General features: G+C 57.4%; 64 protein-coding genes (1 of these 64 cut by a window edge). 20 read left to right on the top strand and 44 right to left on the bottom strand.

Annotation, left to right across the window (positions count from 1 at the left end):
- A protein-coding gene (locus EL26_RS06785; RefSeq protein WP_038085975.1) for an MFS transporter crosses the window boundary here: on the top strand, positions 1-978 show its 3' portion. 249 nt of this gene lie to the left of the window's left edge; 978 of the gene's 1,227 nt are visible here — the last part of the coding sequence; its start codon lies beyond the left edge, outside the window; it ends in the stop codon at positions 976-978.
- A 44-nt stretch (positions 979-1,022) separates the two neighbouring features.
- Here EL26_RS06785 and EL26_RS06780 read toward each other — a convergent pair whose 3' ends face one another.
- From EL26_RS06780 to greA, 11 genes are all read right to left on the bottom strand, one after another.
- Complete coding sequence (locus EL26_RS06780) at positions 1,023-2,444, bottom strand: sensor histidine kinase (protein WP_038085972.1); 1,422 nt, start codon at positions 2,442-2,444, stop codon at positions 1,023-1,025.
- The gene (locus tag EL26_RS06775; RefSeq protein WP_038085971.1) at positions 2,441-3,112 is read right to left on the bottom strand and encodes a response regulator transcription factor; all 672 of its coding nucleotides are present in this window, start codon (positions 3,110-3,112) and stop codon (positions 2,441-2,443) included. Before EL26_RS06775 ends, EL26_RS06780 begins: the two co-directional genes overlap by 4 nt.
- Positions 3,113-3,131: 19 nt before the next feature.
- A complete protein-coding gene (gene galE, locus EL26_RS06770) occupies positions 3,132-4,118 on the bottom strand; it encodes a UDP-glucose 4-epimerase GalE (protein WP_038085969.1) in 987 nt (328 codons plus the stop codon).
- Between the two features lie 2 nt (positions 4,119-4,120).
- Positions 4,121-4,999, bottom strand: coding sequence for a UTP--glucose-1-phosphate uridylyltransferase GalU (gene galU, locus EL26_RS06765; protein ID WP_038085967.1), 879 nt, complete (start codon positions 4,997-4,999; stop codon positions 4,121-4,123).
- 101 nt (positions 5,000-5,100) lie between these two features.
- Entirely contained in the window at positions 5,101-7,338 is a 2,238-nt protein-coding gene (locus EL26_RS06760) for a glycosyltransferase family 39 protein (protein ID WP_052036086.1), read from the bottom strand.
- Between the two features lie 153 nt (positions 7,339-7,491).
- Positions 7,492-9,297 carry an oligoendopeptidase F gene (pepF, locus tag EL26_RS06755; RefSeq protein ID WP_052036085.1) on the bottom strand — a complete coding sequence of 602 codons (1,806 nt, stop codon included), beginning with the start codon at positions 9,295-9,297 and terminating at the stop codon, positions 7,492-7,494.
- A gap of 14 nt (positions 9,298-9,311) precedes the next feature.
- A complete protein-coding gene (locus EL26_RS06750; RefSeq protein WP_038085961.1) occupies positions 9,312-9,515 on the bottom strand; it encodes a DUF3906 family protein in 204 nt (67 codons plus the stop codon).
- 101 nt (positions 9,516-9,616) lie between these two features.
- A complete protein-coding gene (gene plsY, locus EL26_RS06745; protein WP_038085958.1) occupies positions 9,617-10,201 on the bottom strand; it encodes a glycerol-3-phosphate 1-O-acyltransferase PlsY in 585 nt (194 codons plus the stop codon).
- Between the two features lie 115 nt (positions 10,202-10,316).
- Entirely contained in the window at positions 10,317-11,183 is an 867-nt protein-coding gene (locus EL26_RS23535; protein ID WP_052036084.1) for a C40 family peptidase, read from the bottom strand.
- A gap of 107 nt (positions 11,184-11,290) precedes the next feature.
- A complete protein-coding gene (locus EL26_RS06735; RefSeq protein WP_052036083.1) occupies positions 11,291-11,665 on the bottom strand; it encodes a hypothetical protein in 375 nt (124 codons plus the stop codon).
- Between the two features lie 20 nt (positions 11,666-11,685).
- The gene (greA, locus tag EL26_RS06730) at positions 11,686-12,159 is read right to left on the bottom strand and encodes a transcription elongation factor GreA (protein ID WP_038085957.1); all 474 of its coding nucleotides are present in this window, start codon (positions 12,157-12,159) and stop codon (positions 11,686-11,688) included.
- Positions 12,160-12,298: 139 nt separating this feature from the next.
- Here greA and EL26_RS06725 point away from each other — a divergent pair, with 139 nt between their 5' ends.
- From EL26_RS06725 to EL26_RS06715, 3 genes are read left to right on the top strand one after another with little or no spacing between them, the layout of a single operon-like run.
- On the top strand, positions 12,299-12,526 hold the full coding sequence (locus EL26_RS06725; protein WP_038085955.1) for a spore coat associated protein CotJA: 228 nt from the start codon (positions 12,299-12,301) through the stop codon (positions 12,524-12,526).
- Positions 12,523-12,792: a spore coat protein CotJB gene (locus EL26_RS06720; RefSeq protein ID WP_038085953.1), complete on the top strand. Its 270-nt coding sequence runs from the start codon at positions 12,523-12,525 to the stop codon at positions 12,790-12,792. The genes EL26_RS06725 and EL26_RS06720 overlap by 4 nt, the downstream gene beginning before the upstream one ends.
- Positions 12,793-12,814: 22 nt before the next feature.
- On the top strand, positions 12,815-13,384 hold the full coding sequence (locus EL26_RS06715; protein ID WP_038085952.1) for a manganese catalase family protein: 570 nt from the start codon (positions 12,815-12,817) through the stop codon (positions 13,382-13,384).
- A gap of 80 nt (positions 13,385-13,464) precedes the next feature.
- Here EL26_RS06715 and EL26_RS06710 read toward each other — a convergent pair whose 3' ends face one another.
- Both EL26_RS06710 and EL26_RS06705 read right to left on the bottom strand, forming a co-directional pair.
- On the bottom strand, positions 13,465-13,956 hold the full coding sequence (locus tag EL26_RS06710) for a MauE/DoxX family redox-associated membrane protein (RefSeq protein ID WP_152559189.1): 492 nt from the start codon (positions 13,954-13,956) through the stop codon (positions 13,465-13,467).
- Positions 13,901-14,386: a thioredoxin family protein gene (locus EL26_RS06705; RefSeq protein ID WP_052036081.1), complete on the bottom strand. Its 486-nt coding sequence runs from the start codon at positions 14,384-14,386 to the stop codon at positions 13,901-13,903. The genes EL26_RS06710 and EL26_RS06705 overlap by 56 nt, the downstream gene beginning before the upstream one ends.
- A 489-nt stretch (positions 14,387-14,875) precedes the next feature.
- Here EL26_RS06705 and EL26_RS06700 point away from each other — a divergent pair, with 489 nt between their 5' ends.
- Positions 14,876-15,421 (top strand): 2,4'-dihydroxyacetophenone dioxygenase family protein, encoded by a 546-nt coding sequence (locus EL26_RS06700; protein WP_052036080.1) that lies wholly within the window; start codon positions 14,876-14,878, stop codon positions 15,419-15,421.
- 47 nt (positions 15,422-15,468) lie between these two features.
- Here EL26_RS06700 and EL26_RS06695 read toward each other — a convergent pair whose 3' ends face one another.
- Positions 15,469-16,749, bottom strand: coding sequence for an APC family permease (locus tag EL26_RS06695; protein WP_052036079.1), 1,281 nt, complete (start codon positions 16,747-16,749; stop codon positions 15,469-15,471).
- A 163-nt stretch (positions 16,750-16,912) separates the two neighbouring features.
- Positions 16,913-18,556, bottom strand: a complete 1,644-nt coding sequence (locus EL26_RS06690; protein ID WP_038085951.1) for a glycosyltransferase family 4 protein — start codon at positions 18,554-18,556, stop codon at positions 16,913-16,915.
- Between the two features lie 379 nt (positions 18,557-18,935).
- Here EL26_RS06690 and EL26_RS06685 point away from each other — a divergent pair, with 379 nt between their 5' ends.
- From EL26_RS06685 to EL26_RS06675, 3 genes are read left to right on the top strand one after another with little or no spacing between them, the layout of a single operon-like run.
- The gene (locus tag EL26_RS06685; RefSeq protein WP_038085950.1) at positions 18,936-19,802 is read left to right on the top strand and encodes a bifunctional 5,10-methylenetetrahydrofolate dehydrogenase/5,10-methenyltetrahydrofolate cyclohydrolase; all 867 of its coding nucleotides are present in this window, start codon (positions 18,936-18,938) and stop codon (positions 19,800-19,802) included.
- Positions 19,799-20,434: a cyclodeaminase/cyclohydrolase family protein gene (locus EL26_RS06680; protein ID WP_038085949.1), complete on the top strand. Its 636-nt coding sequence runs from the start codon at positions 19,799-19,801 to the stop codon at positions 20,432-20,434. The genes EL26_RS06685 and EL26_RS06680 overlap by 4 nt, the downstream gene beginning before the upstream one ends.
- Before the next feature lie 18 nt (positions 20,435-20,452).
- Positions 20,453-21,358, top strand: a complete 906-nt coding sequence (locus EL26_RS06675) for a LysR family transcriptional regulator (RefSeq protein WP_038085948.1) — start codon at positions 20,453-20,455, stop codon at positions 21,356-21,358.
- A gap of 25 nt (positions 21,359-21,383) precedes the next feature.
- On the opposite strand, the gene EL26_RS06670 is transcribed toward EL26_RS06675, so the two are convergent.
- From EL26_RS06670 to EL26_RS06650, 5 genes are all read right to left on the bottom strand, one after another.
- Positions 21,384-22,139, bottom strand: a complete 756-nt coding sequence (locus EL26_RS06670) for a hypothetical protein (protein ID WP_038085945.1) — start codon at positions 22,137-22,139, stop codon at positions 21,384-21,386.
- Positions 22,140-22,160: 21 nt separating this feature from the next.
- Positions 22,161-22,979 carry a hypothetical protein gene (locus EL26_RS06665; RefSeq protein WP_038085943.1) on the bottom strand — a complete coding sequence of 273 codons (819 nt, stop codon included), beginning with the start codon at positions 22,977-22,979 and terminating at the stop codon, positions 22,161-22,163.
- Between the two features lie 142 nt (positions 22,980-23,121).
- Positions 23,122-23,367: a hypothetical protein gene (locus tag EL26_RS06660; RefSeq protein ID WP_038085941.1), complete on the bottom strand. Its 246-nt coding sequence runs from the start codon at positions 23,365-23,367 to the stop codon at positions 23,122-23,124.
- 67 nt (positions 23,368-23,434) lie between these two features.
- Entirely contained in the window at positions 23,435-23,647 is a 213-nt protein-coding gene (locus EL26_RS06655; protein ID WP_038085939.1) for a hypothetical protein, read from the bottom strand.
- A gap of 48 nt (positions 23,648-23,695) precedes the next feature.
- Complete coding sequence (locus EL26_RS06650; protein ID WP_038085937.1) at positions 23,696-24,019, bottom strand: DUF4870 domain-containing protein; 324 nt, start codon at positions 24,017-24,019, stop codon at positions 23,696-23,698.
- 97 nt (positions 24,020-24,116) lie between these two features.
- On the opposite strand from EL26_RS06650, the gene EL26_RS06645 reads away from it, so the two are divergent.
- Both EL26_RS06645 and EL26_RS06640 read left to right on the top strand, forming a co-directional pair.
- Positions 24,117-24,389 carry a hypothetical protein gene (locus tag EL26_RS06645; protein ID WP_038085936.1) on the top strand — a complete coding sequence of 91 codons (273 nt, stop codon included), beginning with the start codon at positions 24,117-24,119 and terminating at the stop codon, positions 24,387-24,389.
- Positions 24,362-25,198 carry a Cof-type HAD-IIB family hydrolase gene (locus EL26_RS06640; protein ID WP_081857030.1) on the top strand — a complete coding sequence of 279 codons (837 nt, stop codon included), beginning with the start codon at positions 24,362-24,364 and terminating at the stop codon, positions 25,196-25,198. The genes EL26_RS06645 and EL26_RS06640 overlap by 28 nt, the downstream gene beginning before the upstream one ends.
- A gap of 86 nt (positions 25,199-25,284) precedes the next feature.
- Here EL26_RS06640 and EL26_RS06635 read toward each other — a convergent pair whose 3' ends face one another.
- From EL26_RS06635 to EL26_RS23530, 8 genes are all read right to left on the bottom strand, one after another.
- A complete protein-coding gene (locus tag EL26_RS06635) occupies positions 25,285-27,081 on the bottom strand; it encodes a PAS domain-containing sensor histidine kinase (protein WP_038085934.1) in 1,797 nt (598 codons plus the stop codon).
- 117 nt (positions 27,082-27,198) lie between these two features.
- Positions 27,199-28,500: a 5'-3' exonuclease H3TH domain-containing protein gene (locus EL26_RS06630; protein WP_038085933.1), complete on the bottom strand. Its 1,302-nt coding sequence runs from the start codon at positions 28,498-28,500 to the stop codon at positions 27,199-27,201.
- A 28-nt stretch (positions 28,501-28,528) separates the two neighbouring features.
- Positions 28,529-28,837 (bottom strand): hypothetical protein, encoded by a 309-nt coding sequence (locus EL26_RS06625; protein WP_038085931.1) that lies wholly within the window; start codon positions 28,835-28,837, stop codon positions 28,529-28,531.
- 102 nt (positions 28,838-28,939) lie between these two features.
- Positions 28,940-29,296: a hypothetical protein gene (locus EL26_RS06620; RefSeq protein WP_038085929.1), complete on the bottom strand. Its 357-nt coding sequence runs from the start codon at positions 29,294-29,296 to the stop codon at positions 28,940-28,942.
- Positions 29,297-29,319: 23 nt separating this feature from the next.
- Positions 29,320-29,634, bottom strand: a complete 315-nt coding sequence (locus EL26_RS06615; RefSeq protein ID WP_052036077.1) for a hypothetical protein — start codon at positions 29,632-29,634, stop codon at positions 29,320-29,322.
- Positions 29,635-29,811: 177 nt separating this feature from the next.
- On the bottom strand, positions 29,812-30,351 hold the full coding sequence (locus tag EL26_RS06610) for an acyl-CoA thioesterase (RefSeq protein ID WP_038085927.1): 540 nt from the start codon (positions 30,349-30,351) through the stop codon (positions 29,812-29,814).
- A gap of 169 nt (positions 30,352-30,520) precedes the next feature.
- A complete protein-coding gene (locus EL26_RS06605; RefSeq protein ID WP_038085925.1) occupies positions 30,521-31,858 on the bottom strand; it encodes a metallopeptidase TldD-related protein in 1,338 nt (445 codons plus the stop codon).
- Positions 31,858-33,255: a TldD/PmbA family protein gene (locus EL26_RS23530; protein ID WP_052036076.1), complete on the bottom strand. Its 1,398-nt coding sequence runs from the start codon at positions 33,253-33,255 to the stop codon at positions 31,858-31,860. The genes EL26_RS06605 and EL26_RS23530 overlap by 1 nt, the downstream gene beginning before the upstream one ends.
- A 216-nt stretch (positions 33,256-33,471) precedes the next feature.
- Here EL26_RS23530 and EL26_RS06595 point away from each other — a divergent pair, with 216 nt between their 5' ends.
- Both EL26_RS06595 and tsaA read left to right on the top strand, forming a co-directional pair.
- The gene (locus EL26_RS06595) at positions 33,472-35,025 is read left to right on the top strand and encodes an N-acetylmuramoyl-L-alanine amidase (RefSeq protein ID WP_052036075.1); all 1,554 of its coding nucleotides are present in this window, start codon (positions 33,472-33,474) and stop codon (positions 35,023-35,025) included.
- 103 nt (positions 35,026-35,128) lie between these two features.
- Positions 35,129-35,575 (top strand): tRNA (N6-threonylcarbamoyladenosine(37)-N6)-methyltransferase TrmO, encoded by a 447-nt coding sequence (gene tsaA / locus EL26_RS06590; protein WP_052036074.1) that lies wholly within the window; start codon positions 35,129-35,131, stop codon positions 35,573-35,575.
- Positions 35,576-35,647: 72 nt separating this feature from the next.
- Here tsaA and EL26_RS06585 read toward each other — a convergent pair whose 3' ends face one another.
- The gene (locus EL26_RS06585; protein ID WP_152559187.1) at positions 35,648-36,418 is read right to left on the bottom strand and encodes a C39 family peptidase; all 771 of its coding nucleotides are present in this window, start codon (positions 36,416-36,418) and stop codon (positions 35,648-35,650) included.
- 374 nt (positions 36,419-36,792) lie between these two features.
- On the opposite strand from EL26_RS06585, the gene EL26_RS06580 reads away from it, so the two are divergent.
- Together EL26_RS06580 and EL26_RS06575 are read left to right on the top strand one after the other, a co-directional pair.
- Entirely contained in the window at positions 36,793-37,293 is a 501-nt protein-coding gene (locus tag EL26_RS06580) for a hypothetical protein (protein ID WP_052036072.1), read from the top strand.
- A gap of 92 nt (positions 37,294-37,385) precedes the next feature.
- Positions 37,386-37,991 (top strand): sterol desaturase family protein, encoded by a 606-nt coding sequence (locus EL26_RS06575; protein WP_038085921.1) that lies wholly within the window; start codon positions 37,386-37,388, stop codon positions 37,989-37,991.
- A 58-nt stretch (positions 37,992-38,049) separates the two neighbouring features.
- Here EL26_RS06575 and EL26_RS06570 read toward each other — a convergent pair whose 3' ends face one another.
- The 8 genes from EL26_RS06570 to EL26_RS06535 all read right to left on the bottom strand — a co-directional run bounded on the left by EL26_RS06570 (position 38,050) and on the right by EL26_RS06535 (position 43,638).
- Positions 38,050-38,565: a spore coat protein gene (locus EL26_RS06570; RefSeq protein ID WP_081857028.1), complete on the bottom strand. Its 516-nt coding sequence runs from the start codon at positions 38,563-38,565 to the stop codon at positions 38,050-38,052.
- A 20-nt stretch (positions 38,566-38,585) separates the two neighbouring features.
- Positions 38,586-38,810, bottom strand: coding sequence for a hypothetical protein (locus EL26_RS06565; protein ID WP_038085919.1), 225 nt, complete (start codon positions 38,808-38,810; stop codon positions 38,586-38,588).
- Positions 38,811-38,856: 46 nt separating this feature from the next.
- Positions 38,857-39,288: a spore coat protein gene (locus EL26_RS06560; protein WP_038085917.1), complete on the bottom strand. Its 432-nt coding sequence runs from the start codon at positions 39,286-39,288 to the stop codon at positions 38,857-38,859.
- 164 nt (positions 39,289-39,452) lie between these two features.
- Entirely contained in the window at positions 39,453-39,770 is a 318-nt protein-coding gene (locus EL26_RS25875) for a hypothetical protein (RefSeq protein WP_038085915.1), read from the bottom strand.
- Positions 39,771-39,897: 127 nt separating this feature from the next.
- A complete protein-coding gene (locus tag EL26_RS06550; RefSeq protein WP_052036071.1) occupies positions 39,898-40,599 on the bottom strand; it encodes a class I SAM-dependent methyltransferase in 702 nt (233 codons plus the stop codon).
- Between the two features lie 26 nt (positions 40,600-40,625).
- Positions 40,626-41,741, bottom strand: a complete 1,116-nt coding sequence (locus EL26_RS06545; RefSeq protein ID WP_038085912.1) for a GGDEF domain-containing protein — start codon at positions 41,739-41,741, stop codon at positions 40,626-40,628.
- A 140-nt stretch (positions 41,742-41,881) separates the two neighbouring features.
- A complete protein-coding gene (locus EL26_RS06540) occupies positions 41,882-42,805 on the bottom strand; it encodes a hypothetical protein (RefSeq protein WP_038085909.1) in 924 nt (307 codons plus the stop codon).
- Entirely contained in the window at positions 42,802-43,638 is an 837-nt protein-coding gene (locus EL26_RS06535; protein ID WP_038085907.1) for an alpha/beta fold hydrolase, read from the bottom strand. The genes EL26_RS06540 and EL26_RS06535 overlap by 4 nt, the downstream gene beginning before the upstream one ends.
- A 118-nt stretch (positions 43,639-43,756) precedes the next feature.
- Between EL26_RS06535 and paaX the strand changes: the two genes are divergently transcribed.
- The 5 genes from paaX to paaD all read left to right on the top strand — a co-directional run bounded on the left by paaX (position 43,757) and on the right by paaD (position 47,298).
- Entirely contained in the window at positions 43,757-44,572 is an 816-nt protein-coding gene (paaX, locus tag EL26_RS06530; protein WP_038085906.1) for a phenylacetic acid degradation operon negative regulatory protein PaaX, read from the top strand.
- 136 nt (positions 44,573-44,708) lie between these two features.
- Positions 44,709-45,659, top strand: a complete 951-nt coding sequence (gene paaA, locus EL26_RS06525; protein WP_038085904.1) for a 1,2-phenylacetyl-CoA epoxidase subunit PaaA — start codon at positions 44,709-44,711, stop codon at positions 45,657-45,659.
- Positions 45,660-45,677: 18 nt separating this feature from the next.
- The gene (gene paaB, locus EL26_RS06520) at positions 45,678-46,013 is read left to right on the top strand and encodes a 1,2-phenylacetyl-CoA epoxidase subunit PaaB (RefSeq protein ID WP_038085901.1); all 336 of its coding nucleotides are present in this window, start codon (positions 45,678-45,680) and stop codon (positions 46,011-46,013) included.
- A gap of 12 nt (positions 46,014-46,025) precedes the next feature.
- Positions 46,026-46,814, top strand: coding sequence for a 1,2-phenylacetyl-CoA epoxidase subunit PaaC (paaC, locus tag EL26_RS06515; protein WP_038085899.1), 789 nt, complete (start codon positions 46,026-46,028; stop codon positions 46,812-46,814).
- 13 nt (positions 46,815-46,827) lie between these two features.
- Positions 46,828-47,298 carry a 1,2-phenylacetyl-CoA epoxidase subunit PaaD gene (paaD, locus tag EL26_RS06510; protein WP_038085897.1) on the top strand — a complete coding sequence of 157 codons (471 nt, stop codon included), beginning with the start codon at positions 46,828-46,830 and terminating at the stop codon, positions 47,296-47,298.
- A gap of 55 nt (positions 47,299-47,353) precedes the next feature.
- Here paaD and EL26_RS06505 read toward each other — a convergent pair whose 3' ends face one another.
- The 6 genes from EL26_RS06505 to EL26_RS06480 all read right to left on the bottom strand — a co-directional run bounded on the left by EL26_RS06505 (position 47,354) and on the right by EL26_RS06480 (position 53,357).
- On the bottom strand, positions 47,354-47,719 hold the full coding sequence (locus tag EL26_RS06505) for a hypothetical protein (RefSeq protein ID WP_038085895.1): 366 nt from the start codon (positions 47,717-47,719) through the stop codon (positions 47,354-47,356).
- Positions 47,720-47,804: 85 nt separating this feature from the next.
- Positions 47,805-48,368, bottom strand: coding sequence for a YcxB family protein (locus tag EL26_RS06500; protein ID WP_038085893.1), 564 nt, complete (start codon positions 48,366-48,368; stop codon positions 47,805-47,807).
- A gap of 18 nt (positions 48,369-48,386) precedes the next feature.
- Positions 48,387-49,025 carry a pyridoxamine 5'-phosphate oxidase family protein gene (locus EL26_RS06495; protein ID WP_038085892.1) on the bottom strand — a complete coding sequence of 213 codons (639 nt, stop codon included), beginning with the start codon at positions 49,023-49,025 and terminating at the stop codon, positions 48,387-48,389.
- On the bottom strand, positions 49,025-49,981 hold the full coding sequence (locus tag EL26_RS06490; RefSeq protein WP_038085890.1) for a GNAT family N-acetyltransferase: 957 nt from the start codon (positions 49,979-49,981) through the stop codon (positions 49,025-49,027). The genes EL26_RS06495 and EL26_RS06490 overlap by 1 nt, the downstream gene beginning before the upstream one ends.
- Positions 49,982-50,090: 109 nt before the next feature.
- Entirely contained in the window at positions 50,091-51,521 is a 1,431-nt protein-coding gene (locus tag EL26_RS06485) for a hypothetical protein (protein WP_052036070.1), read from the bottom strand.
- Between the two features lie 951 nt (positions 51,522-52,472).
- Entirely contained in the window at positions 52,473-53,357 is an 885-nt protein-coding gene (locus EL26_RS06480) for a helix-turn-helix domain-containing protein (RefSeq protein ID WP_038085886.1), read from the bottom strand.
- 191 nt (positions 53,358-53,548) lie between these two features.
- Between EL26_RS06480 and EL26_RS25370 the strand changes: the two genes are divergently transcribed.
- Entirely contained in the window at positions 53,549-53,692 is a 144-nt protein-coding gene (locus tag EL26_RS25370; protein ID WP_161780674.1) for a hypothetical protein, read from the top strand.
- Positions 53,693-53,959: 267 nt separating this feature from the next.
- Here EL26_RS25370 and EL26_RS06475 read toward each other — a convergent pair whose 3' ends face one another.
- Positions 53,960-54,928 carry a pentapeptide repeat-containing protein gene (locus EL26_RS06475; protein ID WP_038085884.1) on the bottom strand — a complete coding sequence of 323 codons (969 nt, stop codon included), beginning with the start codon at positions 54,926-54,928 and terminating at the stop codon, positions 53,960-53,962.
- Positions 54,929-55,189: the final 261 nt, after the last annotated feature.

The following is a 55,189-nucleotide window of genomic DNA, read 5'->3' as shown; positions in this document are numbered from 1 at the left end:
ATCGGCGTCGCCACGCTCGGCTACATCGCCATTCCGCTGGCGACGACCGCTCTGCAACTGTATCTGGCGCAAGTCTTGCTGGCGGCCGGCACGGCGTTTATCATCTCCTGCGAGTTCCCTTACATCATGAGTTTGTGCGAACGCAAGGAAGACGAGACGACGGCGTTCAATTTGCTGATCGCCGCGTTCACGCTGACGTTGGCGCTCGGCAACATTCTCGCCACGCATCTGCCGCAGTACATGCCGCAGGGCACCACGATGTACCAGTCGACGATGTTCTTGGTCGCGGCACTGTTTGCCGTCATGTTCGTGATGCGCTTGTTCTTGCCCGCCGCCTCCGCGCGCATCGAGCAAGAAAAGCGTGCGGACAAAGCCGCTCAGAAACCCTCTTGGCGCGTCGTGCCCTCCCGTCAAGTCTTGCTCTACGTCATCTACGCCACGCTTGCCGGAACGACGTACGCGATGGTCGTGCCGCTGGAGAACGTGATCATGAAGCAGCGGTTCGATCTCTCGGACGATCTCGTCGGCTACGTGATCGCCGCCAACTCGTTTCTCAGTTTCCTCACGTCGCTGACGACGCCGTACCTGATGCAAACCGCCAAACGGCGTCTCTTCCTCTACTTGGGGTTTGGGATGCACATGGTCGGCCAACTGCTGATGGGCTTGTCGGTGCCGTTTCTCGCGTTTGCGCCGTTCTTGCTCGGGCGCGGGGTCGGGTCGATCATGGTCAACTCGTTTGTGGACTCCTCGATGATGAAAGCCACGCAGCTGGAAGAGCGCGGCTTGCACTCGGGACTGCGCAACCTCTGCCGCTCGATGGCCGTCTCCGGCGCGACGGCGGTGTCCGGGATCATCATCGCATCCGGCGATACGCAGACACCGTACTTCCTCGCGTTCTTGCTGGTGGCGATCCAGACGGTTTTCTTCACGTTCTTGATTCGCCGTCAATTGCGCGAAGATTTGCAAGAAAATTTCTAACCGCAGATGCCAAAAAAGCTGACGTCCGCCAATTGTGGCAGATGTCAGCTTTTTTTCAAGGTGACAGTGAACGTTGAGCCTGCCACGGAGACGGCGCCTTCGTGGAGGTCGAGGATTTTTTTGACGATGGCAAGTCCGATTCCGCTGCCGCTCTTGGTGCGGTTGCGGGACTTGTCAAGTTTGTAGAAGCGTTCGAAGATTTTCTCCCGCTCTTCCTCGGGAATGCCGGGGCCGCTGTCTTGAAACGCAACTTCAAGCGTCTCCCGATGCTCGGTGAGCGTGATGGAGATCGTCCCGCCGCGCGGTGTGTGTTTGATCGCGTTGGAGAGCAGGTTCGTCCAGACTTGGCTCAGCAAGTCTTCGTCCGCCACGATCATCGTGCGCGGGAGGTCTTCGAGGTCGATCTCGATGTCCTTCTCCGCCCATTGCGGTTCGTGCGCGACGACGATTTGGCGCAGTTGCTCGTCGAGTTCGTACGCTTTCGGCTGGAACGGATGATGCTCCGATTGCAGCGACGCGAGGCGCAGCAAGTTCTCGCTCAGCCGGGACAGCCGGTCGCTTTCCTTGTAGATGATCTCGGCGTAGCGCTTGCGGTCTGCCTCGTCCGCCACGTCGTCGAGCAACGCTTTGGAGAAGCCCTTGATCGAGGTCAGCGGCGATTGGATTTCGTGCGAGACGTTGGAGACAAAGTCTTGGCGCGAAGCTTCAATCTGTCTCAGCTCCACCGCCATGCGGTTGAAGCTCTTCGCCAGCGTCCCGAACTCATCGCCCCGTTGGTCGGAGAGGCGGATGTCAAAGTTGCCCTTCGCCAATTGCTCAGTGGCCGCTTTCATCGCCCGCAACGGTTTGACGAGGTAGCGGGACGCGACGACGATCAGCAAACTGCCCACAACCAAGACGATCATCAGCGTGATGTTCACAAACGTCCCCATGTTCCGCCCGCGGTTGCTCGGCATCGCTTCGAGGATCAACGCGCCGCGATGACCGTCTTGCGTATACGGCAACCCGACGATGTCGCCCATCGGCGGGCGGTTGCCACGGAAGCGGTCTTGCTGGTCTTCGCCCGGCAAGCCGATCAGCATCCCGAGCGGCGGCTCGGAGGAGTGCGAGTACGTTTTTCCCGAGAGCACTTGTTGCACGGCTTCGGTGGAGACGGACAAGCGGTCTGCTTGCGGCGGGCCGCCCGGTGAAGCGAACGTCCGCACATGCCCTTGGTCGTCGAACAGCCCGATGCGCACGCGGAATTGCTCCGCGAGTTGCTTCATATAGACTTCCAACTCTTGGTCGGACGAGGCGCTCGGCACCATCTTGAGCGCCAACTGCCCGGTCATTTCCAACTGGGACCGCACGTCGCGGTTGTACTGCCCCAAGTACAGCCAGTTCGTCACAAAAAACGAAACCACCAAGGACAGCACCACGACGACGAGAAACGTCAGCACCATCCGCACATACAGCGAGCGGGTCATGACGTGGTCTCCAACCGGTAGCCTAAGCCCCGCACGGTGGAGATTTTGATGCCGTCATGGTCGGAGAACCGCTCGCGCAGGCGCTTGATGTGCACGTCGACCGTGCGGTCGTCGCCTTCGTAATCATGACCCCAGATGTCTGCGATCAGTTGAGCGCGGGTGAAGATCTGGCCCGGATAGCTCGCCAGTTTGAACAGCAGCTCGAATTCTTTGGGCGGCAGGGATTGGCGCGATTCGCCGTTCTGGACTTCGTACGTCAAGCGGTTGATCTCCAAACTGCCCACTTGCAAACTTTGCGACGAGTTGATCCGGTAGCGCTTGAGCAGGGCTTTGACGCGCAGGACGAGTTCGACCGGTTCAAACGGCTTGACGAGGTAGTCGTCGGTCCCGAGTTGAAAGCCTTTGATCCGCTGCTGGGATTCGCCCTTGGCGGTCAGCATGAGAATCGGGATGTCGTGGTGGCGTTTGACTTCCCGGCAGAAATCCCAACCGTCCATCTCCGGCATCAGGATGTCGAGGACGATCAGGTCGACGCGTGCCGATTCCAGCAGGTCGAGCGCATGCCGCCCGTTTGCCGCTTCCAGCGTGTCATAGCCTTCCTTGCGCAGATAGAGCCGAACCAATTCGCGAATGTGCGGGTCGTCGTCGACGAGCAGAATCGTGATCATCGTGGCTCCCTCCTCAATCTCAGCGGTAGCCGTGCGGATGGTTCGCGTGCCAATTCCACGCCGACGAGATCAGCGTTTCCAAATCGCTGTGCCGGGCGGTGAAGCCAAGGTCTTGGCGGATCTTGTCCACCTGAGCGACCAGTTCGTCCGGATCGCCCTCGCGGCGCGGCGCCTGCACGGTCGGAATCTCGCGCCCCGTGATGCGGCGCGCCGCTTCGATGATTTCCAGCACCGAATAGCCCTTGCCGGTGCCGACGTTGTAGGAACCGCTCGGCTTGCCGTCCGCTAAGGCTTGCAAAGCCAACGCATGAGCGTCCGCCAAATCGCGCACATGGATGTAGTCGCGAATGCAGGTGCCGTCCGGCGTGTCGTAGTCATTGCCGAAGATCGAGAGCGACTCGCGCTGCCCGAGCGCCGCTTGCAACACCAGCGGAATCAAGTGCGTTTCCGGATCGTGCGCTTCGCCGATCCGCCCGTCCTCCGATGCGCCCGCCGCGTTGAAATAGCGCAGGGCGATCCATTTCAGGCCGTGCAACGTCTCCATCATCTGCAAATATTGCTCGATGAACAGTTTGGAGAGGCCGTACGGGTTGATCGGATGCTTGGGTGAATCCTCCGGAATCGGGACAACTTCCGGCACCCCGTACACCGCCGCCGTCGAGGAAAAAACGATCCGGCGCACTCCGTTCTCCACGAGCGCTTGCACAAACTGCTGCGATTTCACGGTGTTGGCTTCGAGGTACTTGGTCGGGAACTTCATCGACTCTCCGACCAAGGAAAGCGCCGCGAAATGCACGGCGGCTGTGATGGAATGCTTGCGGACGATCTCGGCGATCAACGCCGCGTCGGCGATGTCTCCTTCATAGAAGTGCGGCGTGAGCACCGCACCGCGATGTCCGGTCTGCAAGTTGTCGAGCACGACCACTTCATGCCCCTGCTCCAAGAGATGGCGGACGGTGTGGCTGCCGATGTACCCTGCGCCGCCTGTGACGAGAATCGAAGCCATGCTTATCGGCCTCCCTCGCGTACCGTCAATTGTTCCGCCAGGCGCAAGATGTGCTCTTGCAAGCGCGGACGGATGTCGTCGCGGCGCAGTGCAAATTCCAAGGACGCTTCGAGATAGCCCGCGTGGTCGCCGATGTCGTAGCGTTTGCCTTGAACGTTGAAGATCTTCATCTTCTCTGCGGTGTTCAGAACGTTCAGGGCGTCGGTCAATTGAATCTCGCCGCCCTTGCCCGGTTCCGTCTGCTCCAAGATCGGGAAGATGTCCGGCGTCAGCACGTAGCGGCCGATGACCGCCAAGTTCGACGGCGCTTGGTCGCGCGCCGGTTTTTCAACAATCTCGTCAATCAGGCCCTCGGTGTGCGAGACGATCCCGTACTTGTGAACGTCTTCCCAATCGACTTCCTGCACGGCGATCACCGGGCGGGCGTGACGTTGGTAGAGTTCCACCATCGACTTCAAGGTCGGAGGCTCGGAGTGGATGATGTCGTCGCCCAGCAACACCGCGAACGGTTCGTCGCCGATGAAGTGGCGCGCGCAGAGAATGGCGTGGCCGAGGCCGAGCGGTTCTTTTTGGCGAATGTAATGGATGTCCGCGAGGTTGGCGGCCGACTTGACGATTTCCAACAGGTCGTGTTTGCCCTTCTCTTCCAAGAAGGATTCCAGTTCGCCGGATTTGTCGAAGTAGTCCTCGATGGCGCGTTTGTTGCGTCCGGTGACGATCAAGATGCTTTCAATTCCGGAAGCGACGGCTTCTTCTACAATATATTGAATCGCCGGTTTGTCGACGATCGGCATCATTTCTTTGGGCAGCGCTTTGGTCGCCGGGAGAAAGCGGGTGCCAAGCCCGGCGGCAGGAATGATCGCTTTGCGAATTTTGGTCATGGGGCGTTCCTCCTCTTTGTACGCTGAGAATACCTCTTACAAGCGAGAAAATCAATAGAGCGTGGGGGTTTTTGGGAATTCCGCCGCCGAGATATCGTTCCTCATTGGCTCCCTCCCGCTTTGAGGTCATAGAGCGTTTGGTTCATGCCGCCCATCGGGCCGAAGTTGCGTTGAGCTTGGCCGTCCCGGTTGTTGAAGCGTTCGCCGAAATTGGAGTTGGTTTGGTTGTTCTCCTTCGCGTTGCTTTCATTTGTGTTGCTTTCGATTGTGTTGTTGCGAGTCGATCGCCATTCGCTTTCCGGGACGGCTGTGCCGTGCGCTTTGACCCACGCCGTCAGTTCGGATTGCGAATCGCCGCCCGCACCTCCGCCGCCGCCGATGAGGATGTAGCGAATTTGACCTTCGTTGACGAGTTTTTGCAGTTTCTCCGGCGTCAGCGCCGGGTCGTTGCCTTGGAAGCCGCCGTAGGTCATGACGGGAAGGCCGGTTTCCAAGATGATCGGGTCGGATTGCATCGCGGACGAGACGCCGACGAGGTAGGAGCCTTCGACGTAGTTTTTCTTCAAGAAGTCGATCAACTTCGAATCGGCGGTCGTCTCGCCGGGGCCGCCCGGCATGCCTTGCATGCCGCCGCCTCCCATGCCCATGCCTCCGGATTGGCGTTTCAAATCGGGGCCCGCATAAGGAAGCGTGGATTGTCCGCCGTACAAGGTCGGAGTCAGCGCCCAAGCGGTCGGGCCGGTGAAAAGCGCTGCGAGTACGACGAGAGCAACGAGCGATTGACCCGTTTTGACCGGCGATAGATCACGGGTGAGACGGAGCCAGATCAGGCCGAGGCAAGCAAGAACTGCCAGAATGGCGACGGAGTAAAAAACGCCCTGGGACGTGCTGGTGTAGTTGGACAAGAAGACCAGCGTCGTCGCGGCGGTGATGGCAATGGAAGCGAGCAGCCACCAGCCGTGGAAGCCGCGTTTTTCGCGGAGGTCGTTCCACATCTGAGTGAGCCCGGCGCCGAACAGGGCGGCGATCGCCGGAGCGAGCATGACCAGATAGTAGCGGTGGAAGAAGCTGGCGTACGAGAAGAACACGAGCATCGGAGCGAGCCAGAGCGTCCAGAGCAGAGCACTTTGGCGGCGTTCGTTCCAGACGAATTTCTCTTGGGGACGCCAGAACAGGGCGAGTGCCGCGCAGAGGGCGAACGGCAGGAGCCACGAAATTTGGCCGAACAGGTTCGTCGAGAACAAGCGGAGAACTCCGGCTTGTCCCGTTTCCCCGGCACCGCCCGGCCCGCCGCCCATGCCGCCGGGACCGCCCATGCCGTTTTTACCCGGCTCAAAGTTCCGCGGGAACTGCATGCCGTTCGGCGGGGTCATGCCTTGTTGAACGTTGCCGTCAGCCGAATTCATTCCGTCCGGCGGGGTCATGCCGTTTTGCTGACCGTTGCCGTCAGCCGAATTCACTCCGTCCGGCGGAGTCATGCCGTTTTGCTGATTGTTGCCGTCCGTGCGGCCGCTGCGATTTCCACCGCCTCCGCCGCCCAGACGTGTGCCGGTATTATCCCAGCGGTCTGTGCCGTTGTAGCCCAAGATCAAGTCGACGACGCTGTTCTTCGAAGAACTCCCGACATACGGGCGTTGATCCGCCGGAACGGCGTCCACCGCGAGCGCCCACGAGAACGACACGCCAAGCAACACGACGGCAGCGAGTGCCAGATGGATGATTTTTTTCTTCCAATTGAACTTCGCGGCGATTGCATAGAGCACGAGGAACGCCGGAAGCACCATATACGCCTGCATCATCTTGATGTTAAACCCAAGCCCCACAAGCACTGCACTGGCCACGAGCCAGCGCAGTTTTTTCAACTCGATCGAGCGGAGCAAACACCACGCCGCCGCCAGCAATACCAAGACCAACTGGCTGTCAATCGAGTTGTTGCGCGAAATCGCAACGGCGATCGGCGTGAGAGCGAGCGCCAGCGCCGCCAACACGCCCGCCGCTCGGCCAAACGGCTTTGCGACCAGCACGTACAGCAGGCCCGTGGACAGCACGCCCGCCAACGCTTGCGGCAAAAGCAGCGCCCACCCGTGGAAACCGAACACTTTCGCGGAGATCGCCTGCATCCAGAACCCGAGCGGCGGCTTGTCAATCGAGATAAACCCCTTGGCGTCCAAAGACACGAAGAAGAAATTGTGCCAACTCTTCAACATGCTCGAAACCGCCGCCGCGTAGTAGGTGTTGGCAAGCCCCTCCCGCGACAACTCCCAAAAATTCAAAAACGCCGCCGCCAGCATCACGGCAGCCAGGGCGTACTTGTGCCAATTTGTTCGAAAGCGTTCCATCTCTCCTCACTCACTCCCTCTATGTGTTTCTATGCTCACAGAATAGAGAGCTTTCATGAACTGAACATGAACGAGACAAAAACTCCCCGCCGACAGAAAAAAACGCCCGGTCCCCCGCGCGGGAACCAGGCGCTTTGCTCATGCCTCAAAAAACTACTCGTTCAGCAACTTCTCCAACTCTTCCAAACGCTCGCGGAATACGCTGAGCGCCTCGACGATCGGCTGCGGGGAAGACATGTCGACGCCTGCGCCTTTGAGCAGGTCGATCGGGTCTTGCGAAGAACCGCCGCGCAGGAAGTTCAGGTAGCGCTCGACCGCCGGAGCCCCTTCGGAGCGGATCTGCTTCGAGAGCGCCATCGCCGCCGCAAAGCCCGTCGCGTACTTGTAGACGTAGAACGCGTTGTAGAAGTGCGGGATGCGCGACCATTCGTTTTTCAACTCGTCGTCGAGCACCAATTCCGGACCGTAGTAGTCGGCGTTCAACTGGCCGTAGAAATCGCGCATGAGATCGGCGGTCAACGGCTCGCCCGCTTCGACTTTCTCATGAGCGAACTTCTCAAACTCGGCGAACATCGTCTGACGGAACATCGTGCCGCGGAACTGTTCCAGCGAGTGGTTGAGCAGGTAGGCACGCTCGTTCTTATCGGTGGTTTCCTCCAGCAGCTTCTCCAAGAGCAAGTTCTCGTTGAGCGTCGACGCCACTTCCGCGACGAAGATCGTGTAGTTGCCGTACGTAAACGGCTGGGTTTGATGCGTGTAGTACGAATGCAGGGAGTGACCCAACTCGTGCACCAGCGTGAACAGGTCATCGAGCGTGTCGGTGTAGTTCAGCAAGATGTACGGGTTGGACGTGTACGTCCCCCACGAATACGCGCCGCTGCGCTTGCCGAGGTTCGGGTAGATGTCGATCCACTTGTCGGCGAACGCCCGCTTCACGGTCTCCACATACTCTTCGCCAAGCGGTGCGAGCGCCTCCAGCGAGATGCCTTTCGCTTTCTCATACGGCATCTTCATGTCGACCGATTCCACCATCGGCAGGAACAGGTCGAAGTAGCGCAATTCGTCGAGCTTCAACACTTTCTTGCGCAGCGCCATGTAACGGTGCATCGCGTCATGGTTGTCGCGCACCGCTTTGATCAGGTTGTTGTACACGTCGACCGACACGTTGTCCGGTGCCAACTCCATCTCCAGCGTGGAGTTGTAGTTGCGGGCTTTCGCGTAGAAGACGCCCTTCTTCACGTTGGCGCTGTACGACGCGCTCAACGTGTTGCGGAACTCACCGTATGTACCAAACAGACGCTTGAATGCGTTTTCGCGCAACACGCGGTCTTTGTTCTCCATCAACACGCGGTAGTTGCCCTCCGACACGTCGTGCAGGTTCCCTTCGGAATCCTCGACTTGTCCCCACTTCATGTCGGCGTTGGTCAGCATCGAGAAGATCGTGCCCGACGAATCCAGCACTTCCGACGCGCGCGCCAGCAAATCTTCCTGCTCTTCGCTCAACACGTGCGCTTTGCGGCGCATGATGCGGTCGAGCATGATCTCGTAGAGGCGCAGACCTTCGTTCTCCGCGAGAAAGCTCTTCACAGTCTCTTCCGACAAGCTTAAAATCTCCGGATCGAGGAACGACACCGCGGAGCTTGCTTGCGCGGCCAACGAGTTGCTGCGGTCCGCCAACCCTTGGTAGTGCGTGTTCGCCGTGTCTTCATGCGAGCGCATGTGCGCGTACGTCGAGACGTTGCCGACGATCGTCTCCAGTTCATCGTTCAGTTCCAGCGCTTGGAGCAGAGTGTCGGCCGACTCGCCGAGGCGGCCCTTGAACGCCTCCATCTTGGGAAACAGTTCTTGCGCTTTCTTGATATCGGACTCCCATTGGGCGTCCGACTCGTACATCGAACCCAAATCCCATTTGAATTCGTCGCCGATCTCGGAGCGTTTCATGCTGGCTGTCGTGCTCATAGATGCAGTCCCCCTTATCTTTCCAAGACGTAGCCGTTTGCTTTCTCGGCCCGCTTTTTCTCCACGATGGCGATCTCGCTCACTTCGATCAGGCCCAACGCGTTCCGTTGCAACAGTTGGTCCGCCGCTTGGAACGCCCCTTCCTCGTCTTCCGCGAGTACGATCACGAAGGCGTCGGGAAATCCCTTGCCCTTGGCTTCCAATTTATACAAGTACATGCAACGACCCCCTCCTGTTTGCCTTATTATAGCAGAAAAAAAGTCCCCCTACACGCCAAGCGGCCTGCGGGAGACTTTGATGTCCGACTGTTCAAATCCGTTCAAATCCAAGTGACTTTGCGTTCGCTGCCGTTTAGAATCCGCTCGATATTCTGGCGGTGCGCATAGATGATGAACAACACCAGCGCGAACGTGACAAACGACATGAGTTTTCCGCCCCAGATGATCTCAAACGTATGTACCCAAACGGCTGCGAGAATCGAAGAGAGCGACACCCACTTCGAAAGATACAGCGTCATCAAAAACACGACAACCGCCGTCAACACGCCGATCGGAGTGATGAACAGCAGCACGCCCGCCGACGTCGCCACCGCTTTGCCGCCGCGAAACCCTGCAAACACCGGGTAGCAATGCCCGAGGACGGCCGGAATGCCCGCGACCAGCGCATACTCGTAGCCCGCGCCCGACAAGTACGGAAGCGCCGCGGCCAGCACGCCCTTGAGGATGTCTGCGGTCAAAACGATGATGCCGGCCTTCTTTCCGAGCGTCCGAAACGTGTTGGTTCCGCCGAGATTGCCGCTGCCGTGCTCGCGGATGTCCACGCCGTAACCGATTTTGCCCACGATCAGAGCGGACGGAATGGAGCCGATGAGATATCCCAAGACGATCAAAACAAGAATCAACATAAATATAGCGGTCCTCCTCATGCAGTGAAGACGGTTTTTCCTCTGTTGCCATTGTAACACAAAAGGCGTCCAAGCATGATGCCCGGACGCCGCTTTCCCTCTCACTTAGAAAAAACTATCGAACGCGCACGCCCGTTTGGTACACCGAGGACCAGTAGTTGTCGTCCAGTTCGGTGACGGCGATGCCGCGGGATTGATCGGCATGAACGAACCGGCCGCCGCCGAGATAGATGCCTGCGTGCGATGTCGCTTTCCCGCCGCAGGAAAAAAACACAAGGTCGCCCGGCTGCAAGTTGGCACGCGAGACGGAAGTGCCGCTGCCAACTTGTTCATACGTCGTGCGCGACAAGGTGATGCCGCATTCTTGGAAGACGTATTGGATAAATCCGGAACAATCAAAGCCGCTCGGCGTTGTGCCGCCGTACACATAAGGCGTTCCTTGGTACTTCAGCGCCACGGTGGCGATTTTGCCTCCCGCCGTCGCCGTCGCGCCCGACTGGTTGTTGATCGTCGGCGCGGGGTTTGACGCGGGAGTCGACGTGTTGCTTGAGGGGGCGTTTTTTTCAGGGGCCGGTTTGAGAGCCGGTTGCGTTTCGGGATTCGGCTGGGAGCGCGGGGGTTCCGGCGTTTCGATCTTCGGCGGTTTCAGCAACCCGCCCCGGCTGGACAGCGCGGGCAACGCTTGCGCCTGGTTCTCGGCGGGCTCGCTCTCCGCTTTCTGCTGTTGAATCTCATGAAGCTGTTGAAGCAAAATCCGCACGTTCGTCACGCTCTCCATCTGCTCCGGCTCTTTGGGCGGCTCCCAAATCGGGACGGCGGGCGTGAAAGTTGTGTCGGCGTGTTCACCAAGAGCGGGCAAGGCCGGCGGGAACGGGCGTTGCACGGAAGGCGGCGTCAACCCCATCGCCGCTTGCACGCTTTGCTGCTCCCAGAGCAGCGAGGAGAAGAGTCCAATGAACAGTCCTTTTTTCCAACTCTGCATTCTCATCCTCCCTCTACCTGAACTGTGGTTCCATATACCTTCTACCACGATATTCAGACTGTGCGGGTTGCCAAGCCTAAAAAATAAAAAAAAAAACGACCTCTCCCTCAGGACAGGTCGTTTCTCAACACTTTGACTTCCTTGGCAAACAACATCAATTTCGTGCTGCGATGCTCCCGCGCGATGTTCTCCGCCTCCGCAAACAGCTTGAGGCGTACCTCCTCGCCCGATTCGCCGGCGTCAAGCGCCACGTTCTCGGCAACGGCAAACGGCAGGGTGCCGAACATCGGATCAAGACAGAGCGTGACAAAAAGCGTGCCGTCCACGCGTCCCTCCGTCTCGTGCAAAAGCAAAAAATGATGCGGACTCTCCAGAATCTCTTCGATGCGCGACGCAATCACGTGCACCGGAGCTCCGGGGTTGGCAACTTCATAGAGACGTTGCAACGCCGCACGGTCTTCGGGTCTTGCTTGTCGTATCAAGCGCTTCCACTCCCAAACGTTTAGCCGATCTCGATGATTTCAAACTCCAGTTGCCCGCCGGGGGTGTTTACGTTGATGCGATCGCCAACTTGACGGCCGATCAGCGACGCGCCGAGCGGCGATTCGTTGGAGATCTTGCCTTCCAGCGGATCGGACTCGGTGGTTCCGACGATTTGGTAGGTCTCGACATCGCCGTCCGGCACTTCTTTCAATTTCACGGTGGAGCCGATCGAAACCGACGAGCGGTCTTCGGAGCCCGGCTCGATGATGCGAACGTTGCGCATCATCTTCTCCAATTGCACGATGCGGGACTCGACGAACGCCTGCTCATCCTTGGCTGCGTCGTACTCCGAGTTCTCGGAGAGGTCGCCGTAGGAAACGGCGATCTTGATCCGCTCCGCCACTTCCTTGCGCTTGCTGCTCTTGAGGTAATCCAATTCTTCCTCTAATTTTGCCAGACCTTCACGGGTCAGAAAAGTCGGGTTGTCGCTCAAGTTCGTTCCTCCTCTGGAAAATGGTGCTCCCCATATGTTGTAACAGGAGACGAGTTCTAATACAGGATAATCCAAAAAACCGTGCAAGTCGAGCCCGTTTTGGGCATATCGTGAGAAAAAATGGAGGTGTTCACTCAGCATGTTCACGCCCCGCAAGACTTGGCATCCGTACGTCAGCCCGTTTGACCCCTGTCCGCCGATGAGAGTCAAAGTGTACGAAACGCCGCAACACCTCTATCTGCAAGTCCAACCGCCGAACCTGCAACAGTTCGATCCGATGACCGCACTGAAAGCCGGAACGCTCTGGCCGGTCTACTACAACGACTATGACGGACGTCCCAAAATCGAGGAGGAGAGCAAAAAATGAGCGAGCACAACAAACTCCCCGAATCCTACTACCGACTGCTCCACGAACTGCAAGCGGTCGACTTCGTGCTCGTCGAACTCGCTCTCTATTTGAACACGCACCCCGACGATCTCGCGGCCGTCGAACAACATAACGCGTTCGCCGTCAAAAAACAGCAGCTCAAAGCGCAGTTTGACGCGGAATTCGGGCCGCTTCAGCAGTTCGGCAACTCGCCTGTGGGCGTGCCGTACACGTGGAAAGAAGCGCCGTGGCCGTGGCAAGTGTAGAGAACGAGGAGGCGAAGCCGACGTGTGGATTTATGAGAAAAAACTGCAATATCCGGTGCGCGTCTCAAAGTGCGACCCCCGGTTGGCGAAATTTCTGATCGAGCAATACGGCGGCGCCGACGGGGAATTGGCGGCGGCGCTGCGCTACTTAAACCAGCGCTACACCGTGCCGGACAAAGTCATCGGCGTGCTCAACGACATCGGCACGGAAGAATTCGCCCATCTCGAAATGATCGCCACGATGGTCTACAAATTGACCAAGGACGCCACGCCGCATCAGATGAAAGAAGCGGGATTGGTCGGCCACTACGCCGACCACGACAAAGCGCTGTTCTACCACAACGCCGCCGGCGTGCCGTGGACGGCCACGTACATTCAAGCCAAGGGCGACCCGATCGCCGACCTCTACGAAGACATCGCCGCCGAAGAAAAAGCGCGCGCGACGTATCAATGGTTGATCGACATGACCGACGACCCGGACCTGAGGGACGGGTTGAAGTTTTTGCGCGAACGGGAAATCATCCACTCCCTGCGCTTTCGGGAGTGCGTGGAAATCCTCAAGGAAGAACAAGACCGCAAGAAAGTTTTCTAGAGCCGACAGAAGCCAACAGCCCAAAAAGCACTCGTCCGCCTCTGTGCGAACGAGTGCTTTTTGGTTTCGGAAGAGCCTCTTCAACGCGCGCTCTTCTTAGAAGCGATGATGACGACGAGCGCCGCGAGCACGAGCAGCACGTCCTTGCCGACATCGACGATCCCGACGGGCGTCGCTTCGGTCGGACCGAAGCAGCCGCATCCGTACGGCATGACCGTGCCCCACTTTGAAATCATCACGCCGGTGAACAAGAGCGAGATCAGCCCGATGCCCGCCGCCGCCCAGCGTGCCGCCGGGCGGAACAAGATCGCGGCACCGAGCAGAAATTCCGCCATCGGCAACGCAATCGCCAGCGGTTTGATCAGCGCTTCCGGCAGCAGGTCGTACGATTTCAAAATCAAACTGAACGAATACACGTCGACAATCTTCGTGACCGACGAGTAGAGAAACACCGCACCGAGCACCAGTTGCAACAGCAGCATCAGCCAAAACCACGGCCCGCGGCCGGAAGTCCGCTTACTTGGGGTTGGCGAAGAATTCGCTGTAGACGGAGGGGTCACGTTGACCGTCAATGCGCTCTACCTCCTTGCCGTCCTTGAAGTGAATCAGAGTCGGCGTCCCTTGGATCGCGTATTGCGTCCACGCGTCATGCTTGCCCTCGATGTTGACCGGGAACATCGTTTTGTTCATCTTCTCCGCGAGCGGAATCAAGAACGGCGAGACGATTTTGCAATGCTCGCAGCTCGGTTGGTAGTAGTACGCGTAAAAATCGTCCTTGGCGCTGACTTTTTCGGCCAACTGCGGCAACGTGATCTCTTTGCTGTAGAGGTTCGTCGTCGCCGCTTTGGTGTTGTCAAAGCTGTCCGATAGAAACGAAGCCGCCACGATCACCGCGATCACCACCAAAACAGCGCCGAAAATCCACGGCAGGCGGTTTTTGCGTTTTTGTTCCTGGGCTTGTTTCAGTTGTTTTTGTACACGGCGTTCGAGATGTTTGCTCATAAGCTCCTCCCAATGGCGCTTTGCTGTCATGCGGGAACATCGCGCTTTTTCTCTTATGCATATACCTTAATCGTTCGACACTCGGTCTTAACATCCTGCTTGGAAAGTAACCCGGAATTGTGACAGTTTAGGAAGGAAATCCCGCTCAAAACAGGGGCTATGAAGTGGATTTTTTGTAAAAGTGCGTACGAGTTGATTATCAAACCATTGGCGAAAATTATGTATCTTGACAAAATTCGAGCTAAATGGTTACATAATTACAGATAGCTTTTTAATTACACTTAGCTATCTGAACATTTACGTCACACTTCAATTCTGCGAATTGGGAGGTGGAGTCGAAGAGAAACTGCTTCCGAAGCCTGGGGGGGCTTAAGGGGTACAGTCCGACTCTACATGTTTGAAGAAATTCGTTCCCGTAGCAAATTGTGACAAAGTCCTCATAAGATACGCACAACAATGGGGTTATCAGATACGAAAGGGTGATTGTGAATGAATACCAAGCATCATGTTGAGAGAAAAGTAGCGCAGCCGTTTGAAACCGTTTTTATCGGCTCTGAGAAATACCCGTGGATTCCGTGGGTGAACGACTGCTATCTCAAAGTTTTGAAGGTTAACCCGACCAACGGTCAATTCATGCTCATGCTCAAAACTCCGCCGCAATTCACCCTGCCGAGCCATCACCATTACGGCACCGTAACGGTCTTCACCATTCAAGGTATGTGGAGCTACGTCGGTCACAACTGGGTCGCAAAACCGGGCGACGTCGTTTATGAACCGGCCGGCAGCTTCCACAAGCCGTTTACGCCGCCGGAGAACAACGTGCCGGTCATCACCTTCAACATGTTGGACGGCTGCCTCGTGTTCATCGACGACGACGGCAACCAACTTGGCATCCTCGACTGGGTGGCTGCCGCGCAAATGTACTACGACTACTGCGCGAAGGAAGGCATTGAACCGCTTGACATTGAAAGCTACGATACCGAACCGAGCAACATCAAACCGCCGAAAGACCTTTCGATGAAGCTCTACGAATAAAATGGCAAAAGCGTTTGGGATCTCTCCCAAACGCTTTTTTTGATTTTTCATTTAGTTATGACTTTTTTGGTTTGGTAAAGAACAACGCACGCAATCGTCAACGGGTACAACACCGCCCACCCGAGAAACGGAACGACCGCAATCGTCATGAGCAGCGAAATCCACGCACAGCGCAACCCCCATTTGTGATCGCGCAACAAGCGCACACCGGCGAGGCATCCGCCGAGATACGTTGCGATGAACGTCGCGTTGGGCAGTTGAATCAGCACTTTGATGGAAATCAGTCCGCCCGCGTACAACACCAACACGACGAGGTAGCAAATCCCGAGGAACAAAAGCGTTCCCGCGGGTGTGTTTCTTTTTTCATCGACGCGGGCGAACCACTTCGGGGCCTTGCCTTGGCGGGCGAGCGCCAAACCGACGCGCGCCGCCGCTCCCGTATACGCGATCGCCGTCGCCGTGCAGATAAAAGCCGCCGTGACCGCCGCGAGCAAGCCGCCGACCGGTCCGAGGATCTGCTGAATGACGCGGGAGAGCGCCGCGACGGTGTCGTTTCCGCCGTAACTGCCGGTCAAGACGGTCGCAATCGCCGCCATGAGGTAGAGCGCTCCGACTGCGCCGACGGCGAGCAACACGCCGCGAATCGCCGTCTTCTCCGGGTCGACGAACTCTTCCGACATATGCGAGACCGCTTCCCAGCCGATGAAGCACCAGAACAGAATCGCCGCCACTTCCCCAACGCTCCACCAGCCGTGCGGCAGAAACGGTTGCAGATGCGCCGTCTCCCAATGCGGCACCGACCCGGCGAACGCGCCGACCAACACGACGAGAATCGCCGCGACGACCGCCACTTGCACTTGGCCCGCCACTTTCATGCCGAGGCGGTTGATGCCGAGCGCGAGCAGCACGATGACGCCCGCCACCAAGGCTTGCTGCAAATCGGTCATGTGAAAGACCGCCGCCAGATAGCCGGACGCCGTCAGCGCATTGATGGGAACGCCCAGCGGCACCGAAAGCAGAAAAAACCACCCGACCATCGTGCCCCAGCGCTCCCCGAACGCCCGCGTGACGAAATGCGAAACGCCGCCCGCGTTCGGAAAGCGGGACGACAACAAGCCCATCGTCAGCCCCATCGGCAGCACGAGGATCGTCATCAACCCCCAGGCGAGCAGCGAAGCGGGGCCGGCGATTTCCGCGGCGAGGCCCGGCACGAGCAACACCCCGGAGCCGAGCACGGCCCCGATATAGAGAGCGACCAACTGCGGGAGTTTGATCGTTTTTTGCAAGACTTTGGGTTGAGATTGCGTTTGTGTTTGCGATTGACTCATGGAAATTCCCCTCCTCGTACAGAGTGTAGCACGAAGCCTTGGGATAGGGGAAAGAGATAAAACTGATCGACCCCATCGGTATCTTCGATCATTTTGGGTTCGCGCAGACGTGAAAATAAAAAAGCCCCGCGTGTGTGCGGAGCTTTTTTCACATTCTCTTGCTCTATTTAGCGGACAGATCGACAGACGCGCGGCCTGCATAGTGTCCGATGATGTTTCGAACTTTGGCGTACCATTCCGCGAGCGGCACTTTCGTCCCGCCGGTCAGCACCGACAGCGGCGTTTCGTCAAGCCAATCCACGCCTTCCAAGTTTGCCAGGTTGTAGATGTGCCCGAGATGGCCGAGCGGCGTGACCGCCAGATGGTGCACCGCGTTGGCGACTGAACGGCGCACTTCCATGTCGGAGCGCGAGAACAAGCTGTGCTCGACCGGATTCAGCGGACCTGCGTGTTCCGGCGCGTCGTCCACCTGTTCGATTTGCTCCGACCATTTGACCAAACGGTCCCACTCTACGGTATGGTCGCCCGCTTCTTGCAACGCCGCTGTGACGCGCGGCATCCGCAAAGCGCTGTCGTAGAGGCGTACGCGCTCCTTCGCCCGCTGCGACAGGCGTTCCCGCCGCTCGCGGTCGAGGAGCATCGCGACGATCGCGTCGGCCGCACCTTGCAGATCGACGATCGGGCCGGGATCTTCCTCGTCCCATTTCACGTCCACAAGCCATCCGTCCCCGTCCGACTCCACCAGTTCGCCAAAGCCGTTCCAGCGCGTGCAGACGACCGGCAACCCGCAGGCTTTGGCTTGGAGCAGGTGTAAGCCGAGCGTCTCGCCCGGGTCGGTCGAGAAATCGATCAGCACGTCCGCCCCCGCAAAGTACCCGTCCCGCGCTTCTTCCGTCGCCGGGACGGAGAAGTCCACGCCGTCCGCCAACCCCCGCTCTTGCGCGAGTTCCATCACGCGCAGGCGCGCCCGCTCCACTTCCGCCGCTTCCAGCGCATCGAGCGATTCGGCGGACGTCGGCGCGGAAAACAGCTTGGCAAACGAAAACGCTACGGTGCGCGCCCACGATTCCAACAGGCTCGACGGCGGGGCGGTGCTGACGCCGCCGCCCCGCGCTGCCGTCTGCAGCGCTTGTGCCGCCGCTTTCGCCCGCACGCCGAATTCACCGAGCAGCGTCAAGTGCGCTTGCGGCACTCGTGTGCGAACGGCGGCGAAGCAATCGAGCAAGGCTTCGATGTTTTTGCCCTCGTCGACGCCGACGGCGAGCAACTGCAAGCCGGTCGGCGATCCCGACGCTCCGTTCTCCGCAACGGCGAGGCAAGGCGGCACTTCAATCGCGCCCGCAAATTGCGCCGAAACGTTCAACAGCGCTTGCTTCACCGATTTGGTGCCGGCAACCAACACGTCGCGCTCCGTGATCCACGGCGCGACACCGGTCCACTGCCGCAACCACGCTTCCGAACCGGCGGAATGCGCGACAAGCAGAAACCCGAGATCCAACTGCCCGTAATTGCGAGCCATCATTAAATAGGGCGCGAGCATCGGCACGTTCACATACCAAACGTCCAACCCGTACTGCCGTCCCAAACGCTCCAACCCTTCACTCAAAAAAGGCAGCGACTCCGGCAGGCATTGAATCCAATGCTGGATCGAGCCGCCGAACAACTTCATAAACGCAAACGGAGGGATGGTGACCAGTTCCACCTCTTCACTCAAACTCTTGGCCCACCCCTGAATCACCCGTTCATAGCGCCGCTTGGACTGCCCTCCAACATAGCCGATGCGAACTGCTCCCGTCGCCCCCCGCATGCTGCCCCCTCCTCTGCTCATCTGATCTGCCGCTCTCACAGTCTCTCATCCTATGAAACCGCTTTCTCCTACAGGTATAAAAATACAAGCGTTCGCAATGCAACGCCTGCCGATTCTCAGAAAATTTACGAAGTTCTCTTATACTGTAACGTTACCACCATCCTGACAAAGTGTCAACGAGGCGTTCGACCTATTCTTAATAGGAAGAAACTCCATCGCACTTCCGGTATTCACAAAGATTTTACAAAGTACGACATTCGCTTTTTCTAGGACTCGACAGCGGCTTTTGGCATTGGTATAATCTAAATCATATCAAATATCGAACGTTCAAATGAAAGAGTCGCTCTAATGTTCGAGATTTTAGGAGGTTCGAAATTTCATGACGAAGCCGATGAAAGGCAAGGAACTTGCAGACCTCATCCGCCAAGACATCCTCGCGCAAACAGACGCGTGGAAAGCGCGCGGAATCGAGCCGCGCATGGCGACTGTGATCGTGGAAGGCGACCCGGCATCTCTGTACTACGCAGAAGCCAAGGGGCGTGCCGCAGACAAACTCGGGATCGACTATGAACTGCACAAACTTCCCGCCCACGTCTCGGAAGAATTTCTGCTCTCCGTGCTCGACAACTTGAACAAAGCCCCGGATGTGCACGGGATCATGCTGGAACTCCCGCTGCCGAAGCATCTCAACAAGGAACGCATCATCTCGGCGATCTCTCCGCTCAAGGACGTCGACGGCCTGACGCCGACGAACTTGCTCGCCGTCGTCACCGGCACGCCGGGCCTCTATCCGGCAACGCCGCTGGCCTGCTTGGCGCTGGCGAAACATTACGGGTACAACGTCGCGGGCAAACACGTCGCTCTCGTCGGAATCGGCGAAACGGTCGGCAAACCGCTGTTGCACCTGTTGCTGCGGGAAAAAGCAACCGTCACCGCTTGCCACTCCAAAACGCCCGACCTCTCCGTTCATTTGAAGCAAGCTGACCTGGCGTTCGTCGCCGTCGGACGCGCCAACTTGATTCGTCCGGAGATGGTGCATGAGAATCTCGTGCTGATCGACGCGGGCATCAACGAAACGGAGGACGGTTCCATCGTCGGCGATGCGCAACCGGAAGTGCTCGATCATGTCGCCGCGATGACGCCGACGCCGGGCGGAGTGGGCACCGTCACGACCGCCCAACTGTTCGCCAATTTGATGACCGCCATGAACTTGCAAGCATCCCGCGAGGAGGAACGCACACGATGACCACTTCCACGACGTTTGACCAACCGATTCGCACGTTTTTGACGGCAGCCGCATCGAATTCGCACACGCCGGGCGGCGGCAGCGTCGCCGCGCTGGCGGCCGCACTGGGTGCTTCCATGACGTCGATGGTCGCCAACCTCACTCAAGGCGCGAAATTCGCCGAACTGGAGCCCGCGATGCAAACCGTCGCTTCGCAAATGTCCGCCAACATCCGCGAATGCGACGAGCTCTTGGAAGCGGACATGAAGTCGTTTGACACCTATATGAGCGCGCTCAAACTCCCCAAAGACACCGAGGAGCAAAAAGCGTCCCGCTCGCAAGCGCTGCAAGCCGCCGCGATTTCGGCGACCGAAGTTCCGCTTCGCCTCGCCGAACTGTGCCGCGACGCGCTGCAAACGTCGCAGTCGATCGCCGAAACCGCGAACAAAAACGTCATCTCCGACCTCGGGGTCGCCGCTTTTCTGTTGGAAGCAGCCGCGCAATCGGCCTTGCTGACGGTCGACATCAACTTGCCCGGACTGAAAGACCTCGACCAGAAAGCATCGTTCACCGCCGCCCGCAACCGGATCGAATCGGATGTGACGGCTCTGCGCCTGTCGGTCGTCACCGCCGTCCGCGCGCGTCTCGCGTAGCCTGAGGACGCCAAACGGATGGAACTTCGTCATCTCAACACGTTCAGAGTGGTCGCCGAAGTCAAAGGGTTCACCCGCGCCGCCGAACTGCTCGGCTACGCGCAATCGAGCGTCACCGCCCAGATTCAAGCGTTGGAAGAAGAGCTGGGCGTCCAACTGTTCAACCGCCTCGGCAAGCGCATCGTGCTGACCGAGGCGGGCACGCGGTTGTTGCCGTTCGTCGTGGAAATTCAAAAGCTCGTGGAAACTGCCAAATCCGAACTTCTCGAAGCGCAAGTTCCGCAAGGGACGCTGACAATCGGCGCGCCGGAATCGCTGTGCGCGTTTCGCCTGCCGCCGCTGTTGCAGGAATTTCGCCGCCAGCACCCCACCGTCAAGATCGTGCTCCGCCCCGGCCTCTGCTGGCAGCTGCGCCAACAAGTGCGCAGCGGCGAACTCGATCTGGCGTTTTTGCTCGACGAAGAGAAGCCGGAGGGCAACGACTTGCACGCGGAAGTGCTGATGCCGGAGCCGATCTGCTTGATTGCGCCGCCGCAGCATCCGCTCGCCGCACGCAAAGCGGTCTACCCGCACGATCTCAAAGACGAGACGCTGTTTCTCACCGAAGTCGGCTGCACGTACCGCACCCTGTTTGAACAGCAGTTGAACGCCGTCGGCATCTACCTTGACCAGCAATTGGAGTTCGGGTCGCTGGAAGCGATCAAGCAGTGCGTGATCACGGGCATCGGTCTCGCCCAACTGCCGCAAGTCGTCATCCAAAACGAACTCGCCGACAACCGCCTCGTCGCCTTGCCGTGGGCGGGGAGTGCGGTCGATGTACACACGATTTTGCTCTATCACAAAAGCAAGTGGATCTCTCCGGCGATGCGTGCGTTTCTCACGATCACGCACGACCACTTTCACACACAAAAAACCGCCCGGTAGCGCACCGAGCGGTTTTTTTTGAGATTTAGAGGCCTTCGAGCCCGTGGAAGAAGCTGGCTGCGAGCAACGTGAGGATCACAACCGCCGCGATGATGACCAAGAAGATCAGGAAATACGTAATCGCGTACGGAATAAACGGACCCCAGAACGCCTTGGCGCCGGAGACGCCGTAGATTTTGCGGATCGCGAACACACGCAGGACGATGCAGTACGCAATCGAACCCAAGGAGATCAGAGACGACACCGAACTGCCCAGCATCGTCGCGACCAAGTGGGTCGCGTCCGGCTGCGTGCCAAACGAGGGCGCGCTCGGCAAGACCGCCAGCGTCAGCAGACCGCCGAGGATGCTCCCGATCAGCATGATCGTGTACGTGTACGGATGAATCAGTTGCACGAGACGCGCCTGCTCCCCCTTCTCTTCCGGAGAAAGTTGCGCATAGGACGGGCCGCCGACCATGCGAATCCCCATCCGCACATACCAAGCGAACCAGAAGCGGCTGAGCACCATGAAGATCACCTGATAGATCGCCGACAAAACCCAAAACCCGAGGACCATACCGACTCTGCCGTTTTGCGAAAAATCCCACCCAAACGCATCGGCAAACCTCTGATAAGGAGCGAGAATCTTCTCACCGCCCAGCAAATACAAAAGCAAATTGAACAGCACGGTCACGCCGGTGATCCACCACGTCGCTTGCCACGAACGCTTCATGTTGCGTTCGGCGAGCAGTTTGTCGATCGTCACGCGCGGTTTGAACAGAATGTTGAACATGTCGGACATAAGAGCGAAAAACCTCCTGAATTAGATTCCGAGATGAGGGCTGAAATCCGGGGCGAAACCGGGCTCAACCGGCCCCCCGCCGCCGTGTAAGAGATGCGTCAACAGCACGCAAAACAAATAGATGATTCCGGCGGCAAAGTACAGGATCACATACACCAGCAGCGGGCCCCAAAATGCCTGACCCGCGCCAATCCCGTAAATTTTCTGAATGGCGAGCGTGCGCGCGATGACCAAGTAGATCGTCATCCCGAGCTGCACCAACGCCAAGAGCACCCACAAGCCGATCCACACCCAAAACGTCGCTGTCAACGCCTCCGGTGCGAGGTTGACCGGCTCCTCCGGGTTCAGGAACATCGCAAACCCCGGCAAGAGCAAAAGCAACGGCGCAAGCATGATCGCCGCCATCTTCGGCCATTGGGTCAGCCATGCGGTGTACGGATGAATCAAGCGCAGCAAACGGGCGTTTTCCTTGCGCATGAGAGGGTCGGAGGGGTAGCGCCGATGCGCGGAAATCTGCAACCCGACGCGCACGATCCAAGAAAAAACCACCCGACCCAAGCCAAGCGCAAGCACCGCTTGCAAGAAGCCGGCCGCAATCCATCCGCCAAAGATCACCCACATCGCTTGATGCGCCAACAGCTCTTCTTCCAAGTAGAAATACGGTTCGTGATTGCGGTCGACAAATCGAAGCAAGAACACCGCCAACACGAACAGAACCAGCACGTTCAGCCCGATCAACAACCACGTCGTCGAACGGGAACGGCGAAGGTCGCGCTCTTCAAGCAAGGTATCGAGCGTGCGTCCGGGACGGAACAGGATTGCAAACAGATGCTTGAACAACGAGGACTCATCCTCCTCTTCCCATACCTGTAAAAAGGTGATACAAGTTCCCGTTCAGTATACCACGAAATCATACGTCCGTTGTGCTCAAAAAAGACCGCCTGCCGCCGGGAACGAGCACCACGGCAGAGCGGTCTCCCTGTTACATGCCTTGAAATTCACTGCGTTGCGCCGCTTTGACGAACAGCAGCTCGCCGCCGTTCAGCCCGCAGACGGCGCATTGCACGAGGCGTTTTTCCCCTTTGTACGGTTGCGCCATCAAATCTTGTTCGTCGATATACCCGACCACGTCGCCGGTTTGCGGGTTGAGTTTGACGGAGACCGGCTGTTGGTCGAGGATGTGAAACCGCATCTTGTTGCGGCACGAGGGGCAAGCGTAAGGTTCCATAAGAGTCATTCCTCCCGAAACGAGAATGGCGGAGGCCGTGCGGGTGCAGCGGCCTCCTGACCCTGTGTTACGCTCCGACGAGCGGCTTGACTTGCTGCAGCGCGGCGTCATCGAAACGCGTGAGGATGCCGAGCGTCATTTTCTTCGCCTGTTCGTCGTCGAGCTTGGCGTACATCGTCTTGGCGAGCCCCATCTGAGCGAGCAAGGCGTTGACCTTCATCCGGGGCATCCCCGCGAGCGCATCCCAAATGGTATCGAGCGTTTGCTGTCTGTTTTCCATGACGACACCCCTTTCACACAAGGTTCCTCGTTAGGATGACCCTTGGCACTACATCCAATTCCCGGTAATCGGGTAGCGGTACGTTTCTTCGTTCAACGCGGCGAAGACGGCGCGAAGGGTCGTCCAGATCCCCATCAAACCGAAGATCGCGAGCATCGGGAACCCGATGAGAATCCAGCACAGCCATCCGGAGACCATCATCAGCAAGCCCCAGATGATGTGAAACAGCAACGCCTGCCCCGCATGATGGCGAACAAATCGCGAGTTCGCCCGCAAGATCAAGATCACAAGCGGCGCGATGACCGGCAGCAAGATTATCGACAAGTGCGCCGCCAACGCCCAATACCGGTCGTTTCGGTCTGACACATACATGATTCATCTCTCCTTATGTTTCGGATAATTGGTACTACGAACCACGGGGGGAAAGGTTTCATGCAGTGTGATAGAATAGAGGGCGAGGTGACACAACTTGGCTGATTACAAAGCAACGATTCATATACACCCGGCCGGCCAGCGGGCGATGCAGGTGGCGACGGCGAGGGTTCATTTTTTGAACCAGACCTTGCAGTTGCACGACCTGACCACCGTTGACGGCATGTGCTGGGAAGGGCCGCTCGACCCGGATGAGGTCGGGCGGATGCTGAAAACCGCATATCTCATTATCTTAGAAGGCGGGCGGACTTACCGCGTGTCTTCCGTGGAGGCGACCGACAGATGGTATGTAAACCGAGTCTCGGGTTGACCCCCGGACCGACCGACCCAACCAACACCGGCATCAAAATCGTGTTCTTCGACGTCGACGGCACGCTCATGCATGAGAAAAAAATCCCCGACTCCGCCAAGCGTGCCGTCGAACTGCTCCAAGAGCGCGGCGTGCTTCCCGTGCTCGCCACCGGACGCCCCGAGTTCGAAATCAAATCCGTCCGCGAGCAACTCGGCATCGACTGGGCGATCACCTGCAACGGCGCGCACATCGGCTGCCGGGGCGAGACGGTCTATCACACGCCGTTCTCCCGCGAGATCGTCGTGGACTGGATGACGCTTGCAGCGGAACACAACCACTCGTTTCTGCTCTACGGCGCAGAAACTATGCTCATCTCCACCTCCGCCGAATGCCCGCTGTTCTTGCAAGCCCGGCAGGAGATCGGCTTCCTCGATCCGCTTACCTATGAGACGCTGGACGAAATTCCGGAAGTCTACCAGTTCATCGCCTTCCTCGACGAAACCGAGCAGAAGCGTTACACCGACCCGTACGAAGACGAAGTGGCGTTGCACCGCTGGCGCCCTTGGGCGATCGACCTCAACCCGCGCGGCGTGAACAAGTCGGTCGGCATCTCCACCCTGCTCGACCACTTCGGCTTCACCCGCGAACAAGCCGCCGCGTTCGGCGACGGGCTGAACGACCTCGAGATGCTCCAGTTCGTCGGGCGCGGCATCGCGATGGGAAACGGCCATCCCGACTTGCTCGCCGTCGCTCCCCTTCGCACGAAGCACGCGGGCGAGGACGGCATCCTCTACGGCGTGGAGAACCTCGTGCTCGCATCGAAATGATAACCAAGTAAAAAACGAAAGCAAAACAAACCCCAACGTCTGCGGACGTTGGGGTTTCTTCACATTCTCTAGGGCCCGTTCATTTTTTACATCCCGGTGGGAATCAAGATCGTGAACGTCGTCCCGGCTCCCGCAGCCGAGCGGACTTTCAGCTTGCCGCCGTGCCCGTCGATGATGCGGTGGGAAATCGGCAGCCCGAGACCCGTCCCGTGCTCTTTGGTCGTGTAAAACGGATCGAAGATTCGCGAGAGGTGGTCGGCGGGAATCCCCGTCCCCTCGTCGATCACGTCGAAGCGGATGTGGTGGTCGGTGATTTGCTTTTTGGCGGTCAAGCGCAGGCGGCCGGCGGGCGGAGTGACGTCGAATGCGTTTTTGCAGAGGTTGAGGAAGACTTGCTTCATCTGCTGCACATCGAGGTTAAGCGGCGGCAACTCGTCGGTCACTTCGATTTCCAGCACGACGCCGCGCAGCAACGCCTCCGATTCCACCAAACGCACCACCTCTTCGAAGAAACGCCCGGTGTCGACGACCGCCCGCTGCGGAGCGGTCGGTTTGGAGACCATGAGGAAGTCGGAGAGGATCGTGTTGGCGCGGGCGAGTTCGGGGATCAACAACTTCTCCGTCAAATCCGCGAAGTTCGCCTCCTTCACCGACCCCGACGCATACAGTTGCAAGAACCCGTACACCGTCGTCAGCGGGTTGCGAATCTCGTGCGCGATTCCGGCGGCAAATTGACCGATCAGCGCAAACTTTTCGTTGCGCATCATCGCCTCGCGCATCGCGATCAACTCCGTCATGTCTTCCACGATCAAGATGTACCCGACCGTGACACCTCCGGTGCCGAGGATCGGATTGCCGTCCAAACGCAACGTCAACGTCCGGTCGTGCAGCTTGATCGTCCGCTGCATGTCCCGAATCGGCATGCCGCGGTCGACGAGCGATGTGAGGAAAGCGCTCACTTCCGGCTCCTCTTCCACGGTGTAGGTCGAGTAGATGTCAAGCAGCGAGGTGCCGATCACGTCCTCCGCCGAAATGCCGAAGATCTCTTGGGCTTTTTCGTTGAACCCGGAGAGGCGGCTTTCGGAGTTCAAGATCAGCAAGCCGCTGTTCATCGAGTTCAACACGAACGAGAACTGCTTTTGCAGGTTGTAGATGCGCTCCTTCTCCGAAACGGAGGAATAGGTCACGGAAATCACTCCGGAAATGCTTCCGTCCGCTTCCATCAGCGGGATGATGTCTTTCTCGTTCATCGAGTGGCCTTCTTCGCCATGATATTCCTGCCGCGTATGAACGCGTTGCCCGGAGAGCACACGTGCCCAGATGTCTTCGTTCTCAGCGTTTTCATTGTAAGAACCCACGAGAACCGATCTTGGCTTGCCGACGATCTGATCGAGGGTGACGCGGTGGTCGCGCAGACACTTTTCGTTGGCAAACCGACAGATGCCCTCGGCGTCATAGATCACGACGGTCATCGGCAACGCGTTCAATACGTTTTGACCATGCAGGACGGACTGCTCGGCGGCCTCTTCCTGCTTCCAAGCGTCGTACCCGTAGACATAATGGTCTGTATAGATCGAAATAGCGGAGGAAACTTGAAGCAATCTCGCCAAAACCGACTCGACCGGCCACTGCTCGGCATGGCGATAGAAGTATTGCAACAAAGTATTGCGTGCGGATTGGCTTTGTGACAACACATCCCGCAATTCCATTCCTCTGCCGGCCATTTCATACCCGTGCTGGTACGCCGTCCGGCCATAAGGGGCGATCCGCGCTTCCATGTCAACCGCTTCCGACGTTTCTTCAAACGTCCCCAGCAAATCCCCCATCAGTTCTTCAAGATGAGAGAGGGATGGATCCTGCGATTCCTCAGTGATGGACTTCAAGCGTTTCGCCTCCGCTCTTCGGGTTTATTCTAATTAAATTTTTGACGAAAGGCAGTCTCATTCCTTCTTCCTCTTCAAAAAAAGAAAAAAAGCCCCAGCATCGCTGGGACTTTGGTCTTAGACGGGCTGCTCCGAAGGAGCGGATACCTGGCCGTTCGTCGTTTTTTTGCGGCGACGGCGGCGGGGGCGTTTCTTTTTCGGTTTCACTTCTGCGGACGGAGTGTCGGCAAGGGACTCGGCGCCAGGCTTTGCAACCGGAACGGAAGCCGCTGCGGAAGCGGAGGACGCAGAGTCAGTTGCCGCAGATGCAGATGCCGCTGCGTGCCCGGCCTCCCCTGCGCTTTTCGGCTTGCGGCGGCGTCTGCGCTTGCGTTTCGCCGGTTTGTCTCCCAGCGTCTCATCGGCTTCCGAGCCTGCGGTTGTCTGAACCGCAGATGCTTTATCTGGCGCAGACGCAGGGCTCTCCTTGAGCGCGGGCTTCGCAACGCGCACGGCAGGCGCATTCGCGGGCGGTTTTTTTTTCTTCGGGGCGGGGCGTTCTTCGAGATCGTCGTCTTCGTCGAGGTCGATCTGGCTGGAGTAGTACGCTTTGCTCCCGTCATTCTCCCACCAAGCGGACACGAGATAGTCTTCCCAACGCAGGTAGAAGCGCAAATCGCAGCGAATGCGCGCCAGTTCCAAGTTGGTCAAAACGTGCTGGCGGTGGCTTAAAATCAAGGATTCCGTTTTGTTGCGCGGTTTGGCTTTGTCCAGGAAGTCCGTCAGTTTCGGATAGGTTTCCAGCACGCGCAACGCGTTCGGACGACGCAGTCCGGAAATGCCCTTGATGTTGTCCGTCCGGTCGCCGAGCAACGCTTTGATCTCCGGAAGTTTCTTGGGATCGACTTGCACGATGTCTTTGACGTTCTTGTGCGTCACCCACGTTCCGGTGAAGATGCCGGAGTTGATTTGGTAAAGCTGCGTCTTCGGGGTCACCAACTGCGCGAGGTCCATGTCGCCCGAACAGAGGATGATGCGCCGGAACGTGCGCGCCTGCTCCGCCCGCAGCGAGATCGTGCCGAGCAGATCGTCGCCCTCGTAGTCCTGCGCGTACAGATAGGGGATGCCCTCTTCTTGAAAGCGCTTGTAGATCGCTTGCTTCAAAGGATAGACTTCCTTCGGCCGCTCTTTGCGGTTCGCCTTGTAGATCGGCGAGAGGCGATGGCGGAAGTTTTGCCCGTCGTTGTCAAAAATCACGATCATATGCGTGGGTTTAAACCGCCGCGCCAACTTGCGCATCGTCGTCGTGAATTGCTGGCACGCTTTTTCAACGATGCGTTCGGTCGCTTCCTCATAGTCGCCGCGCTTCTTGGCTTTGGCGATATGACGGAACAAAACCGAATACATGATATGGTTTCCGTCGATCAGCAGGAGTTGCAATCGGATGGCCTCCGCTTCGTCTTCGTAATCAAAGCTCGTCTTCCAAATCTTCGAGCGTCATCAGCAGGTCGCGGCGCAAGAGATGTCCGGCCTCTTCGACCGACACCGTCGTCAGCGGCCGCACTTCCCCGTCGATCAACGCGATGAACTGCGCTTCTTCACCGCGAACGAAGACTTGAAACAGGGCGTCCTGGTGGAGATGACGGTACTCGACAACCAAATATTCACCCTCGTCCACCGGCAACGGTTCCTGCGGCGAACGGGTGCGTTCAAAATTGCCCATCCGCTCGGGCAGCGGCGAATGCTGCAAAGCGGCGAGAATTTGCTGATAGTCCATGGGTACGCTCTCCCTTCACTGGCACTCTTAGTGTACCACGATCTGCCAGCAGATAGACGGAAAAGGTACCGGATGCATCTGCCTCCGCTACCCTCTCCGCTGTCAGTCTTTCTCTCGGCTTGTATGCTCTTCGGCGAGGCCGTGCCCTTCCACGTACGTGGTGGAGGGCTCCAGCCGCATCCAGTTGTTCAAATCGTTGATGACGCTGGCGATGGTGAACACGTCCTCATAGAGGGCGATCACCACATCCCAATCCTCTTCGACGGAGATCTTCAGTTGGCGGTCTTCGATGATCTCCTCCAACGCTTTGATCCGGTCGGGAATGCGGGAGCGAATCGCTTCCCAGCGGTGAATGACGTCTTCCTGTTCTTCGCGGGTATACTCGTCCCAGTCGTGGTGCTGGACGGGGATCTGGATGCCCAAACGTTCATCGAATTGAAATTCGAATCTGGAGTTCATCCCGCCGCACCTCCTTGTCTTCATTAGAAGTGCGCCTTGGCGAGGTCTGCGTACACGCTGCGGGAGAGGATGTTCAAGTCGCACACGACGCTTGCGAGCTCCATCATCTCCGTGTTGAGGTTGTGCATCTCGTCGGCGTCCTTCGCGTCGTACATTTGGTCGAGCTTCTCCATGATTTCCACTTCCAACTCGGAAATGCGCATGTTCATGCCCGAGCACATGATCGCCCAACGGGTGAGAATCTTGGCGCGCTCTTCCTCCGAGTATTTCGTCCAGTCGAGGTCTTCGCGCAGGACGTTTACGCCTAAGCGTGTATCAAAAATAAAAGCCTCTTGCATCTGGCTCTACCTTCCTTCTATTCTCGAAAAAAGTCCAATTATCATCCATTGTAGATTGTGCGCGCCCTATGGTCAACACGTATAATGATAGAAAAAGGGGGAATCGCCACCATGACCACGCCAAAAAGTCCGGAGCACCCGCGTGCCTCGGACTTTTTTCCTGCGCTTTCGACTCTTTTAGACTTCCCACGGTTTCTTGCAAACGAACTTCTGCGCCAACTCGCGGGAATTCGAGCGGCGTTCGCGGCGAATCTCGGCGCGCGCCGGAGCCGATTCGTGCAGGAATTTCTCTTCCTCGCTCTCCGGATAGACCGGCGGTACAACGATCGGTCGGTTGTCCGGGTCGAGCGCGACAAACGTCAAAAACGCCGTGGCGCAAATCTCGCGGCTGCCGGTCATGAGGTCTTCGGCGGTGACTTTGACGAACACCTCCATCGAGGTTTTGTGCGTCCACGTCACGAACGATTCGAGGCAGATCGAGTCGCCGTTTTTGATCGGGTGCAAAAAGTCCACCGAGTCGGTCGACGCGGTGACGACGCGCTGGCGGCAGTGTCGCATCGCCGAAATCGCGGCGATATCGTCGATGTACGACATGACTTTTCCCCCGAACATCGTGTTGTGGTTGTTCGTGTCCGGCGGCAACACGATGCTCGCCTTGACGGCTCTCGATTCGAGCATCCGCTTCGGCGGCAGACCGTGGGTCGTCTCTTGGCTCATAAACTGAACTCCCTTTCCGTCTCAATCTGGATTATCTAGTGGTATTATATACGATGCTTGCGCGTTTGTACGCCGTTCTGCCATATCCGAACTTTTCCGTCTCTTCACGCCACAAAATGAAAACAAAACCTCTCCATTCGGAGAGGTTTCGATTCAACTCGATGCTGTCTCAACTGCCCGCAATCGTCAACCGGTCTTCAAAACGAATCGCCGTCGGCCCTTGGTAGCCGCCGAGGAACGTCGTTTCCTTGGCGTACTTGGCGTTGGTCAACATATGGTACAAGTTGCCGCTGACCGAGCCGCCCTTGACGGGCGTGCGGTTGCCCTGCTCGTCGATGTAGTAGGCGAGCTTGATCTCCACCGCAAAGTCGCCCGTAAACGAGTTCGGCATCATCGCGGAGAACGCCACAATGTGATACACCGGCCCCTGGAGCAACTGTGCAAGCGGCGTCGACCCCGGCTGAAGCACGAGGTTGCCCGCTTCCCCGGTCGCTTCCACGCCGAGATAGTCGGCATAGCGCTTCGTGGCGAGGTAGCTGCGGAATTCGTTGTTTTCCACGACCGCCACTTCCGTGCCCGGCAGCCCTTCGGGAGAGATGCGGTAGGATTTCACCCCGTACGGCAAGACCGACGAGAACGACGCGTGGAACGGTTCGCCCTCCACCGCGCTCTCGCCAAAGAAACTCTCGCCCGTCGAGACATTGGAAAGTTTCGTATACTTCGCCGACGCGCCGCACCGGAACAACAGCGGCGAGAACATCTCTTCGAATTGCGAAGCGTCGATCACCACCGGGCCTTTCCACGTCTTCGGCAGTTCGCCGACGATGGAGTCGCGGGCGTACTGTGCATTCACGGCGATCAATTCGGCGATGTTCAAGTCATGGATGCGGCGGCGTTTCTCCACAAACCAATGCTCCATCTCGTCGCTGTCCCCGTTCTTCGCCAGCAACACCACTTCCAAGAGGAACGACGTTTCGCGCTGCTCGGCTTCAATGCCTTCCTTATTATAAAAACGAGACGTTTTCTCCTCGAAGAACATCTCTGCCGCCGACAAACGCACGCCCTCTTCGCCGTCGACCGCTTGGAACAGTTCGGCCGTGAACTGTTCCAACGCGCCAAACGGATTTTCCAGCGTGATGTCATCCACGAGCGGAACGTCCGGATACGGAGCAGGCGCCGGCAGCGTCCACGGTTCGTTGTTGGTGATCGCCGCGGAGAGCAAGCCCTCTTGAATCTTCTCATCGAGGTTCGGCAAATCGGAATCGGTCAACGTGATCGTGGAAAACCCGATCGCCGATCCCTCGCCCGACGGATGCGGGTGTGTGTGATAGAGCGTGACTTTGTAGAACTCCTGCGTCACTTCGCGGGTCGCTTCCGGGCGTTTTTGGATCAGATAGTGCTGCCATTCGCGCTTTTCTTCCTGCACGACCGACCATTGTGACACTTCCGGGTGCCCGTTTAACTTTTCGATCAATTCGGTGATCAAGTGTCCGGTTTGCAATGCCATTAGCCCAATCTCCCCTTCAATCGAAGATGCGGACCGCCGTCCGTGACGGGAACCCATTCCTTGTGGCCTTTGCCGCAAGTGCCGGCCCCGAGGTGGAAGTCGCTGCCGACCATCGAAATGCTCGACAACAGCTCCGGCACATACCCGGTCAGCCCGATCGACTTGTAAATTTTGCCTGTAAACTGACCGCCTTTGATTTCACGGCCCAAGTGGATCGTGCATTGAATGCCCCAGCCCTTCGGATCTTCCATGCCGTTTTCGCCGGACTCCAAATAGATGCCGTGGTCGATGTCGGCCATCATCTCTTCCATTGAATGCGGCCCAAGACCGAAGTACGTGTTGGTCATGCGCGAGTACGCTTTGCGCATGTACGACTCGCGGCGGCCGTTCGACGTTCTCGGCAATTGCAACAGCGACGTGGAATAGAGGTCGCCGATGCCCTGCTTCAAAATTCCGTTTTCAATGATCGTCGTGCGCGACGCCAACTGGCCTTGGTCGTCGATGAAGTGCGAGCCGAACGCGCCTTCCACCGTCGGGTCGTCGTACATCGAAACACACTCCGCCGCCACTTGGCGGTTCAAATATTCGCGGCCCTTGGCGCGGTCCTTCAAGAACATGTCGATCTCCGTCCCATGCCCGAACGCTTCGTGCGAGATCAAACCGCTGACATACGGAGCGGTGATGCAATCGTAGAGACCCGGTTGAATCCGCTCGGCGGTCAACAGCTGAATCGCGTTGTCCTTGGCGAGCTCCAGCTCTTGATCCGAGATGCGGATGCGCTCAAAACCGCCGGATGCCGACGAAGACGCCACATCCCACTCCTGCGTCGTGCCGTCTGTCGCGAACACCAGCACGTTCATCGCGAGGCGGGTCAAGTCTTGTGAAACTTGCGTGTGGCGGTCGACGAACAGCTTTTGTTCGCGCACTTCCGTATAGTTGACCAGCACGTTCGAGAGGCGGGAATCCAACCCCTTGGCAAACGCGAGCCGCTCTTTGCACATCTCCAACTTCTCGCGCAGCGGAACGTCTTCCGGGCGGCGCAGCGCGTTGGCGGTGTAGTGGCCTTCGCGTTTTTCACCCGGTTGCAGGGTCAGTCCGGACTTGACCGGCAACGCTTGTTCGACCAGCGCCATCGCGCGGCGGTAGAGGTTGTCTCGGGAAAGATCATGCGTCGCATGCTCCCACAGGCGCTCTCCGTCATAGACGGTGATTACGGCGCCGACCATCGGCAGATTCGGCTCGACCGATTCCTTGGTGGTATCCACGGCGATGCGCAATCCGGTCGTCGAAAGCACCACGACCGACGCGTACGGCACGCGGCGTTCCATCTCTTCAATTAAACTCGGTAAAAAAGTTCGCAAAGTTGCGATTGTATCTTGAAAATAGGCTGTCGTCACGAGAAGCCCCCTCCCTTATACTTTCACACTTCCTATCACTATTCGAAACATTCTTCTCAATTCCTCTCTTTGACCTCCTTTTACTGTTATTTTTTTCCTTGCAACAATTCGCAAGTTGGATTTGATTTTCTCTTACTTTACTAATAGACAACTTTCATAAGATAATATATTCTGAATTTATACGATTTTTCTAAAAATAGAGGAGGCTTTACCATTATGAAAAAAACTTGGGTTACACTCCTGGCCACGACCGCGCTGACATTCGCCGTCACCGGCTCGGCCCTGCCTTCTTACGCAGCCAATTCGGCTGCGAAAACTCTGGCCACGGCCCCGAATCTGGAGAACGCGTTCACGGCAGCGGCGAAGGAATTCGGCGTTCCGAAGGAACTGCTGATGGCCGTTTCCTACACCGAATCCCGTTGGCAAATGGACGCGGAACTGGATACCAAGGACCACGGCAACGGCAACGGTCTCATGCATTTGAGCGATAAATCTGTCAAGAAGTCGCTGAGCGACACAGCGAAAGCGCTCGGCGTCAACGCGAAGCAATTGGAGAACGACCCGGCTTTGAACATCCGCGGCGGCGCGTTCGTGCTCGCACAAGCGCAGAAAAACCTCGGCAAGCAACTGACAAACAACGTCAACGATTGGTACGAAGCGGTCGCTTCCTTTGAAGGCGCGTCCGACAAGCAAAGTGCGGTTCTGTTCGCAGATGAAGTCTACCGCATCTTGAAAGAAGGCACCTCGCTTACGATCGAAGGCGGCACGCTGTCTGTCGCTGCGAACAAAGCAATCGCTCCGAACAAAGGCCAATACGCCGGCGTTACCTACGGCCTCGGCGTCACTCCGGACGCGACGCCGGACTACCCGGGCGCGATCTGGAACGCGGCGAGCACGTCGAATTACCAAGCGGCGACCCGCCCGACTTCCAATCCGATCAACTACGTCATCATCCATGACACCGAGGGCTCCTACTCCGGCTCGATCAACTGGTTCAAAGACCCGACGGCGCAAGTTTCCGCGCACTATGTCGTTCGTTCTTCCGACGGCCAAATCACGCAGATGGTGCAGGAAAAAGACATCGCGTGGCATGCGCGCTCCTTCAACACCAACGGCGTCGGCGTCGAGCATGAAGGCTACGAAGCGCAAACCGGCTGGTACACCGACGCGATGTACACGTCGTCGGCCGCGCTCGTGAAATCGATCTGCCAACGTTACGGCATCCCGATGGACCGCGACCACATCCTCTCGCACTCCGAACTCTGGGGCAATGACCACACCGATCCGGGCGCGAATTGGGATTGGAACAAATACATGACGAAAATCACCGGCGTCTCCAAAAACTGGACCGTCATCAACGTCGATGACAAAGACACCGCTTCCGGCGCGTTCACGCTCTACGGCTCGTCCCAATACTGGCACCCGGTCACCGGCTACGGCCTGCACAACGAAATCAACTACACCAACGGCAACGGTTCCGTCATCTATAACTACGCGATCTGGAAACCGACCATCCCGACGGCGGGCAACTACGAAGTCAAAGTGTTCATCCCGTCCAACTATGCGGGCACGACGGCTGCGAAGTATGAAATCCATTACAACGGCGGCACCGTGACCAAAACGGTCAACCAATCCGCGTACTCCAACCAATGGGTTTCCCTTGGCACCTACAACTTTGCAGTCGGCACCGGGGGCTACGTCAAACTGGGTGACAACACCGGCGACACCAACACGGTCGCCTTCGACACCATCCGTTTCATGGGTCAATAAGAAAAATATACAAAAAAGCCGTTCCCACGCAGAGGAGCGGCTTTTTGTCGCGTATTTTTTCATCATGCATTTTTTCCAAATGACAAAAAGGAGTGTGAGCATCATGAACGTCACTTCGATTGCCACGGTGCATTCGCCGGTCGCGGAAGGGATTGATGAAAACTGGGGTTCCGTCGTCTCCGAAATTCGCGTGAACCCGGAATGGACGTCCGGTTTGCAAGGCTTGGAGGAATTTTCGCACCTGCTCGTGGTGTTTTACATGCACCAATCCAGCTTTGACGCCACCGACCTCGTGCGCCGCCCGCAAGGACGCGCCGACATGCCGGAGCTCGGCATCTTCGCCCAACGCGCCAAGCATCGCCCGAACCCGATCGGCATCACGGCGGTGGAGCTGGTGGAGATCCAAGACAACATCGTGCGCGTTCGCGGACTCGATGCGATCGACGGCACGCCGGTGCTCGATCTCAAGCCTTACTTCCCGCCGTTTGACCGCCGCGACGACGCTGCAACGCCCGAGTGGGTGGAGCGGCTGATGAAAACGTACTTCTAAAAAACGCTCCGTCTGCTGGACGGGACTGTGCATCCTGCAATCTGTTGTTTCAAAAAGGGCGGCCTCGCTACTTCAAGCGCTTTTCGATTGGACGGTCACAGCCTGCGATCCCAACGCTTCCCACACCTGTCGGAAGCGTTGCTTGTCGTAGCGCACCGTCTGGCCGCTGTACGGATCGTGCACGGTGACGTTGCTTTCATCATAGCCCGTCAGCAGCACGCAGTGCTCCGGCACTTTCCAATCGATCTGCTGGCCGTCCGGGGTCTTCCACACATACGCCGTGGACACGTCGTCGAGGTCCATCGCCATCCACGTCACGACCGGATGGTCTTCCGCAACGGCCGCCAGCACGTCGTCAAACGACTTCCCGCTCAAATCCAACGCCCGGCCCGGCAAGTACGAGTTCAAAACCTTGGCAATGGGCGCATGATAGACTCCGTATCCGTCCGCTGAAAAAGGGTCGCCGACAAACCCGAGGTTCGGGTCGCCGCCCGTCATCTCCGAGTCGTCTCCCAGATACACCGGTACGTCGACGACAGGCAATTTGCGGACGACGTCCGTTTTGTCCGCCGCGATTCCTTCGTAGTTCAACAACATTGTCAACGACGTCGCTTCGCAACCGGTCGGAAGTTCCGGCGCTTGCGCCAACACGGGCACGCCGGAAATTTCATGTTCCGCCGCCGCCCCCTGGCTCAACGCTGCCGGAACCGGTTCCGTGACCGCCGGCATCCCGACGCTCGCCTCGCGGTCCGAAACGCTGCATCCCGCAAGCCACACACATCCGGCCACCGCCAATGCCGCGCGTAAGACGCGCCCCTTGGCGCGGAATCGCTTTGCTCTCACCTAGCCTCACCTGCCGATCCTTCGCTTTTCTACATGTAGTGTACAAGGAGTACACCTGCATGTCCACTTGAAGTCCCGCATGGCGTTCCCAGCAGGCCCCTCCCCTGTGTCACTAGTTTCGCTCTGTCTTTACAACACTGTCAGCTGATGAAATGCTCAACCACAATCCATACACCTAGTAAAGTCAAAACAATCCCGCTTGCCTTTTCTGCCCATTCACCAAGAAAGGGTTTGATTCCCCAACATCTCCTGATCTCCAATTTTCCCCTCTATGGATTAGTGCAGCAAAACAAATTTTGGATATTTAAAGCACTCAACCTAGAACCTTTCCATATCGTTTTTCATAAGATATAGGGAAAGGCGGCGAGTACATCATGCGATGGGAGCGACTGTTGAAGATTGGAATCTTCATCTATTTGTTGACTTGGTTTATCGGCGGTTTTTTGGTGATGGCACTCGTTCGCAGCGGTGTATGGGATAAAGGCTTCCTTGGTGTGGATGTTTCTCACGTAAAGCAATATATGTACTGTGCCTTCGCAGGCTCAATTGGTGGAGTTCTCTATGCACTTCGCATCTTCCACGAGTATTATCAAGTGTTCAACCGCCGTTGGGCGTATTGGTACGTCATGCGACCGTTTCTGTGCGGCGGCACGGCGGTCATGATCATACTCTTGTTCAAAAGCGGCATCTTGCTCATGCAAGTTCCCGATTCAATCGCTGCTCAGATTGGTATTTCGTACTTAGTCGGTTATGGTTTCGGGAAGGTGGTTGACAAGCTAAAAGCACTCACCGAAACACTGTTCAACGGCAAGAAATCACAAGACAACTCAAAAAATGTGAACGACCCCATCGACAGAACAGAGAAGTATGATTGACAATAAAACCTCCCCTCCGCAGGCGGGGGTTTTTTTCGCAACTCTGTTTTGCTATGCTTGTGGTAAAACTTTCTGAAAGGTCGGAAACTTTCATGAGCCGCTATCTGCGCGAATTTTTCAGCCACGGAAGCATCTTGGCGATCTTGTTGTTTGTGGCGATCACCTCTGTCTGGCTCGGGTCCCGGTGGACCGACTGGACGACGTGGGTCGGCGTGCTGGCGGGGGCTGCGGTGTTTTTTTCCACGGAATATACGACGCATCGGTTTTTGTTCCATATGAATCCGCCGAAAAACCCGCGGCTGCGCAAGCTCTTGCACCGCCTGCATTACGACCACCACGACGTGCCGAATGAACTGCATCTGCTGCTCTTGCCGCTCTGGTACTCCGTTCCGAATTTCGCGATCCTCTGGGGACTTGCGTACCTGATCGTGGGAAGCGCTGTCATCGCGTGGTCGGTGGTGCTCGGCGGTGTGCTCGGGATGTTTTACTACGAGTGGGTGCACTATGTGGCGCACCGTCCGATCAAGCCGCTCACCCGCTTCGGCCGCTGGATGAAAAAAGTCCACCTCTGGCACCACTACAAATCGGAGCACTACTGGTACGGCGTCTCCAACCCGCTGATGGATTACCTGATGGGCACGTTCCGCGATGAAAAAGCGGTCGAGATGTCCCCGACCGCCCGTAAATTAAATCTGTAATGAAACACAGGAAATCCCCTTCGCGCACTGCGAAGGGGTTTCTCGTAGTTCCTCGGAATTACAGCACGTCGAGGCGGACGACGAGCGCGAGCAGCACTTGCAGCAACAGTTGAATGTTGACCGCTGCGTCGGTGTCGGTCGTGGTGACATGCACGTCGGAGGAGTTTTCGATAAGCAGTTTTTGACGGGTCATCTGCATCGTTTCGGTGCGTTGGGTGAGCTCTTGGAGGATCGTATCGTTGGTCGGGGAATCGCCGATGGTGATCGAGAGAATCACGGCGATCGCCAGTTGCAGAGCCGCTTGCAGGTTGACGGCTGCGTGCGTGTTCGTCGTGTGAACGGTGACGTCTTCGGAGTCGCGGATGATGATGCACTCGTGGGAGTCTTGGAACGTCTCTTCCACTTGCACCGCGTCTTGCGCGACGCCTTCGTCAAACACGGCTTCCGCTTCAACGACGTTCAACAGGTCATGCAGGCGTTCTTCCTTCACCGGCGCACGGCGCGATTTGACCGGACGATTGTAGCTCGGGCGGATCATTTTGGACCCGGAGCGCTTTTTGGCAGGTTTTTTCATGGTTTGGTTCCCTCCTGGGTTTAGTGGTTGCGACGCCAGGTCAGACGCGGGCGGCGCTTGGTGCCTGTTGCTTCCTGATTCGCGGCGTCGGCCTCCCCCTCCGCGGGTTGGTTCAGCGTATCGAGGTACGCTTGCATGTCTTGCGCCACCGTGCGAAGTCTGTTTTTCTCGGCTTCGGTCAGGCGGCGGCGCTTGACGTTTTTGAAGATCGACTTGGCCAGCAAGTCAAGAAATTGATCGTCCATTTCGTCCTCTCCTTTCCGACCGCTCTGCGCGAAAGCTGCAAAGAACTTAGAGAATGTCCAGTTTCGCGATCAGCGCGACCAGCAGTTGCAGCAGAACTTGGATGTTGACCGCGACGTCGGTGTCGGTCGTGGTAACCTTGACGTTGCGGGAGTTTTCGATCAAAGTCTTTTGGTGGCTCAGTTGTTTCACGGTGACTTTTTGGAGCAGTTCTTGCGCGACCCGATCCGCGTCGTTGCTGTCTGCGATGGTGATCGACAGGACGAGCGCAACGGCGAGTTGCAGCGCGACTTGCAGGTTGACAGCCGCTTTGGTGTCGGTGGTGTGCACGAAAACTTCGCAAGAATCGCGGATGATGATGTGCTCTTCAGACGATTGCACGGTCTTCGAAACTTGCGCCGCCTCTTGCTCGACGGTCTCTTCGTGTTGATGGCAACGGCTCGGATGGTGTTGGCCAGACAGGGCAGACCATTTGCTCATGTGGGAATCCCTCCTTGGTGTTTGCTATATCCTATTGGGGACGAGACGGACATGTCAGGGACAGCTGCCTCTGTCCATTCGCACATTTTCAGAGAGAACCCCGAGCCCTCCCATGCATGCCAAAAAACCGCAGTCGGCGCAGACTGCGGTTCTTCGGCGTGTGACTAGTCGTTCGATTCGCTGCCTTCACCGTTGCGCTTGAACGTCAGGCGGCGGCGCGGACGGGTCGGTTCGATGGATTTCTCCGGTGCGGGCGTCCCGCCGGCTTTGCTTGCGTTGTGCACGACGGTCGGCGGGGTCTGGCTGGTTTTGTGCAGGAATTGCTCCACTTGGTTTTGCAGATCTTCCACGAGCGAGCGGATCTGCTCCTTTTGCTCAGGCGTCAAGTTGCGTTTTTTCTGTTCGATGCCGTGTTTCATGAACACGTCGGTGATCAGCAAGTCGCTCAGGCCCTTGGTGATGTTTTTTTCCTTCTCATTCATCGGGTCGACTCCTCCTTGGCATGGAACTGCTCTCGATTCAGGCTATGTGCGCACTGCCTACTTCGAATGGGACACCCGCCCGGTCGACGCAAAAAAACCTCCCCGCGCAGGCGGAGAGGTTTCCTTTCTAGTTGCGGATGAGGCGCAGCAGTTCATAGCCCGGCATCAGTTCATAGGTGGCGGGGAGCTTCTCGGCCGCCCAGCCTTCCTGTGCGGCGAGTTGCAGCACATCTTGCAAAAACGGCGATTCCTGCCCGTCCGTCGAGACCAGCGGGTACAGGCGGATCTCCTCGCGGGTGACGCGCATCAGCTCGCGCACCGCCTCAACGTGAAAGTCGCGGCCCAACTGCTGCGAGTAGATAAACAGCAAGTTGCCCGAGAGCGCGATATCGAATTGACCGTCTGCAAACGGCAAGTTCGGCAGACGCCCCGGCACGTAGCGGGTGCCGTATCCCTGCTCGCGGATGTCGGCGACCGTTTCGTGCAGCGTGGCGGTCATCTCCTCAAGAAACGAAGCGAAGCGCGGGTTCGTCTCGCGCATTTCGATGCAGTCTTCCCGCTGGCTCGTGATGTGTTGAACCGTTTGCAGGTCTTCCAAGCCCTTGGCGAGCAGCTCGTCGGGAGAAAAGTAATACGCGATGTCGGTCGCGGTCACTTCGACTCCCTTCGAAGCGGCTGTGCGCGCAAACGAAGCGGCGCCGCCGGGGCAATCGAGCACGTTGCGCCCCTGCAAGTCGGCTTCGTTCAAGTTAAACATCTGGCAGTAGTCCTCCCAAGACCGCCCGACAAACACGACGTGTTTCAATTCCAAGTGATGTTGATCACTCATTTTGGCACGCTCCTACATTATGATCGTTATTCCGATCTGTTTACTTGGTTACATGGTTCTATTGTATGCGCAGACGGATTTGAATGCAACGAAGAATTGAGGTCAAAGCGATAGCCGTTTTTGCCGCTTTTCTTGACGGAGTACATCGCTTGGTCGGCCGCTTCCAGGAGGAGGTCATAGGAGGATTCGCGGCGGGCACAGACGCCGCCGATGGAGGCCGTGATGGAGACGATCTTGCCTTCGTCGGTGGCAAAGCGCAGCGCGGCGATGCGGGAACGCAAACGTTCAGCGAGCAGATGCGCCCCGGCTTCGTCGAGGTGGCAGCGAAACAGCAGCAGCTCTTCGCCGCCGTAGCGTCCGGCGACGCCGTGCGCGTGCCCTTGGGACTGAGAGTTGGTGTCGGCGGCTTCCTTTAAAAGAGCGGACGCAACGCCTTGGAGGACGAGGTCGCCGAACGGATGGCCGTACGTGTCGTTGACGAACTTAAAATCGTCCACGTCAAAAAAGAACAGATACCCGCTCTCGCCTTCCGACAGACCGCCGATGCGATCTTCGACTTCTTGGCGGAAGATGTCTCGTTGCAGGAGTCCGGTGAGCGTATCGATCAGGGAGCGTTTGCGCAGAAGTTCGTTCGCCGATTGCAGTTGACGCACGATATTGGCCATCTCGCGGTCTTTTTTTCCTAAGTAAGAGCCGATGCCGCAGTTGATGAGGAGGGCGAGCGTATCGAAGAAGAGCCAATACCAGATGTATCCGGCTTCATGAGGAGCGACGATGATCTTCATGTACAGATATGCAAGCACGACCATTCCGGCTCCGATGGATTCGCGACGCCATTGGCTCGCCACATAGCTGAACGTGATGATCGAGATGTGCAGAAACACGACGCCGAGATGCACCAACGTCGCTTGGTAGACGAGGCCGGTCATGCAGAGGTTGGCCATCGTGTACAGCAACAGCCTCGGGAGGGAGAAAGCGCCGATCCGCGTCACGCGAATGCCCAAGATACAGATCCCCATCACCCCGAGCACGAACAAGATCCGGCGAAGGGTAGACTCGACCAGAAGTTGCGGAACCAGCACGCAAAGCAGCAGGACCACAGCGCCGTATGCGATCGAACAGTATCGCAACGTCTTTAACATAGACGATCACGCCTTTCAACTTCAGTACCATCAGAATACACAATTTATATTAAAATAGGAAGTGATAATATTGATTTTCATTAAAAACAAAGGAGCCTGCCGTTTGGCAGACTCCGCTTGCTCCTCACTCTAAAAAACGCCTAGGCTTCGCGCCGATAGACTTCAATTCTCCCGCCGGAAGAAACCGATTCGGCGTAGTCTTCCACGGTGGCGAACTTCACGACCATCCACGGGTCGAACCAGTGTTGCCCGTGTTTTTGGAACAGCAGCCCCTCGTCGATGACAAACGCGGCGTGAATCGCCTCCTCGTCGCGCCCTCTCCACACGAGCACGTCGCCCGCTTGGACGTTCGCTTCTACTCGGACATACCCCAGATCGGCCAACATTCGCCAAAACGGCTCCGGATGCAACCACTGACGCAAGATCGCATGACTCGCCGACGTGCCCGCCGCCGCGCCGATCGCGCCCGCAAAACAATTCGGTCCGCTGCGCTCGGCCGTTCGCCCGGCGTACTGCCGGATCAAAGCGCGCTGTCCCTCGGAGATGCGCTCCGACCACTCGAAATCTTCAGGAAGCGTTTCCTGCGGATACTGCGCCGCCAGTTGGGCGACCTGCTGTTCAAACCACGCCTGCCGAAATTCCGCACGCAACCCGTCCCAGATCTCTCTCGTCAAGACGACAAACCGCCGCCCTTCCACGGAGACCCCGGATGTCTCCAGCAGATGCTTGGACTCTTCCGCGAACTCCTCGCCAAGCGACGCCAGCCATTCTGCGTCAAACACATATCCGCGATTCAACCGCACTTGCTCCTGCAACAGGACTTCCCGCGCTTCAGCCGGCAAGACGCGCAACGCCTGCTCATCCGCCACGCAAACCTGCAACGCGTTGCTGACTTGAAACAGATGATACAACCCCGCATATTGCAAAAAAACATCTGCCATCGACGCCCGCAACTCGCCGCGCGAATAGACCAGCATCCCCGATGCGCGCAAAAACTCCGCTTGCGCGGAGCTCTCCAGCAGATACAGCGAGTCGCGGGGCACGAACTCCCGCACGTCGATCACGCGTGCAAGTCCTTGCCTTCCACGAAGCGGTCGATATACGCCGCCACTTGCTGCGGGTGCGAAACCATCAGCGGGTGCGGCGAATCGGGAATCGCCACCGCTTGTGCCGTCGGGAATTTGGCGAGGTAACGCTTGAGCGCCTCGTCATAAAACGCCGGGCGGCGGGTCGCCTGCAAGACGAGAATCGGCTTGTGCAGCGTCGCCGCCAACTCGTCGAGCGAGAACGTCGCATACTCTTCGGCATACCCCATAAACGCTTCATGCGGCAGTCGGAAAGTCCAGCGGCCGTCCGCCCCCTCGTGAAACTCGCGCAGCGTCTGCTCGTCGACAAACTCGTTGACAGGCTCGCCGTACCCGGAACGCGCCAATGCGAGGGCGTCTTGCTTCGTCGCCACGGAGAACACCGGACGCGATTTGATCTCTTCAATATTATAGCCCGGCATTTCGCAGTTTCGGGCAAACCCGCCGTCGAGCATCACGATGCGCTCCACCCGCTCCGGGTACTTCGCGGCGAACTGCTGAATCGGCGCGTTCGAGAAGGAGCCGCCGACCAGTGTCGTTTTTTCAATGCCTTCATGGTCGAGCACCGCCAAGATGTCTTCCACCAACTGGGCAAACACATACGGCCCCGCTTGCGTGGACTCTCCGTGCCCGCGCAAATCAAGGCTTAGGATGTGGTATTTCTCCGTCAAGTACGGAATCGTCAAGTTGTACGATTCCTTGGTCGAAGTCAACCCGTGAATGAGCACCAACACCGGGGCTCCCGGGTTCTCATAGACGTTGCAGGCAAGCGTAATGCCGTTCGCTTCGATTTTCTTCGTGGTGTGCGCCATCAGGACCGCCTCCGTGTTTTGAAAACTTTTCCTATTCCCAGTATACCACTCCATCACTTGAAATCACGGCAAACAGTCTGGTACGATTGTGAGAAATATCTGACGGAGTGTACAACCAATGAAGCCACAATCGATGTTGTTTACCATATACGGTGAATATGTCCGCCACAAAGGCAATGAAATCTGGATCGGCAGCCTCACCCGGCTGCTCGGCGAGTTCGGCATGACCGAACAAGCCGTCCGCGCCGCGATTTCGCGGATGCAGCGCCAAGGCTGGCTGACGTCGCGCAAAGTCGGCAATCGGAGTTTTTATTCGATGTCGCCGCGCGGACAGCGACGCCTCGACGAAGCCGCCGAGCGCATCTACCCGCATGAAGGCACGGGATGGAACGGCAGATGGTGCATGGTCTCGTACAACATCCCCGAAGAACGCCGCCACTTGCGCGACCAGTTCCGCAAAGAACTGACCTACCTCGGCTTCGGCCTGCTCACCCATTCCACGTGGTTCTCCCCGAACAACTTGGCGGACAAAGTCAAGGAGATCGCCGAAACCTACGAGATCACCGGGCATGTTGAAGTGTTCACCGCCGAGCACGTCGGCCTCAGCGAGCCCCGTCAATTGGTGGAGAAGTGCTGGGACTTGGAGAGCATCAACGCGTCGTACCGCTCGTTTCTCGACACGTACCATCCCTATTTCGAAGCGCTCCAAGCGGAGGGCGAACTGCCCGACAACCGCTGCTTCGTGGAAAAAACCCAACTGGTCCATCAGTATCGCAAATTCCTGTTCATCGACCCGGACCTGCCGGACGAACTTCTGCCCGCGCTGTGGCTCGGCAAGGAAGCGGACGACCTGTTCAGCCGCTTCTACGAGTGGCTGCATCCCGGCGCGACGCGCTTTTTTGACGATCTGTATGAAGCGGCTCCGAAAAAGTGAATTCACGGAGGAGTGTCGGAATGCTGACACTCCTCTTTTTTTTCGCGCAATTTGTAAAGCGCTTTCTTGCCGAAATGTATGACGGAATGTTATGATAACGTTAGAAAACCGTAGTACGTTTGAAGGGGGACTTGAGATGATCGCACAAACGCACGATGAGAAACTCGCCGCGTTTCTTGAGAAGATCGACAACGGCGGCAAGATCGAAGCGGACGACTGGATGCCGGACGACTACCGCACGCAATTGATCAAGCTGATCTCCATGCACGGCATGTCGGAGATCATGGGCGCGCTGCCGGAGAAGGAATGGGTGCCGAAAGCCCCGACCCTGCGCCGCAAGCTGGCGATTATGGCGAAAGTGCAAGACGAGATGGGTCACGGCCAACTGCTGTTGCGCGTGGCGGAAGACCTGATGGCGCCGCTTGGCAAAACCCGTGAAGACATGCTGAACGACCTGTTCACCGGCCGTTTGAAATTCCACAACGTGTTCCATATGGAAGCTCCGACTTGGGCGGACGCCGGTGTGATCGGCTGGCTGGTCGACGGCGCGGCGATCATCACGCAAACGATGTCGCTCGACACGTCCTACGCTCCGTATTCCCGCGCGCTGCACCGCATCTGCGCCGAAGAGAAATTCCACGCGCAACACGGCGAAAGCATCGTGCTGGCGCTGGCGGAAGGCACCGAACAGCAGCGCCGGATGCTCCAAGACGCCGTCACCCGCTGGTGGCCCGCGCTCTTGATGTTCTTCGGACCGCCGGAGGGCGGCAAGATCTCGTCCAACCAACAGATGAACATGCGCTATAAAATTCGTTCGCAAACCAACGAAGAACTGCGCCAAGTGTTCTTCGACAAATACGTTCCGAGAATCTTCCATCTCGGCCTCACCCTGCCGGACCCGACGATTCGCTACGACGAAGCGGCCGGGCAATGGATCTACCAACAACCGGACTGGGATGAGTTCAAGCAGATCGTCTCCGGCCACGGCCCGCGCTCCGTACAGCGCCTCGACCTGCGCAAACTTTCCTACCAACAAGCTCAGTGGGTGCGCGACGCCCTGCTGAACAACACGCAACAAGCGATCTAGCCTGAGGAGGGACTGACCATGAGCGAACAAGCAAAGCCGAACGGCTTTGACATCTACGAGGTGTTCTCGCAACGCACGCCGACCAGCTCCTTCGTGCACCAGTTCTCTCTGCTGGCCCCGAACCACGAAGTCGCGATGTCGATGGCGCGCGAAAACTTCCTGCGCCGCGATTCTGTCGTGAACATCTGGGTGGTCAAGCGCGACGACATCTACGTCTGCCCGCCGGAGGAACGCGAATTCCTCGAACGCCTCGACAACAAAGCGTACCGCGAAACCAAAGGGTACGGCGATTTGCAATCGAAGTGGCGCGCGCACCGCGAGCGTTACGAAGCAGAGCATTCGAACAACCAGTAGGGAGGTAGAACCGTGAACACCGATCAAAAAGCGCTCCAAGAGCTGCTGTTTCAACTGGCGGACGACGACTTCATCCTCGCCTATCGAGGTTCGGAGTGGCTCGGTCTCGCGCCGCATATTGAAGAAGACGTCGCGTTCTCTTCGATGTCTCAAGACACGATGGGCCACGCGGTGATGTTTTACGAAATGCTGGAGGAGCTCGGCGCCGGCACCGCAGACGACCTGGCGCAACTGCGCAAACCGCAGGACTTCCGCAACGCCGTGCTGGTCGAACGTCCGAACGGCACCGGCCACTACATGGAGCAACCGAACTACGACTGGGCGTACGCGGTGGCTCGCACGTACCTGTACGAACTGTTCAAGTGGGTGCGCCTTGAAGCGCTGATGAGCTCTTCCTACCAACCGCTCGTTCAGATTTCCCGCAAGATGATGACCGAATTGCGCTATCATCTCATGCACTGGCAAACGTGGACGAAGCATCTGGCAGGCGGCGGCCAAGAATCCCGCGACCGCCTGCAAGCGGCGATTGCGCAAGTCTGCCAAGACATCGAGGGGCTGTTCTCGTTCGGCCCGCACGCCGACGCGATCGTCGCGGCAGGTCTGATCGCGGACGCTTCCACGCTCAAAGCGCGCTGGCTGGAAAAAGCGTCGGACGCCCTCGCCAAAAACGGCCTCGCGCTGCCGGACGCATTCCCGGCTCCGTCGCATGACGGACGCGCAGGCGAGCACACCGAGCAGCTGGCGGACGTGTTGAACACGCTGTCGGAAGTGTACCGTCTCGATCCTGCTGCGGCGTGGTAAGGAGGGGTTGACGATGACGGAAGAAACGCTGTGGAGCCTGTTGCAAGAAGTGAAAGACCCGGAGATTCCGGCGATTTCGCTGGTGGAGATGGGGATGGTGAACAAAGCGGTCGTGGAGGACGGCATCGTCCGCATCGAAGTGTTGCCGACGTTTGTGGGGTGCCCGGCGCTGGAGATCATGAAGCGCAACATCTCGGAGATCGTCGGTGCCGCCGAGGGCGTGAAGGAAGTGCACGTGCAGTTCGTCTTCGAACCGGCGTGGACGTCCGACCGCATCTCGGAAGTCGGCCGCGAGAAGCTGAAAACGTTCGGCATCGCGCCGCCGCCCGACCTGTTGCAGATCGAAGAGAGCTTCGAAGCGGCGTGCCCGTTCTGCGGCTCGTCGCAGACACGCCTCGACAACCTCTTCGGCCCGGCTGCTTGCCGCAGCATCCTCTACTGCGAATCGTGCAAGAACCCGTTTGAAGCGATGAAGCCCGTTTAAGCACGACAATGAAAAAACCTGCCGCAACGTCCCCGTTGCAGCAGGTTTTTTTACATTAGAAGATAATCACAGCGCCTTCCACCGTAGCCGTCGTGGAGCCGATGTTGGTGATGCGAAGACGGTCGTTGCCCGCCGGAAGCGAGAACGGAAGCACGACGGTGCGATTCCCGGACACGGTGACCGCGTTGGAAACCGGAGCCCCCGTGGTCGCGTTCACGAACTGATACCGGACGAGCGCGCCTCCCGCAGCGCTTTGGGAGACGATCACCTCGCCGCGGTTGATCACGTTGCGAAGCTGAAACGAACGAGTGGAGCGAGATTGGCCCTTGGGGATCGTAAAGTTGAAAACCACAATCCGCCGCACGACCGACACCGGACGACGGGTCCCGCGCCGCGAAATTTGAAGCGTACCTGCTGCCATATCTTTCACCTCCCCGGACATGCTCTTGTATCGTATGCATGTCCGGGGAAAGCGCACTGAACTCCCGCCCCTTCCGCAACCCAATTTATCGAAGGAAGTACGTCAAGAGGCCGATAAAAATGAGAAAGGCCAAAATTCCGAATGCGATCCACGTGAGGATCGGCTTCACCACACTTCGTTTTGGCGAGGTCAGGCGTTGCGGAACGGCGTCCATAAACTCCCGCTCTTCCGCCTTCGTTTTGAATGCTCTTCGCGGAAGCACGACAGCTCTCGCAGCTCCCATCCAGAAAAAGTAGTAGTGTGCCGTCTTGGTCATTTTCGTAAATGCGCTCCATTTGATTTCGGAACGCCCGGCCGGGCTGTTTGCCACAAAGTGATCCGGCGTTGTCTCTACCTCGTAGGAACCATACAAGTGCAGTTTGCGCATTTGAACTTTTACGGAATACACCTGCACAATCGGAATGAAAATCACAAAAACCGAAGTCGCGACCCGTAACGGCAACAACCCTTGCTCATACGGGATGCTGTACGCCACAATCCCCAACAGCAGAAAAAACACATACATCAGTCCATAATGAGGACGTTGTTTGAACCACAGGTGGCGTTGGAAACGCCAATTGTCTCCCTCTGTCATTTGATATTGAACCAAAACACTCGCTTCCTTTCTTCAATACAATCGTTTCGTGTAGCTCTCTTGCAGTGACTCGGCGATCTGTTCCGTTGTCATCCCCGGCAATTTGCAGTGGTCGCGCAGCATCTCGGCGGGGTTGGGCAGTTGATCGCGGGACAGCCACGACTCCGGCTGCCACAGTTTCGAGCGTTTCAGCGCTTTGGCACAGTGGACGAAGCACTCCTCCACTTCCACGCCGATGCCGAGTACGGGCGTTTTGCCCTGAGCGGTCATCCGCTCCAAAATCTGCGGGTCGCGCACCACGCACGCCCGTCCGTTGATCCGCAGCGTCTCTTCCAAACCGGGGATCAAAAAAATCAACCCGATCCGCGGATTGCTCAAGATGTTGCAGAGCGAATCGGCGCGCTTGTTGCCGGGACGCTCGGGAATCACGAGATGCTTCTCGCCCAGCACAAGCACGAACCCCGGCGCATCGCCGCGCGGCGACACATCGCAGGCGCCGGACGCATCGGCTGTGGACATCAGCACAAACGGCGAGCGGGCGAGATAGTTTCGGCAGTGCTCGTCCAGTTCGGTGATCACTTTGTTGGCGGCGAGTTTGGAGGGAGTTCCCCCCAGCAACGATTGCAACTCCTCCTCCGTCGCTACCACACCTCCAAACACACTTTTGTTCATCACACGAATTCCTTTCTGACTTTCAAATGACCCGGTGCCGGGACGTACCCGAGTTTGCGGTTGACGGCAAGCATCGGCGCGTTTTCCGAGTCGTTGTCGGTGCGCATGTACGGTGCTTTCCGTTCCAGACCTTGGCGAATCGAGATCAGCTTCAACGCCAACGCGATCCCCCGTCCGCGATAGCTCGGGTCTACTCCGGTGTACTCGTTGTACAGACCGCCGCTTTGCTCCATCTCAATCAACTCCGTCATCCCGACGAGAGTGTCGCCGTCCAGCGCCAGCCAGATCAGCGCGGGGTCTGCTTTTTGAAAATGCTGTTCCACTTCGCCAAGCGGCGGCAGTTCGTCGGCGGCCGGGTTGTCGCGGTAGGTGCGCAGGAAGAACTCATGCAACGCCGCGTCCGGTTGTTGCCCGTTCACGAAGCGAATTCCGCTCTGCTCCACCCGCTCCACCGTTCCCTGATACGGCGAGAAGTCAAAGTTCGCCAGTTCGAGCACGGATTGAAACATGTGCCGCTCGACGGCGTATCCGTTTTTTTCAAGGAAGAGGCGCGAGGCGGGCAGGTGATCCGGGACTTCGGAGAGCAGGCAAGACGCGCCTTGCGCTCTCCCCCACGCTTCCAAGTGTTGCAACAGTGCGGTGCCGACGCCGAGATTCCGGTGTGCCGGATCGACGACCAACGTGCTCGCCAGCACCCCCGGCGCTGCCCAAGGAGCGCGCCAAGTCGCCGCATAGCCGATGATCTCCCCCTGCTCGCTCACCGCGACGACGCGCTCGCGGCCAAAGCCGCCCAAGAGCCCGTCTTCATCGCGGGACAGACGGTTTTGCGCCGGAATGCGCGCATCTTCCGCTTGCAACTGTTCCGCCGTCACCGGCTCTTGCAGAATTGTGTTGAGCAACCGGGCGATGTGCGGGTAATCGTGCGGGACTTGCACCAAGCGAAGCGTATAGGTCATGTGAAACCTCCCACCATTTTTAGGAAAAAGTATAGCATAAGATTGCGAAAAAGGAAGCCGTGCTGGACGGCTTCCCTTTTTTCTTCTGTGCGGTTGTACGGCTGTGCGGTTATCGCGGTTCGAGGAGATAGCCGAACGGGTGCGAGATCATTTCTTGGAGTTCCGGTCGATTTTCAATAGAAGCGATGCATCGGTGCAGCTCGTCGCGGAGTTCGTTGAGGCGGGTTTCCTGGTCGCGGGAGTCGAGGTCGAGTTGAGAATGATCGACGACACGCTGTGCCAGTTGCAACAGTTGGTCTTGGACGGTGCTTGCAGTCTGCTCTCCTTGCTGCTCCAGGTAGCCGCGAATCTCCGCGATGCGGTACAGGAGCTCCTTCCACGCGTTGGCGAGTTTGCTTTGCGCCCGCACGGCGGGATTGGGCGGTTGGAGAGTGTCAAACGACAGCAGACGGGACAGCGGCGTTTCCGGGTGCAGACACGCCTCGAACGTATGCAGACACTGCAACGAGCGTGGCAACAAGTCTACCACTTCGCGGTAGCCGGGAATTCGGTTGCGCTCGCTGGCTTTCAAAGCCCAAAACGCGTGTAGTTGGAGGTTATTCACAAGTTTACAGTAGTGCGTGTCCAAGAGCCGCAGCTGTTCTTCCGGGAGTTGGTGGTTGCGGAGAATTCGGTCTTTGACGGCGTTCTCAGGCAGTTTGCTGTCGCCCTCTCCCAGTTGGAACGAGCGTCTCAGGTACACGATGATTTCGTGAGGAGTCAACCCTTCCACTTCGCCCCGGTGGATTTTCATCCGAAACTCGCCGGCTTCGGGGTACTGGTCAAACGCGCCGAGCGAGTCTTCGATTACGTTCAGCTCATAGCCGACTTGCCGGATTTCCGCGATCACGTTTTCTTCCAAGGCTGTGATCACCGCTTCCATATGTACGTAGGCGGAGGCGTCTTCCGCTTCTCCGCCCAACACGCGGGCGTACAGGTCTCCGAACAGACAGAGGTGCGACATTTCGTGGAAGTAGTGCATGTAGGGGTAGCGGACTGTGCTTTGACCGGATTGGTGCCAGGTGCTTTTTTGGTAGATGCGGCCGTGCTCGGGGCGGAAGATCGTCTGGCGCTTGGTGTCGACGTCGATGACGAGTTCATAGCCTCGGTTGTAAGCGTGCGCCCAGATCGCGCGGTACGAGGGACTGAGCAACAGCGCGGTGGAGTGGTTCGTCACCTGCACCGGCCTGTTAAAAAACTGCCCGTTCGTCTCCGGCTGCAACGACAGCCACGTCATGCCGACAGCCAAAGCGCGGTACAGTTCGAACTCGCCTGTTTTCGCTTCTTGCAGGCAGAAATTGTGCAGGGTTTCCAGATTCAGCGGCGTGTCGGCGGGAAAAGCTTGCAACGCGGCTTCGAAATCCTCCGGTTCTACCGTTAAAAACACGTTCAGCCCGTCCACCCACAAGTCGGAGCCGATCGGGGATTCCAGCCACGTGTCGACATCGGGGGTCAGAGCGCGGATGCGGTGGTATTGTTCCAGCAGGTTGGCGTGGTGCATACGTTTTTCTCCTCTCGATGGTTGAAAAAGGCACCCGATGACGCACAGGTGCCTTTTTCCTAAGTATGGGTGACTCTTAGTAGCAGTCGCCGAGGTAGCGGATGTACGGGTCGATCTTCGACTTCATGTCTTTCACGACGGTGTGGGTGTTGAGGTTGACTTTCACTACTTTTTTCATGGGGAGCACAACCTTTCGATTGGATTGTTGATTTGTTCTTACACTGTGATTGTATTAACGAATTTGGGTTTATATTCCACCCTTCCCCATGAGGGAGTACAAAGGCACCCCCAAAGGAACCCGGTGTTGCGCAGGTGCCTTTGTACTCTTACGTATGCGAAACGATTACCACGGGCAGTCGTTGTCAAACATCCAGACGTACGGGTTGGATTTCGATTTCAAGTCTTTCACAGCGGTGTGGGTGGTGAGGTTGATTTTTACTACTTTTTTCATGTGATGAACACCCTTTCAATTTTGAAGTTGTCTTCGTTACACTGCTATTGTATTGGACGACCACCTCTTTTATGCCATCTGTAAGTAGTTGCTTCCCTGTTAAGCAACCGCTCCTCGCGCTGCATTGTATCATCGCGCTGCAAGGAATCTTCCCGCCGCGAGGATAGCGGATGCAAAAAAAGAGCCCGGCAGCCGCCCGGCTCTTTTTTCGCGCTATAATGCAAACCAATGAGAAAAAATAAAAAAACATTCCTCCGGTCGCTTGGAATCGGTCTTACGGCAGTTCTTGTGCCGGGCTCCTTCGGCTACGAACGATTTGAAACCCTAAAACAACAAACTCTACAGCTTCATCAAGAGGGAGCCGAATTTGTAGAAAGCGTTTTGGCCAAGTTGGAACACATGTCGTACGAGGATCCTGATCCATTTGCCCCTGTGCAAACCGATCCGTCGACCCGGATCTACTTGGGCCAAAAGCCCGGAGTTTTGCAAGGAAAACTTGTTTATGATGTATACGACGTATACTCGATCGGCAGTTGCCCTGCTTGATACAGCCGCAGCGTCTCTTGCACAACCGAGGAAAAGTTGGTTTTTTTCTGCAGATCAAACACGTGCAACGCGTGGTGGAGACACTGCAAGACTTTGTCCTCGCTGCGCCCGGAGCGAATCAGGCTCAGCGCATGTTGAAAGTACAACTCCCCCAAGAGGTACAGCGACTCGTTCGCCAAGCAGCTCTGAATCCCCTTGCGCGTGTGGACGAGAGCGTCCGAGTCGCGTTCGCACTTGTAGAACGATTTCGCGATGTTGTAGTGGATGCGCGTCTTGACGGAGAAGTCGTCAAACAGCGGCGAGTGCGAAATCATGCGCAAACACTGCTCGAACATTTCGATCGACTTGTCAAACTCCCTCTCCTCATACTGCAAAATCCCGATCGAATTCATGATTTCAATCTGTTGCTTCGTGTAGAACTTTGAGGAGGATTCGTACTGAATGGCGTTGTACAGCAGGTGAAGCGCCCGCTGGAAGTCGTTGTTCACGTAGTACTCGACGACTCCCTCGTGCCACTGCAAAAACTGATTATGCGGGTAGTGTTGGAACTGAGGGTTTTTTTTCTCCCGGGAGATGACCTCCTTGAGCTGTATGTAGTCCCGCTCGCGTATCAACTTGCGGATATGCTTGCACGTCTCGTCCGCATAATCGTTGCGCGTGCTCGCAATCCGTTTAAAAAAATAATCGACCTCCACATTCAAGCGCTGGGACAGTTCGTAGAGGAGCGCGGCGTTGGGGATGATCTCTCCCTTTTCAATCCGACTGAGATTCCCTTGTGTGCAAATGTCGCGCGCCAGTTCCTGTTGGGACATGTTCAAACTGATTCGGATCTCCCGCACAATACGACCTATCTCTTGATAGTCCACCTGACATCACCTCGACATATATGCAAAAATTAATAATTTCCTCCGCTGAGAGGACGGGATGCGTAATAGAAGGAATCCTTGCCGCGAGTGCGTGAATTTCGCCAATTCATTCCAATCCCTGTTCTATTATAATAAGCCTATACTGTTACATGGGGGTAGCAAAAATGAAAAACCGACTGATCGTTTTCACATCCCTTGCATCGGTTGCGTTGGGGGTGCTTTTTGGCATGACCGAACAACACCTCGTACGCGCTGTCAGTCTCAATATTGATTTGCCGCCGCAACACGGTTTTGAAAGAACTATCTAGGTCTCCAGGCGAACTTCTCAGTGAAGTTCGTTTTTTTGTGCTTCCGATTTCATATGAAAATTTGCATAAAACGACACGATTCGGAAAGAAAATGCAAATCACCATTCGCACAAATAGTCTGATCATTTGCAACCCGAAATACATGAAATTTCGAAACGTGATAGAGTAAGAAGCGAAGACAGTATGATCCTGCAATCTCTTTGACATACTACCCCAAACTTGATAAGCTCCCCTCGGCTGAGGGGAGCTTCTTTCTTTGTGTTGAGGTTAACGGGCGCAAGACCAGTGCGGCGGGCGTGTGAGCAACGGCGGCAATTGGGTGTCGGTGTCTCCTCGGGCGGCGTTGATTTGAAACTGAGTGAGGAAGAGACTGTCGGACAAGTTCGCACCGCGCAAGTCGGCATCCCGGAGATCGGCGCCGATGAGGTCGGCCGCGCACAAGTCGGCGCCCCGCAGATCGGCGGCGATCAAGTACGCACCCCGGAAATTGGCACCGCGCAAGTCGGCGTTGCGGAAGTTTTTGCCGATCAGGTCGGCACCGCGGAAGTTGCCACCGCGTTGGTTGGTACTGCGGCTGTTTTTTCCGGTGACGCCGGAGCCTCGGGAGTTAGAACCTCGATGGTTCGTATCGTGTAGGCTGCGCGACTTATTCCCACCGGCGGGAGTCGGTTCCAAAGTGCGAACTTCCGCTCGCACGAGTTCGCCGGTTCTCAAGAGCAACGTGTTGACCTGAGCTCGATGTCCGGCGACGTTACTTTTTTGGAGATCGTCCGATGGGAGGCGCGTGAGTCGTTCCGTTTCTTGAAGCGCTTCACGGAGGTCTTCGTGAATCGGACGGGTCGCTTGCAACGCCAGCGCTTCGGTCAGATACCAAAGCAGCTCGTTCAACTGCCGCATGATCGGAAACACCTCAAACATCTGCTTCGCCGATGCCGGATGATCCCGCCAACTCCGACCGGCAAACGTCACTTGGGAAACTTTCTGCCCCGCGCCGAAGCAGTCGTACACGGTGCATCCCCGATACCCGATCTCACGGAGATTCGCGTGGACATGGCACCGGAAGTCGGACTGCAAGTTTTTACAAGGCGTCCCTCCGTCCTTGTCCACCGCAAAGTCGCTCGATGCGGCAAACGGCAGAGCGACACAGCATAAGCCGAAACAGTTCTCACAGTCCGAATGCAAGCGGAGCCGGTTTCTTTCGCTTATGAGTTCCAGATGTTCGCGCTTCTCAGCCAATGAGATTCTCCCCTCGTCTTGATTATGAAAAACCCCCTCACGCCTGAGGGGGTTATCAAGGTCGAACTCGTTCTTACAGAACTTTCGCTTTTTCCAAACTATCACAATTCGCAATCGAGAGCAACCACAGCTTTCAATGACTTCAAACAGGATCCTACGAAGGCAGGGTATTTTTACTTCACATCGACAACGAACGGAAAAAGACCTTAAACCGCAAGCTGGCGCCTGTACTCACGAGGCGTCAGCTTGTTGAGCTTTAGT

This window comes from Tumebacillus flagellatus (assembly GCF_000714935.1).
Classification (GTDB): Bacteria; Bacillota; Bacilli; order Tumebacillales; family Tumebacillaceae; genus Tumebacillus; species Tumebacillus flagellatus.
This window is presented reverse-complemented; position numbering and strand designations above follow the sequence as displayed.

What these genes read in the sequence shown, in the direction of transcription:
- EL26_RS06780 (WP_038085972.1), bottom strand. Translation starts at nt 2,444, where the DNA reads ATGACCCGCTCGCTGTATGTGCGGATGGTGCTGACGTTTCTCGTCGTC.
- EL26_RS06775 (WP_038085971.1), bottom strand. Translation starts at nt 3,112, where the DNA reads ATGATCACGATTCTGCTCGTCGACGACGACCCGCACATTCGCGAATTG.
- galE (WP_038085969.1), bottom strand. Translation starts at nt 4,118, where the DNA reads ATGGCTTCGATTCTCGTCACAGGCGGCGCAGGGTACATCGGCAGCCAC.
- galU (WP_038085967.1), bottom strand. Translation starts at nt 4,999, where the DNA reads ATGACCAAAATTCGCAAAGCGATCATTCCTGCCGCCGGGCTTGGCACC.
- EL26_RS06760 (WP_052036086.1), bottom strand. Translation starts at nt 7,338, where the DNA reads ATGGAACGCTTTCGAACAAATTGGCACAAGTACGCCCTGGCTGCCGTG.
- pepF (WP_052036085.1), bottom strand. Translation starts at nt 9,297, where the DNA reads ATGAGCACGACAGCCAGCATGAAACGCTCCGAGATCGGCGACGAATTC.
- EL26_RS06750 (WP_038085961.1), bottom strand. Translation starts at nt 9,515, where the DNA reads ATGTACTTGTATAAATTGGAAGCCAAGGGCAAGGGATTTCCCGACGCC.
- plsY (WP_038085958.1), bottom strand. Translation starts at nt 10,201, where the DNA reads ATGTTGATTCTTGTTTTGATCGTCTTGGGATATCTCATCGGCTCCATT.
- EL26_RS23535 (WP_052036084.1), bottom strand. Translation starts at nt 11,183, where the DNA reads ATGCAGAGTTGGAAAAAAGGACTGTTCATTGGACTCTTCTCCTCGCTG.
- EL26_RS06725 (WP_038085955.1), top strand. Translation starts at nt 12,299, where the DNA reads ATGTTCACGCCCCGCAAGACTTGGCATCCGTACGTCAGCCCGTTTGAC.
- EL26_RS06720 (WP_038085953.1), top strand. Translation starts at nt 12,523, where the DNA reads ATGAGCGAGCACAACAAACTCCCCGAATCCTACTACCGACTGCTCCAC.
- EL26_RS06705 (WP_052036081.1), bottom strand. Translation starts at nt 14,386, where the DNA reads ATGAGCAAACATCTCGAACGCCGTGTACAAAAACAACTGAAACAAGCC.
- EL26_RS06700 (WP_052036080.1), top strand. Translation starts at nt 14,876, where the DNA reads ATGAATACCAAGCATCATGTTGAGAGAAAAGTAGCGCAGCCGTTTGAA.
- EL26_RS06695 (WP_052036079.1), bottom strand. Translation starts at nt 16,749, where the DNA reads ATGAGTCAATCGCAAACACAAACGCAATCTCAACCCAAAGTCTTGCAA.
- EL26_RS06690 (WP_038085951.1), bottom strand. Translation starts at nt 18,556, where the DNA reads ATGCGGGGGGCGACGGGAGCAGTTCGCATCGGCTATGTTGGAGGGCAG.
- EL26_RS06685 (WP_038085950.1), top strand. Translation starts at nt 18,936, where the DNA reads ATGACGAAGCCGATGAAAGGCAAGGAACTTGCAGACCTCATCCGCCAA.
- EL26_RS06680 (WP_038085949.1), top strand. Translation starts at nt 19,799, where the DNA reads ATGACCACTTCCACGACGTTTGACCAACCGATTCGCACGTTTTTGACG.
- EL26_RS06675 (WP_038085948.1), top strand. Translation starts at nt 20,453, where the DNA reads ATGGAACTTCGTCATCTCAACACGTTCAGAGTGGTCGCCGAAGTCAAA.
- EL26_RS06670 (WP_038085945.1), bottom strand. Translation starts at nt 22,139, where the DNA reads ATGTCCGACATGTTCAACATTCTGTTCAAACCGCGCGTGACGATCGAC.
- EL26_RS06660 (WP_038085941.1), bottom strand. Translation starts at nt 23,367, where the DNA reads ATGGAACCTTACGCTTGCCCCTCGTGCCGCAACAAGATGCGGTTTCAC.
- EL26_RS06655 (WP_038085939.1), bottom strand. Translation starts at nt 23,647, where the DNA reads ATGGAAAACAGACAGCAAACGCTCGATACCATTTGGGATGCGCTCGCG.
- EL26_RS06650 (WP_038085937.1), bottom strand. Translation starts at nt 24,019, where the DNA reads ATGTATGTGTCAGACCGAAACGACCGGTATTGGGCGTTGGCGGCGCAC.
- EL26_RS06640 (WP_081857030.1), top strand. Translation starts at nt 24,362, where the DNA reads ATGGTATGTAAACCGAGTCTCGGGTTGACCCCCGGACCGACCGACCCA.
- EL26_RS06625 (WP_038085931.1), bottom strand. Translation starts at nt 28,837, where the DNA reads ATGGACTATCAGCAAATTCTCGCCGCTTTGCAGCATTCGCCGCTGCCC.
- EL26_RS06620 (WP_038085929.1), bottom strand. Translation starts at nt 29,296, where the DNA reads ATGAACTCCAGATTCGAATTTCAATTCGATGAACGTTTGGGCATCCAG.
- EL26_RS06615 (WP_052036077.1), bottom strand. Translation starts at nt 29,634, where the DNA reads ATGCAAGAGGCTTTTATTTTTGATACACGCTTAGGCGTAAACGTCCTG.
- EL26_RS06610 (WP_038085927.1), bottom strand. Translation starts at nt 30,351, where the DNA reads ATGAGCCAAGAGACGACCCACGGTCTGCCGCCGAAGCGGATGCTCGAA.
- EL26_RS06605 (WP_038085925.1), bottom strand. Translation starts at nt 31,858, where the DNA reads ATGGCATTGCAAACCGGACACTTGATCACCGAATTGATCGAAAAGTTA.
- EL26_RS06595 (WP_052036075.1), top strand. Translation starts at nt 33,472, where the DNA reads ATGAAAAAAACTTGGGTTACACTCCTGGCCACGACCGCGCTGACATTC.
- tsaA (WP_052036074.1), top strand. Translation starts at nt 35,129, where the DNA reads ATGAACGTCACTTCGATTGCCACGGTGCATTCGCCGGTCGCGGAAGGG.
- EL26_RS06580 (WP_052036072.1), top strand. Translation starts at nt 36,793, where the DNA reads ATGCGATGGGAGCGACTGTTGAAGATTGGAATCTTCATCTATTTGTTG.
- EL26_RS06575 (WP_038085921.1), top strand. Translation starts at nt 37,386, where the DNA reads ATGAGCCGCTATCTGCGCGAATTTTTCAGCCACGGAAGCATCTTGGCG.
- EL26_RS06570 (WP_081857028.1), bottom strand. Translation starts at nt 38,565, where the DNA reads ATGAAAAAACCTGCCAAAAAGCGCTCCGGGTCCAAAATGATCCGCCCG.
- EL26_RS06565 (WP_038085919.1), bottom strand. Translation starts at nt 38,810, where the DNA reads ATGGACGATCAATTTCTTGACTTGCTGGCCAAGTCGATCTTCAAAAAC.
- EL26_RS06560 (WP_038085917.1), bottom strand. Translation starts at nt 39,288, where the DNA reads ATGAGCAAATGGTCTGCCCTGTCTGGCCAACACCATCCGAGCCGTTGC.
- EL26_RS25875 (WP_038085915.1), bottom strand. Translation starts at nt 39,770, where the DNA reads ATGAATGAGAAGGAAAAAAACATCACCAAGGGCCTGAGCGACTTGCTG.
- EL26_RS06550 (WP_052036071.1), bottom strand. Translation starts at nt 40,599, where the DNA reads ATGAGTGATCAACATCACTTGGAATTGAAACACGTCGTGTTTGTCGGG.
- EL26_RS06545 (WP_038085912.1), bottom strand. Translation starts at nt 41,741, where the DNA reads ATGTTAAAGACGTTGCGATACTGTTCGATCGCATACGGCGCTGTGGTC.
- EL26_RS06535 (WP_038085907.1), bottom strand. Translation starts at nt 43,638, where the DNA reads ATGGCGCACACCACGAAGAAAATCGAAGCGAACGGCATTACGCTTGCC.
- paaX (WP_038085906.1), top strand. Translation starts at nt 43,757, where the DNA reads ATGAAGCCACAATCGATGTTGTTTACCATATACGGTGAATATGTCCGC.
- paaA (WP_038085904.1), top strand. Translation starts at nt 44,709, where the DNA reads ATGATCGCACAAACGCACGATGAGAAACTCGCCGCGTTTCTTGAGAAG.
- paaB (WP_038085901.1), top strand. Translation starts at nt 45,678, where the DNA reads ATGAGCGAACAAGCAAAGCCGAACGGCTTTGACATCTACGAGGTGTTC.
- paaD (WP_038085897.1), top strand. Translation starts at nt 46,828, where the DNA reads ATGACGGAAGAAACGCTGTGGAGCCTGTTGCAAGAAGTGAAAGACCCG.
- EL26_RS06505 (WP_038085895.1), bottom strand. Translation starts at nt 47,719, where the DNA reads ATGGCAGCAGGTACGCTTCAAATTTCGCGGCGCGGGACCCGTCGTCCG.
- EL26_RS06495 (WP_038085892.1), bottom strand. Translation starts at nt 49,025, where the DNA reads ATGAACAAAAGTGTGTTTGGAGGTGTGGTAGCGACGGAGGAGGAGTTG.
- EL26_RS06490 (WP_038085890.1), bottom strand. Translation starts at nt 49,981, where the DNA reads ATGACCTATACGCTTCGCTTGGTGCAAGTCCCGCACGATTACCCGCAC.
- EL26_RS06485 (WP_052036070.1), bottom strand. Translation starts at nt 51,521, where the DNA reads ATGCACCACGCCAACCTGCTGGAACAATACCACCGCATCCGCGCTCTG.
- EL26_RS25370 (WP_161780674.1), top strand. Translation starts at nt 53,549, where the DNA reads ATGAAAAACCGACTGATCGTTTTCACATCCCTTGCATCGGTTGCGTTG.